This is a genomic window from Pseudomonas sp. S49 (assembly GCF_009866785.1).
GTDB lineage: Bacteria > Pseudomonadota > Gammaproteobacteria > Pseudomonadales > Pseudomonadaceae > Aquipseudomonas.
Map to the genome: position 1 here is coordinate 1,164,933 of NZ_CP019432.1, position 57,671 is coordinate 1,222,603.

The following is a 57,671-nucleotide window of genomic DNA, read 5'->3' on the forward strand; positions in this document are numbered from 1 at the left end:
TTTGATGTTTTTTAAACCCGCGCTTCGACGCTCACCCAGTAACGGGTAAAGCGCTTCACCTTCACCGGCAAACTGATTTCCAGCAGGTCGAGAATCCGCTCGCTGTCGTCCAGTGGGTAAGTCCCGGAAATCAGCAGGTCGGCGACGTTCCTGTCGCAATTGAGCTGGCCACGACGGTAGCGGCCGAGTTCATCGAGGAAGTCGCCCAGACGCATATGCGCGGCCACCAGCATGCCGTCGGCCCAGGCGCCGCTGTTGGCATCCAGCGGTTTGGCTTCGCTGATGGATTTCGAGGTGAAACTCAGTTGCCGTGCAAGCGGCAGCAGAATCGGCGCGCGTCCATTGCTGCTCAGTTCGACGCGGCCGTCAAACAGCGCAACCTGCGTGCGATCGGCAAACTGACGCACATTGAGACGTGCACCGTGAGTTTCAAGAATGCCCTGAGCGGTGCGCACTTCGAAAGATTGCGCGGCAGTCAGGAGGATTTCGCCTTCGAGCAAGCGGATCAGTCGCGCCGAGACATCCACATCGGCGGCACTGGCTGTGTTGAGTTGCAACTGATCGCCGGCACCAAGCGCCACCTTGCGCCGTTGCCCGATCGGGCTGCGGTAATCGGCAAGCAGCGACGGCAGCGGATTGTGCTCGCGCATGCCCCAAGTGACCGCCGAACCAGCGCCGAGAATCAGCAACAGCTTGAGCGCCTGACGACGACTGCCGGACCTCGTCCCGTTCAACGCCGCGTGTGCCAGCGGCGAAGACACACCGCGCAAGCGCTGGTTGACCCGTTGAATGTGTTCCCACGCCCGCCGGTGTTCGCTGTGCGCGTCCAGCCATTGTTGCCAGGCCTGTTGCTGACGCGGATTGAGCGTGCCTTGTTGCATTTCCAGCAACCAATGCACGGCCTGTTCCGCCACTTGAGAGGAAAAATCCGGGGCGCGGTTCATAGGGCGAAGTAGCAGCGCATCGCTGCTTTGTTCAAATGCCGTTTAACCGTGGCCACGGAAATGCCCAGTTCGGCGGCAATCTGTGGATAAGTCAGGCCATCGACCTGCGCCAGCAAAAAGGCGCGTTTGACCTGACGCGGCAAACCGTCGAGCAACTCGTCCAGCTCCATCAGGGTTTGCAGGATGATCGCTTTGTCTTCTTCTGACGGCGCGACCATTTCCGGTATCTGCGCGAGGGTGTCGAGATAGGCGCGCTCCAGATCCTGACGGCGGTAGTGATTGAACAGAACGCGCTTGGCGAGGGTGGTGAGGAAGGCACGCGGCTCGATGATTACCGGTGGTTCGCGGGCGGTGAGCACTTTGATGAACGTGTCCTGCGCCAGATCCGCCGCGTTGTCCGGGCAGCCGAGCTTGCGCCGCAGCCAGCCGGTCAGCCAGCTGTGGTGGGCCTGATAGAGCGATTCGACGGGATGGGCGGACGACAACGGTGGACTCCGGGCGCTTTCTTGACGCGGTAGAGAGTACGTTAGAGAACAAGAACTGTTCGCATTGTAGTGGTCGAGATACGCCACCGGCAATCAGATGCTTTTGCGTATGAGAATATTTATCATTAATATTGCTCGCCTGTAGGTTCGGCTGATCGGCCGGACGTTTTTCGTTTCAGGGTCGAAACATGAAAGGCAAACTCGCCACACTTCCCATGTCCTATCGTCTGGCCGTCACTTCTCGGGTGCTGGCGGCGGTGTTTGGCGGCTATCTCGTCGCGGCGCTGGCCAGTGTCACCCTGACGCTGTGGCTGCCGTTGAGCCGCGCCGAAGCGGTGGTGACCGGCATGACCATTTCCTTTCTGGTCTATCTGGTGGCGGTGCTCTGGTGTTTTGCCTGCCGCACGGCGTGGTCGGCCTGGGTTGGCTTGCTGGTGCCGAGCGTGATTCTGGCAACCATCTCTGGCGCGGCACGTGGATTGGGCCTGGCATGAAAGAGGGCTTTCGTCAGGCGATGGCCTGGCTGCACACCTGGACCGGACTGCTGTTCGGCTGGTTGCTGTTCGCGATTTTCCTGACCGGGACGCTGGCCTATTTCAAAGATGAGATCAGCCACTGGATGCAGCCGGAAATCCCTGCTCGATCGGTGAGTGCCGAGACCAGCCTGACGCTGGCCCAGGATTATCTGCAACAACACGCGGCGGGTGCTTCGCGCTGGCTGATCGATCTGCCCGATGCCCGTGATCCCGGCATGACCGTGCGCTGGCAGCAAGCGCCGGCGAAGCCTGGCGAGCGCGGGCGTTTCGAAGCGAAAACCCTCGACGCGCAAACCGGTGCTGAAGTGCAGGGTCGCGAAAGCATGGGCGGTGAATTCTTCTACCGTTTCCACTTCCAGCTGCAAATGCCTTATCCGTGGGGCCGTTGGCTGGCGACCATTGCGGCCATGGTGATGTTCGTTGCGCTGATCACCGGGATCATCACCCACAAGAAAATCTTCAAGGACTTCTTCACTTTCCGCCCGCGCAAGGGCCAGCGTTCCTGGCTCGACGGGCATAACGCAGTGGGCGTACTGGTGCTGCCGTTTCACTTGATGATCACCTACAGCAGCCTGGTGATTTTCATGTCGATGGTCATGCCGGCGAGCATCGTCGCTTCATACGGCAGTGACGTGCGCAAGTTCTATGACGAAGTTTTCCCGGCGTCGAAGACTCCGGAACGCGCCGACATCGCGGCACCGTTGGCGGCGATGGCGCCGCTGTTGAGCAAGGCCAGCGAGCAATGGTCGGGCGGCCACACGGCGCGCCTGTCGGTGAGCAATCCGGGGGATGCCAACGCCACGGTGGTGCTGGCCCGTGCCGGCGACGGTGTCGTGCATGATTTCGGTAGGGCCGTGACCTTCAATGGTGTGACCGGGCAGATGCTCGGCAGCACACCGGAGCAGCCGGTAGCAATGGCGGTAGGTGGCGCGTTCTACGGGTTGCACATGGGCCACTTCGCTGGGCCGGTGTTGCGCTGGCTGTACTTCATCTGCGGGCTGGCGGGTACGGCGATGATCGGCACCGGGCTGGTGATCTGGCTCGGCAAGCGTCAGCTCAAACACGCCAGGAGCGGCGTGATGCCGTTTGAATTGCGGCTGGTTGAAGTGCTGAATATCGCCAGCATGGCCGGGCTGGTGTCGGCGGTGGCGGTGTTCTTCCTGGCCAATCGTCTGTTGCCGGTGAGCCTTGCCGAACGTGCCGATTGGGAGGTGAACGCATTCTTTATTGCCTGGGGCTTGAGCGTGGCACACGCGATGTTGCGGCCGGGACGCAAAGCCTGGATTGAGCAGCTTGCCCTGGGTGCTGGCCTGTTTGTCGCAGTGCCGCTGATCAATGCGCTGACCACTTCCTGGAATCTGGGCGTCACGCTCAAGCACGGTGATTGGGCATTGGCCGGGTTTGATCTGACGTGCCTGGCAACCGGTCTGTTTCTGGCTTGGGCCGCGTGGAAAATGCAGCGCGCCGGCAGCACGGTCAGCGTGAAAAAAGCACCACGCGAAAAGGCTCCGCCGATCACCCTTGAACAAGGGACGAACTGATGCTGTTGCCCTTGTTGCTTACCTACACCGGATTCACCGCGTTGTGCTTGTCGATGCCTCGGCACCACGATGAATTGCTCCGCGAAAAACTTTCAACCTCGCGTCGACAGGGACTGAAAATCGGTGGCTGGCTCCTGTTGTGCCTGTCGCTGTGGGCTGCCGTTTCGGCGAACGGCTGGAGTTTCGGCCTGGTCGACTGGTTCGCCGTGCTGATGCTCAGTGCTCTGGCTTTGGTATTGCTGCTGCCGTATCGCCCGCGTTTCGCATTGGCGCTGGCCGGGGTCAGCCTGCTGGCCAGCCCGGTCGCCGCATGGGCGCAGTGCTGAAGTGCTGATCGGTCTACCGCCGGAATCCCGCGACGACGAGCCGCGCGGGGCGCGTGCGCATTTTCTCCAGGTTTTTCTGTCTCAGCGTTCGCAAATGGAAGCGCTGGTGAGCCGGCGCGTGGGTTGCCGGGCAACGGCGGCGGATCTGGTTCAGGACCTGTTTTTGCGTTTCTGGCGGCGGCCGCTGGTGCAGGTCGAAGAGCTCAGCACCTATCTTCTGCGCTGCGCCGGCAACATCGCCATCGATCATCTGCGCAGCGAAGGCACACGCACGCGCGTCAACGAAGGCTGGCAACCGGACGCGCCGGACAGCCACGGCAGCGAACCGCAAGCGGCGCTGGAAGCGGGCAATGATCTGCGCCATGTCGAAGCGGCGTTGCGTGCGTTGCCCGAACGCACCCGGCAGATCTTTTTGCTCAATCGCATCCACGGCCGCAAGTACGCGGACATCGCCAAAGCCATGGGCCTGTCCCAAAGTGCCGTGGAAAAACATATGATGCGCGCCCTCGAGGCCTGCAAGGCCAGCCTGCGCGAACCCGCGCCACGCCTGCCAGGGAAAGCACCGTGAAGCCATCCGATTGCACCACCCCGACGCCCGCGCAAGAGCAGGCTGCGTTTGCCTGGCTGAGCCTGTTGCATGACCGGCCGAGCGCCGGCGATCAACTGACCTTCAGTCAATGGCTGCGCGCCGATCCGGCGCATGCCGAAGCGTATGCGCAGGCGCAAGTGCTCTGGGAGTTGAGCGAAAGCCCGGCGCGCACGCTGGCCGATGAAGAGGCTTTGGCGTTGCAGGGTTATCTCGATGCGATGGATCGCCCGCGCCGTCCGCAGCTTTTGCGTTGGTCGGGGGCGCTGGCGATGGCGGCGTGTCTGTTGCTGATGGTCAGCCTCGGCAGCGGTTGGCAACCGCAACGCTGGATCGATGATCTGGGCGCCGATTATGTTTCGGCGCCCGGAGAGATCCGCACGGTAACGCTGGCCGATCAATCGCAGGTGACGCTGGATGCCGACAGTGCGATTGCCGTGGATTTCAGCCATGGCGAGCGGCATGTTCAGCTGCGTCGTGGTGCCGGATTTTTCACGGTTACGCACACCGGCGAGCCGTTTGTGGTCGAGGCCGAGAAAGGTCAGGCGCGAGTGCTCGGCACGCAGTTCGAAGTGCGACTGCAGCCTCACGGTGCGCAGGTCACGGTGTTGTCCGGGCGCGTTGGCGTGACGGCGGATCGCGACGGCGAACAGCAGATTCTCACCGCTGGTCAGCAGGTTGCTTACGGCGAAGGCACGGCGCAAAAGCTTCACGCGGTGGACAGCGAAGCGCAACTGGCCTGGCGTCAGGGTTGGCTGACTTATTACAAGTCGACGCTGGCCGATGTGGTCGAGGATCTGCGCCGTTATTACCCCGGGCGAATAGTGTTGCTCAACGATGAGCTGGCGGCGCGTAAGGTCAGTGGCAGTTTTCCGAGCAAGGATCCGCAGGCGGTGCTCAGTTCACTGCAAGGGGTGATGGGGTTTGAGCAGCATCAGGTGTTGGGGCATCTGATAATTTTGCGTTGAGGCGGCTAAAGCCATCGCGAGCAGGCTCACTCCTACAGGGGAACGCATTCCAAATGTAGGAGTGAGCCTGCTCGCGATGGCGCCCGATCGAACACCACAAAAAATAATTTTCAAATGTTGGTGAGGTAAACATCTGCCCCATCCGTGTAGTGACTGAAACTGCGAGTCATTCGCATCCGTTGCGGTTCTACACAGGTCATTGAGCAATGAAGTCCAGGGCAAAATCGGGTTCGGTCAAACAATGGTTAGGCGTGTCGGCACTGAGCTTTTCGGCATTGGCATTGTTGCCGATGAGCGTGGCGCTCGCCGCTGAAACCGTCAGCAGCCAGGCGCAAAAGCAGTTCAACTTTTCCCTGGCCGCCAAACCGTTGCCGCAAGCCTTGAGCGATTTCAGCCGCGTCACCGGGCAGAGCGTGGTCTACACCGACGAAGCGCCTTACGGCCTCACCGCGCCGGCAGTCAATGGCCAGATGAGTGCCGAACAAGCGCTGCAACGTCTGCTCAGTGGCTCCGGCCTGAGTTTCCGCCGCACCGATAGCCACACGCTGGCGCTGGAGCCCAAACCCACCGAAGGCGCGTTGAACCTTGGTGCCACGACCATCACCTCGATGCGCGACGAGTCGATGAGTTATCAGCCGCCGGAAACCAGTTCGGTGATGCGTTCTTCGGCGTCGTTGCAGGAAATCCCGCAGACCGTCAACGTCATCCCGGCGCAAGTGATCCGCGATCAGGCACCACGCAATCTCGATGATGCACTGGCCAATGTCAGCGGCATCACCCAGGGCAATACCTTGGGCAGCACTCAGGATTCGGTGATGACGCGCGGTTTCGGTGACAACCGCAACGGCTCGATCATGCGCGACGGCATGCCGATCGTGCAGGGCCGTGGCATGAACGCCACCGTCGATCGTGTTGAAGTACTCAAAGGCCCGGCCTCGTTGCTCTACGGCATCCAAGACCCGGGTGGCGTGGTCAACATGGTCAGCAAGAAGCCGGAATTGACGCAATACAATGCGCTGACCTTGCGCGGTTCGACCTACGGTGACGGCAAGAACGGCAGCGGCGGCAGCCTCGACAGTACCGGCCCGCTGGGTGATTCCGGGCTGGCCTACCGCATGGTGCTCGATCACGAAGACGAAGATTACTGGCGCAACTTCGGCACCCACCGTGAAACCCTGATCGCCCCGTCGCTGGCCTGGTTCGGCGAGAGCACCAAGCTGTTGTTCGCCTACGAGCACCGCGAATTTCTCACGCCTTTCGATCGCGGCACACTGATCGATCCACGTACCAATCATCCGCTGGACATCTCCCGCAAAGAGCGTCTCGACGAGCCGTTCAACAACATGGAAGGCCGCTCGGATCTGTATCACTTTGAAGCCGACCACGACCTCAACGACGACTGGAAAGCCCACTTCGGCTACAGCTGGAACCGCGAAACCTACGACGCCAGCCAAGTCCGCGTGATTGCAATCGACACGAAAAAAGGCACGTTGACCCGCAGCATGGATGGCACCCAGAACGCGATCAGCACCGACCGTTTCACCACCGCCAGTCTCGAAGGCAAGGTCAACGTGCTGGGCATGCAGCATGATCTGGTGTTCGGTGTTGATGACGAGTACCGCAAGATCTACCGCGCTGACCTGATCCGCCAGAAAAGCCTGACCACGTTCAGCTACCTCAATCCGGTGTATGGCCGCGAAGTCGCCGGCACGACCGTCAGCGCCCCCGACAGTGCGCAGACCGATGAACTGCGCAGCGATTCGGTGTTCATGCAGGACTCGATTCACCTCAATGACCAGTGGATTCTGGTCGCCGGCGGGCGCTTCCAGGAGTACGACCAGTACGCCGGCAAAGGCGTGCCGTTCAAGGCCAACACCGACAGCAACGGCCAGAAGTTCGTCCCGCGCGCAGGTCTGGTGTATCGCTACACCGACGCCTTGTCGTTTTACGGCAGCTACACCGAATCGTTCAAACCCAACTCGACCATCGCCCCGCTGAGCGGCAGCAGCACCGTGCTCGACGGCAGCATCGCGCCGGAAGAAGCCAAGTCATGGGAGCTCGGCGCGCGGCTGGATATGCCGGGGCGCGTCACTGGCAACATTGCGTTGTTCGACATCAAGAAGCGCAACGTGCTGGTGGCCAACTCTGAAGGCCCGACGACGATTTACAGCGCCGCCGGTGAGGTGCGCTCGCGCGGTCTGGAAATGGACCTGACCGGCCAACTGACTGACCGCTGGAGCATGATCGGCAGCTACGCTTACACCGATGCTGAAGTGACCGAAGACCCGGATTACAAAGGTAAGCGCCTGCAAAACGTGGCAAAGAATTCCGGCTCACTGTCGGCGGTGTATGACTTCGGCAGCGTGATCGGCGGCGACCAGTTGCGCGTCGGCGCTGGAGCGCGTTATGTCGGTGAACGTGCGGGTAACGCGGTGAACGATTTTGATCTGCCGAGCTATACCGTGGCCGATGCGTTTGCCACTTACGACACCAAAGTCGAAGGGCAGAAGGTCAAGTTTCAGCTCAATGTGAAGAACCTGTTTGACCGCACGTATTACACCTCGGCGGCGAGCCGGTTCTTTGTGTCGATGGGCGATTCGCGGCAGGTTTCGCTGTCCAGCACTTTGGAGTTTTAAGGCAAGATCAGAAGCCCCTCACCCTAACCCTCTCCCCGAGGGAGAGGGGCTCAACGCAAAAACGCCTGCCGATAATCGCCCGGCGTCCCGCCCAGAACCTGCTTGAACCGATTGGTGAAATGACTCGCGCTGGCAAACCCGCACGCCAGCGCAATCTCACCCAACGGCAACGCCGTTCCGCGCAACAACTCCCGTGCCCGGCTCAAGCGTCGCGCCAGCACGTATTGGTGCGGCGGCAGGCCGAAGCTCGTACGGAACATCCGCGCAAAGTGGTATTCCGATAACGCACACAACCCGGCCAGTTGACCGAGGCTGATCGGCTCGGCCAACTGAGTGTCGATGAACTCCACCAATTGCCGCCGCTGGTGTGGCGCCAATCCACCCTTCAAACGCAAACCCTGACGCGCACCCACCTGGCTGAGCAAGGTGTGGCTGATCAGTTCATGGGCGAGGCTGCTGGTCAGCAAGCGTTCGGCGGGTTCGTCCCAGTTCAGGCTCAGCAGTTGCCGAAAGCGCTGCGCCTGTTGCGGGTCTTCGAGAAAGGTTTGCTCGCGCAGCTGCATTTCCCGCGGTTCGCGATCCAGCAGCGTGACGCAACCGAGGGCGAATTGTTCGGCGCTGAAATACAAGTGTGCGAGACGGATATCGCCGTTGATCACCCAGCCCGACTCATGATCGGCGGGCAGGATGCATAGCTTGTCTGGCCCGCCTTTTTGTCCGGGTTGCCCGCGCCGAAAGGTGCCGGTGCCACCGGCGATGTAACAGGACAACGTGTGGTGGCTCGGCGCTGCGTATTCCTGCGCATCGTGGTGGTTGGTCCACAAAGCCGCAGACAAGCCGTCACCGAGCTCGGCGCTGTGCACAAGGCGTGCGTTCGGCGAGCTGTTCAACGCTTGAAAGACTTGCAAGGTATCGATGGCGGCCATGAGCGGTTCTCTTCAACGCCTTGCATCCTACTCCGTAGACGCCGAGCTGCCAGCCTGCCGCCCGACAAAAGCGCAAGAATCTGCAAGCGCGCAATGAACGCCCGGGCAGACACTCAAGGCCTATCGAGGAGTGTGTGCCATGAACCTGTCGTTGTATTTGCTGACCGTGCTGATCTGGGGCACGACGTGGATTGCCCTGAAATGGCAATTGGGCGTGGTGGCGATTCCCGTATCGATCGTCTATCGCTTCGGCCTCGCCGCGCTGGTGCTGTTTGCGCTGTTGCTGCTCAGCCGTCGCCTGCAACCGATGAACCGCCGTGGGCATCTCATCTGCGTGGCGCAGGGGGTGTGTCTGTTCTGCGTCAACTTCATGTGCTTCCTGACCGCCAGTCAGTGGATTCCCAGCGGACTGGTCGCGGTAGTATTTTCGACCGCAACGCTGTGGAACGCGCTGAATGCGCGGGTGTTCTTCGGCCAGCGCATCGCGCGCAATGTGCTGATGGGTGGTGCATTGGGCCTGTTTGGCCTGGGCATGCTGTTCTGGCCGGAACTGGCCGGGCATCAGGCCAGCCCGCAAACCTTGCTCGGTCTCGGCCTGGCGTTGTGCGGCACCTTGTGTTTCTCGGCGGGCAACATGCTCTCGAGTCTGCAGCAGAAAGCGGGTCTCAAGCCGCTGACCACCAACGCCTGGGGCATGGCCTACGGCGCGGCGATGCTGTCGGTGTGGTGTCTGGTCAAGGGCATTCCGTTCGACATGGATTGGAGCCCGCGTTACGTCGGTGCGCTGCTGTATCTGGTCATCCCGGGCTCAGTGATCGGTTTCACTGCGTATCTGACGCTGGTCGGACGCATGGGCCCGGAGCGCGCGGCTTACTGCACCGTGCTGTTCCCGGTTGTGGCGCTGAACGTCTCGGCATTTGCTGAGGGTTATCAGTGGACAGCGCCGGCGCTGGTCGGACTGGTGTTAGTGATGCTGGGCAACGTATTGGTGTTTCGTAAACCGAAAGCGGTGGTGGCGCCGGTACAGGGAAAGCTGGCTTGAAATAAACGAGCGCTGAACTTCAGCGCTCGACTTTCAATGTGATGTAAATCATTACCGGGAAGATGAAGTCAACGATATGTCGCGCCCAATCCTTGGCATTCCAAGATTGCGAAGTGTCCATGTCAAACCATTCCACACCCACGGTTTGCAGACACACGTAATAAATGAAAATGGCTGCCAATATGCCCATGATCGAGAACTTTTTTGCCTCTTGGAATATCTCTGCGGAAGCATCGATGTGGCGATATAACTGATAGGTGCCTATCAGGCACAGCACGGTATACGTGACTTCCAGCGTGATGATGAACCAGTAGATCCGGTGATGGATCATCGGTGATTCAATGGCCCGGTACTTGATGGTTTCACTGGCGGTGGTGGTGTCCATACTCAGGATATGAGCCACGTAGGTGTAGTTTGAATTGTAATCGGTAAAGTTGTGGATCATCACCAGCACGCCAAAGAAGCTGATGTAAGCCATCAATATGACTTTGCTGTAACGAATGAGTTTTTCGGTTGTCAGGGTGTTCAAGGTATTGGCTCTCCATAGCGTTTGTCGATTATTCGACAGGCAGGCAGAGCTTATAATGCTGTTGTTTAATTGGCTTTGCTGTTCAATTTCAAGTTGTGTAAGGCATAACTAACGGGCAAATGCGATAGCGCACTTGCCCGTGTTTTTTTATCCGCGCCAGACTTGCGGGTTGACCAGATCCTGCGGGCGTTCGCCGAGCAGGGCGCTGCGCAGGTTGGCCAGTGCACGATTGGCCATGGCTTCACGGGTTTCATTCGTCGCGGAGCCGATGTGCGGCAGAGTCACGGCATTGCTGAGCTGGAACAGCGGCGACTCGGCCAGCGGTTCTTTTTCGTACACATCAAGGCCGGCGCCACGAATGCGCTTGGTTTGCAGGGCTTCGATCAGGGCCGGTTCATCGACCACCGGGCCACGCGATATGTTCACCAAAATGGCGTCGGGTTTCATCAGCGCCAGTTCACGGTGGCTGATCAGATGGCGGGTCTTGTCGCTGAGCGGCACCACCAGGCAGACGAAATCGGCTTCGGCGAGCAGTTGATCGAGGCTGCGAAATTGCGCGCCGAGTTCCTGCTCCAGTTCGGTTTTGCGGCTGTTGCCACTGTAGATGATCGGCATGTTGAAGCCGAAGCGGCCACGGCGGGCGACGGCGGCGCCGATGTTGCCCATGCCGACAATGCCGAGGGTTTTGCCGTGGACGTCACAGCCGAACAAGGGCGCGCCGACGCTGGCTTGCCATTGGCCGGCCTTGGTCCAGGCATCGAGTTCGGCGACGCGGCGGGCGCTGCTCATGATCAGGGCGAAGGCGAGGTCGGCGGTGCTTTCGGTGAGCACATCCGGGGTGTTGGTGAGCATGATCCCGCGTTCGTTGAAGTAGGCGAGGTCGTAGTTGTCGTAGCCGACGGAGACACTTGAGACCACTTCGAGTTTTGTTGCGGTTTCGAGTTGGGCCTGGCCGAGTTTGCGGCCGACGCCGATGAGGCCGTGGGCGTGGGGCAGGGCTTCGTTGAATTGGGCGTTGATGTCACCGTTCTTTGGGTTGGGGACGATGACGTCGAACTCTTGCTGCAGGCGTTCGATCATGGGCGGGGTGATGCGGCTGAAGGCCAGGACAGTTTTTTTCATCGTTTTTGGCTCTTGTTCGGGCTTGATACCAAGCACGCTAACATTTCTGGCTTGGGGTTGTCTTGGCGGCCTCTGGGCCGACCAGGTTTTGGGTGGTGTTGGGTGTATATCCGTTTTTTGGGTGATGGCGGCTTAGGGTTTCGCCCTTACGGCGACTCACTTTTTTGACAAACGCCTCAAAAAAGTAAGCAAAAAAACGCTTGCTCCTACGTGCGGCCCGCTCGCTGGGGCTCGGGGTTCCTTCGCTGCGGGATCGATCCGGGCGCAGCGTCTCCGGTTTGCTTCGCTGCACCTCCTCTCGCTGTGTTTGGCTGCGCCAAACGGTCGCTGCGCTCCCACGCCCGGATCAATCCCTCCACTCAGCCTTCCGACGTCGCCCGTGGATCAAGATCAAGAGCAGGCGAGCTGGCATTCGGCCTATTGAGTGGTGAAGAGCGGGGCGTGGTCGGCTTTGGATTTGTGGTGGATTTGCCCCTCACCCCAGCCCTCTCCCGAGGGAGAGGGAGCCGATTTTTGGGCTTTTCAAAGTCTGAGTTCGACTCGGTATCGCACGTCGGCCTAGCTCTTCCAAACCCCTCGATCAGTCCTCTCTCCCTCCGGGAGAGGGCTAGGGTGAGGGGCTTTTGATCTGTTTCAGAATCTGAGTGTCGACTCGGTATTTCACGTCGGCGTAACTCTCCCAAACACCTCGGTCAGTCCCCTCTCCCTCCGGGAGAGGGCTAGGGTGAGGGGCTTTTGATCTGTTTCAGAATCTGAATTCGACTCGGTATCGCACGTCGGCGTAGCTCACCCAAACACCTCGATCAGTCCCCTCTCCCTTTGGGAGAGGGTTAGGGTGAGGGGCTTTTAGCTGTGGGCCGGGGATTGCGGGATTTCGTGGTTATCCAGCACGCGGTTCACCGCCAGTTCGGCAAGCATGATGATCTGCTGAATCGCCAGAATCGTCCGCCGTTGCGGCAGGTCGATGTAGGCGGCGATGTCGCTTGTCATGAGGCTAGCCTGTGCCAGTGATTCGCAGGCGTGGACCAGCAGGCTTTCGCTATCCTGTTCCGGGGCGACCTGAAACATGGTGCTCGGTTTGTGGAAGCGCAGGGTGAGGGCGTTGGGTTTGAGGTAGTGGTCGAGGGCGCGTTCGGCGGCTTCGTGGAATTCTTTGAGCCGGGGAATTCGTAGGGGGTGGTGTCGTCGGTTTCGGGTGGATTAGGCGTTGGTTTGAACATAGGAAACATACTCGTGGCAAGTTGAGTTGAAGCTGCCACTTTTCGTTTTCCAGGCGAAAGGGTGGCAGCTGTACGCAGACTGGAAAAACCGGTCAACTTGCCAAAACCGGCAGGCCCAAGGGCCTCCCGCGTACAGCCGCCATAACATTGCGAGCAGAAAAAGCGCCGCAGTATGCCATGAGCTTTGGTAGTTGAAATCGGGTTTTCCAGACCCGGTCGCTGATGCGTCAGCGACACCCAAATCCTAGCCAGCGCACTTCCGACGGACAACCGTCAAAACCTGTCGGAGACATCCGCTGATTCCTGGTTTTCGTAGGAGTTGTTGTAGGTGTGGATTGCTTGATTTTTAAACAGAAAGTCCCTCGGTCGCAGGCTGTGGCTGATCTGCGCGAATATGACGTTCTGTTTAAAGTCAGCCCGATGGCCGCAGCCGAACTTACGTCCTGTCCGCTGGATGGGAAGACACGCGCTTGGCTTTTGTTTTGCGGTGAATTTACCCCTCACCCCAGCCCTCTCCCGAGGGAGAGGGAGCCGATTTTTGGGCATTTCAAAATCTGAGTTCAACACGGTATCGCACGTCGGTGTAGCCCTGCCAAACACCTTGATCAGTCCCCTCTCCCTCCGGGAGAGGGTTAGGGTGAGGGGCTTTTAGCTTTGTGAAGGGGATTGGGAGATTTCGTGGTTATCCAGCACTCGATTCACCGCCAGTTCAGCCAGCATGATGATCTGCTGAATCGCCAGAATCGTCCGCCGTTGCGGCAGGTCGATGTAGGCGGCGATGTCGCTGGTCATGAGGCTGGCCTGGGCCAGTGATTCGCAGGCGTGGACCAGCAGGCTTTCGCTGTCCTGATCGGGGGCGACCTGGAACATGGTGCTGGATTTGTGGAAGCGCAGGGTGAGCGCGTTGGGTTTGAGGTAGTGGTCGAGGGCGCGTTCGGCGGCTTCGTGAAATTTCTTCGAGCCGGGGAATTCGTAGGGGGTGGTGTTCTCCGCTTCGGGCGGATTAGGCGTTGGTTTGATCATGGTGAAACTCCATTCGGGATGTGGAGTTCGTCACACACTGCGACCAAGCAGTAGGGTGGCGAACTGTACGCGGGTTGGTCGACCAGGGAATGGAAACCCGGCAGGGCCAAAGCCCTCCCACGCACAGTTCGCCATTAAGCAAGCTGAAAAAGTGCGCCATTCTAAACCCGGACGACCAAGTCCGGTCGCTGATTCGTCAGCGACACCCAAATCCTAGCCACCGCACTTCCGACGGACAACCTGCAAAACCTGTCGGAAACATCCGCGAAATCCCTGTTTTTGTAGGCTCTGCCGTAGGCCGCGATCTGTTGATTTTTAAACAGCAAGATCAAAAGATCGCAGCCTGCGGCAGCTCCTGGAGGTGAGGCGTTTTGTTTAGGAGACAGTTGGGGCGATGAAGAGAGCCGTGGGTCAAAAGTCTGCGCGGCGAAGAGGGTCAGCTTTTGCTCTTCTGCCACAGGCCGCGGCAGATTCAGAGCGAAATACTGTCCCGCCCTTTGATGGAGAACGTACCACCATTGACCTCCAGCTCCTTACCTTCAGCGCCAGCAGATTTGAACTGAAAGCTCCCCTTGTACAGTTCTTGATCATGATCAAAACTCAAGGTGATGGAGCCTGTATCAGCACTGTAGGTTTCAAAGCGGATATGGGTCTCCACTTGCCATATCTTCCAAAAAGTCGCACAGACCTTTTTATCTTCGAAGTTATAGGTGCCGCTCGAGATGTCGGGTGGGAACACTATTTCAATGCCGCGCTCGATTTCGTTTCTATTTGCATCGGTAGTGAGCTGTACCGTGTTTAAAGACAAGTGCAGTTTGTTGTCGGTGGTGTAGTGGTCATAGGCGAAGCCTGAGTTTTGCGAGGTGAAGTCCAGATCACCCGATATGCGGGCCGTCATACGACCGATGCTGGGAGAGGTTTTGATAATGGGAAACTGATGCCTGGTGAACATGATGAACTCCTTGGCGTTGATCGTTCCGTGAACCAGACAAGGTCTGGCGACGTTTTCAAGCTAGGAGTGGGGGGGAACACTGTCAACTGTCAGAGTTGACAGTTGACAGTAGAGGAGAATTGAACGTCAGAGGGACTGCCAACGCCAATTGCCCCGGTTCAGTAACGTCGGCAGAACGCTACATTCAGTTGGCGACACGCACGCCGGCGAGGCTGCCACTCAACTCATACGCCGCCAATTCCGCCTGATGCGCCGCGAGAATTTCCGGCAACGACCCACGCAAATACTCAACCCACGTCTTGATCTTCGCATCCAGATATTGCCGCGACGGGTAGATCGCATACAGGTTCAGTTCTTGCGAGCGGTAGTTCGGCATGACCCGCACCAGTGTGCCGTTGCGCAAGCCTTCGATCGCCGCATACACCGGCAACACGCCAACGCCCATGCCGCTGGTGATCGCGGTTTTCATCGCGTCGGCGGAGTTCACCAGAAACGGTGAGCTGTTGATGGTGACCATTTCCTGGCCTTCCGGGCCGTCGAAGGCCCACTTCTCCAACGGAATCACCGGGCTGACCAGACGCAGGCAGGCGTGGTTGAGCAGGTCGCTGGGTTTTTGCGCGGCGCCGTTGGCTTTCACGTAGGCGGGGGATGCGCAGACGATGCTGTAGGTGATGCCCAGCCGTTGCGAGACGAAACCCGAGTCCGGCAATTCGCTGGCGAGCACGATGGACACGTCGTAGCCCTCGTCGAGCAGGTCCGGCACGCGGTTGGCCAGGGTCAGGTCGAAGGTGACGTCGGGGTGAGTCTTGCGGTAGCGGGCGATGGCGTCGATGACGAAGTGCTGGCCGATGCCGGTCATGGTGTGCACTTTCAATTGCCCGGCCGGGCGGGCGTGGGCGTCGCTGGCTTCGGCTTCGGCCTCTTCGACGTAGGCCAGAATCTGTTCGCAGCGCAGCAGGTAGCGTTTGCCCGCTTCGGTCAGGGCAATGCGCCGCGTGGTGCGGTTGAGCAAGCGGGTTTGCAGGTGGGCTTCCAGGTTGGAGACCGCGCGCGAGACGTTGGCGGTGGTGGTGTCGAGTTGCACGGCGGCGGCGGTGAAGCTGCCGGCTTCGGCGACACAACTGAAGGCGCGCATGTTTTGCAAAGTGTCCATGGGGTGCTCTCAAGGGAGATGGCAAATTGTGACACGAAGTTTCGGGGGCGAGACCCCCGACCAAGGGATTATCTCGTTAACCGTAACAAAGATTCACAGAATTCCCAGCTTATCGCCATTGAGGGCGCCCCCTAGAATTGCGCCGATCCCGGTAGGAGCTGCCGAAGGCTGCGATCTTTTGATTTTGTTTTAAGGGAATCAAGATCAAAAGATCGCAGCCTGCGGCAGCTCCTGCACGGGTCCTCGATCTACCCCTCTCTCAGGAATTCGCAGCTGTGCCGCGTCGCATCAACAGAGCGCTTTTGCCGCTCAGTGTTCTGGCTTTTACCCTGGGTCTTGGCGGCTGCATCTCAACGGACGGAATTGCCCCGCAGGGCAACGCATTGGAGGCCAATTCACTGGCTACCGATGACGCCATCGCCCACGCCGCCCGTGACGCCAACTGGCCTACCGCGCAATGGTGGCAAGCCTACGGCGACCCGCAACTCAATCGCTGGATCGACCTCGCCGTGCAAGGCAGTCCGACCATGGCCATGGCTGCTGCGCGAGTGCGTCAAGCCAAAGCCATGGCCGGTGTCGCCGAAGCCGCCGAGTCGTTGCAGATCAACGGCGAGTCGACCCTCAAACGCCACAACTGGCCGACCGATCAGTTCTACGGCCCGGGCGAGCTGGCCAACACCACCACTTGGGACAACAACGCCGCACTGGGCTTCAGCTACGCCCTCGACCTCTGGGGCCGTGAAAGCAACGCCAGCGAACGTGCGGTGGACCTTGCGCACATGAGCGCGGCCGAGGCGCGATTGGCGCAGCTTGAATTGCAGAACAACATCGTTCGCGCCTACATCGAACTGTCGCTGCATTACGCCCAGCGCGACATCGTCGCGGCGACGCTCAAGCAGCAACAGCAGATTCTCGATCTGGCACAGAAGCGTTTGAATGGTGGCATCGGCACACACTTCGAAGTCAGTCAGGCCGAAACGCCGTTGCCGGAAACCCATCGGCAAATCGATGCGCTGGATGAAGAAATCGCCCTGAGTCGCAACCAGATCGCCGCACTCGCCGGCAAAGGGCCGGGGGCGGGCGCACAGTTGCAGCGCCCGACATTGTCCCTCGGTGCTGCGCTGAAGCTGCCGTCGGCATTGCCCGCCGAACTGCTCGGCCAGCGTCCGGATGTGGTTGCCAGTCGCTGGCAGGTCGCGGCGCAGGCGCGTGGTATCGATGTGGCGCACGCCGGTTTTTACCCCAACGTCGATCTGGTTGGCAGTCTCGGTTACATGGCCACCGGCGGTGGCGCGCTGGAGTTTTTGACCGGCAAGAAACTCAATTACAACGTCGGGCCGGCGATCTCGCTGCCGATCTTTGACGGCGGGCGTTTGCGCTCCGAATTGGGCGAGGCTTCCGCCGGTTATGACATCGCTGTGGCACACTACAACCAGACGCTGGTGAATGCGCTGAAGAATATCTCCGACCAGTTGATCCGCCGCGAGTCGATGGACAAGCAGCAAGGTTTTGCCGCCGAGTCGGTGGCCACGGCGCAGAAGACTTACGACATCGCGATGATCGCGTATCAGCGCGGCCTCACCGATTACCTCAACGTGCTCAATGCGCAGACGTTGCTGTTCAAGCAACAGCAAGTTCAGCAGCAGGTGCAGGCGGCGCGGTTGAGTGCGCATGCCGAGTTGGTGACTGCGCTGGGTGGTGGCCTCGGTGCCGGCAACGATGTGCCGGCGGCCGAGAAAACCCAGGCACCGAAAACCCCGGCACTCCTGCATTGAACACACAACCCATTGTAGGAGTGAGCCTGCTCGCGAAAGCGGTTTATCAGTCGACATCAACGTTGAATATGAAAACGCATTCGCGAGCAGGCTCGCTCCCACAGGTTCTGCGACCAGACCGAATCTCATTGAGCACATTTGAATGACTCCCTTGCCCGCACCTCTGCGCTGGCTCTACGCCCTGGAATGGCGCCGTAGTTTCTTCGACTGGGCGCGCAGCGATGGCGTGACCTGGGTCTACATCTTCAAGGTGTTGATCGCTGCATTCCTGACCCTGTGGCTGGCCATGCGCCTGGAATTGCCGCAACCACGCACGGCGATGATCACCGTGTTCATCGTCATGCAGCCGCAGAGCGGCCAAGTGTTCGCCAAGAGTTTCTATCGCTTCCTTGGCACATTGGCCGGGTCGGCGATGATGGTCACGCTGATCGCGTTATTCGCGCAAAACACTGAGCTGTTCCTCGGCTCGCTGGCGATCTGGGTCGGCATCTGCTCGGCCGGTGCCGCACGTTGTCGCAACTTCCGCGCCTACGGTTTCGTCCTCGCCGGTTACACCGCCGCGATGGTCGGGCTGCCGGCGCTGGCGCACCCGGACGGCGCATTTATGGCAGCGGTGTGGCGGGTGCTGGAAATCTCGCTGGGGATTCTCTGCTCGACCCTGATCAGCGCCGCGATCCTGCCGCAAACCGCCAGCGCCGCCATGCGCAATGCCTTGTATCAGCGCTTCGGTGTGTTCGCTTTATTCGTCACCGATGGCCTGCGCGGGCGCAGCAAAGCCGAGTCTTTCGAGGCGAGCAACGTGCGTTTTATCGCCGAAGCCGTGGGCCTCGAAGGCTTGCGCAGTGTCACCGTGTTTGAAGACCCGCACATGCGTCGGCGAAACGGTCGCCTGAGCCGTTTGAACAGCGAATTCATGGGCATCACCACGCGGTTCAACGCTTTGCATCAGTTGCTTGAACGCTTGCGTGGCAATGGCGAAGAACATGTGGTCGCGGCGATCAGACCGGGCCTGCAGGATCTCGCCGAAGTGCTCGACGGCTTCAGTGGTCGCGCCCTGACCAGCCCCGATGCCGCGCGCTTGGCGACAGCGCTGGCGAGCTACAAGGAAGGCCTGCCGGCACGCGTGCGCAGCCTGCGCGCCATCTTCCAGGAGAGCGAGCCGAGCGACGCCGAGCAACTGGATTTCCACACCGCGTACGAATTGCTCTATCGCTTCGTCGACGACTTGCACAGTTATGCACAGACCCACGCATCCTTGGCCGATCACCGCCACGAGCGCGAGCGCTGGGACGAGCAGTTCACCCCGCAAACCAACTGGTGGGCAGCTGCTGCATCGGGCATTCGCGCCTCGTTCATCCTCGTTGTATTGGGCAGTTACTGGGTCGCGACAGCGTGGCCAAGCGGCGCGACGATGACCCTGATCGCCGCCGCCACCGTAGGCCTCTCCGCCGCCACACCGAACCCGAAACGCATGGCCTTTCAGATGGCGTGCGGGACCTTCCTCGGTGCGCTGATCGGCTTCGTCGAGATGTTTTTCATCTTCCCGTGGATCGATGGTTTTCCGCTGCTGTGCGTGATGCTCGCGCCGGTGATCGTCCTCGGCTCGTTCCTCACGTCGCGCCCGCAATACGCCGGGGTCGGCCTCGGTCTGCTGATCTTCTTCAGCACCGGTTCGGTGCCGGACAACCTGACCATTTACAACCCTTACACCTTTATCAACGACTACATCGCCATGGTCATGGGCATGCTGGTCTGTGCCGCTGCCGGGGCGATTATTCTGCCGCCGAACAGTCGCTGGTTGTGGAAGCGCCTGGAGCAGGATCTGCGTGGTCAAGTGGTCTATGCGATCAGCGGCAAACTCAAAGGTCTGGCCTCGAGTTTCGAGAGCCGTACCCGCGATCTGCTGCATCAGGCCTACGGCCTCGCGGCCGGTCAGCCGAAGGTGCAAAAAAACCTGCTGCGCTGGATGTTCGTGGTACTGGAAGTCGGCCACGCGATCATCGAGCTGCGCAAGGAGCAGGCGATCCTGCCGGTGCACCCGGCCTATGCCGAATCGCAGCCGTGGCGCCAGGCAATCCGCGTGATGGGCCGCGCGCTGGTGCGACTGTTTCTGCAACCGAACTCCAGCAATCTCGAACGCGCACTGGTCGCGGTCGACCATGCGATCAGTCGCGTAGCGGCCACTGACGAACCGTTCGCCCCACACTTCGACACCTCGGCGTTGCGCCGGGTGAAGAGCTATCTGCACTTCATCCGTACCTCGCTGCTCGACCCGCAATCACCGCTTGCTGCCTACGCCATCGCCAAGCCGGAAGGACTTGCCCATGCCTCGTGAAATCGCCTTCCACGGCGTGTACATGCCGACCATGACTTTGATGTTTTTCATCGCTGCGGCGCTGGCCTGGGCGGTGGACCGGTTCCTGTCCGGGTTCGACCTGTACCGCTTTTTCTGGCACCCGGCGCTGCTGCGCCTGAGTCTGTTTACCTGTCTGTTCGGCGCCATGGCGCTGACTGTCTACCGTTGAGACTATCTTGATGAAAAAGTTTTTCAGCCTGCTCGCGACCCTGCTGGTGCTGGCCCTGGCGTTGTGGATCGGCCGCACGTTGTGGGAGCACTACATGAACACGCCGTGGACCCGTGATGGCCGCGTGCGCGCCGACATCATCAATGTCGCCGCCGACGTTACCGGTGAAGTCATCGATGTGCCGGTGCGCGACAACCAACTGGTGAAGAAGGGTGATTTGCTTATGCAGATCGACCCAGAGCACTACCGCATCGCGGTCAAGCAGGCGCAGTCGCTGGTCGCTTCGCGCAAGTCGACGTGGGAGATGCGCAAGGTCAACGCCCACCGCCGCGCCGACCTCGACAACCTGGTGATCTCCAAGGAAAACCGCGACGACGCCAGCAACATCGCCGACGCCGCGCTGGCCGATTACCAACACGCCCAAGCGCAACTGGAAGCCGCTGAACTCAACCTCAAACGCACCGAAGTGCGCGCGGCGGTCGACGGTTATGTGACCAACCTCAACGTGCATCGCGGTGACTACGCACGCATCGGCGAGGCGAAAATGGCCGTGGTCGACATGAACTCGTTCTGGGTTTACGGCTTCTTCGAAGAGACCAAATTGCCCCACGTTAAAGTCGGTGACCAAGCCGACATGCAGTTGATGAGCGGCGAAGTGCTCAAGGGCCATGTGGAAAGCATCTCGCGCGGCATTTATGACCGCGATAATCCGGAAAGCCGCGAGCTGATTGCAGATGTGAACCCGACCTTCAACTGGGTGCGCCTGGCGCAACGGGTGCCGGTGCGCATTCATATTGATGAAGTGCCGGAAGGTGTGCTGCTGGCGGCGGGGATTACCTGCACGGTGGTGGTGAATCAGAGCGCAGTGGACAACTGACAGACCGTGTCGCTCCTTTCGCGAGCAGGCTCGCTCCCACAGAGGTCATGCATTTCAAATGTGGGAGCGAGCCTGCTCGCGAATGGGGCGACTCGGTATTTCCAGACTGATAACGAGCAATCACTCAGCGCAAAACGTCTCCTGCAAATGCAGCCAGAACACTCGCCCGGATTCGAGTTTTTCAAACACCACCGTCGAGCGCCGATCCGTGTGTGCACCGCTCGCATCGCTCTGCTGTTCGCGGTAACTCACGGTCGCGCCGCGCTGATGCAGGGCAATCACGCGTAACTCACTGAGCTGGATTCTGAAACCTTTCTTCTGCCCGCCTGCGGCTCGGAACAGCAGGCGCAAGGCATCGATATCCAGCGCTCGGCCCAACGGCGTCACCATGGAGAAACGCGGTGAAAAACGCGCCAGCAATCGCTGCAGCGCGGCGTCATCTTCTTCGACGGCAAACCATCGTTCGATGGCTTCGTGCGCCTGGATCACTTCGTCCAGGTAGGGCGTGGCGTCATTCATGCGGTTTTTTCCTCAAGGGCAGGTGGGTTTAATAGTGCGAGCACGTGGGTCGAGTCGAAACGCAGGACGGCGACCATTGGCAACAGGGTCAGCAGCGCGGCGGCGATAAAGCAGGCACTGAAACCGTCACCACCCAACGCGCCCAGCAGTGAGCTGAGCAGCGCCGCCGCGAGGCAGAAACCGAGTTGGCGATTGATGTTCCACAGGGCACTGGAGTGGCCCATTTTTTCTGGCGTAATGCCGACGAACGCCAAGCTCTGCGCGGTGACGCTGCACAGGCTGCCGCCCAACCCCATCAGGGCGTAGGCGATGATCAGCGGTGTGCTCGCCGGTTGTTCGATGCGCATCAGCAGAACAATACCCAGGCATTGCAGGAGCATGCCGACGCTGAGCAATGGCTTGGGGCCGATGCGGTTGAAACTGCGTTTGCCAAGCATGATCGCCACGCCCGAACCGACGGCCCACGGCAGCATCAGCGCTCCGGTTTGTGCTGCGCCGACGCCGAGGTTGTGCAGGTACAGCACGGCAATCATGTGAGTGCCGGTAAAAACTCCCGGCACGCACAGGTAGATCAACATCGCCAGACGCAACGACGGGTGCTTGATCAGTTGCAGGTCGAGGATCGCGCCGGGTTTGCGCCAGCCATCGCGCAGGTAAAGGCCCAGGATCAGGAGGCTGAGTATCAGCACAATGATGCCGAGTGCTCGGGTGCTGGCGTCGCTTACCAGGCTGACGGCGATCAACAACAAACTCAGTGCCGACGCCGCCAGCAACAGGCCACGGGCGTCCAGCGTCGGGCGCTCATGCAAGGGCTGATCGGCTTTCAACCAGAACAGGCCGAGCCCGAATGCGAGCAGTGTCAGCGGCAGATTCAGGTAGAAAATCCAGCGCCACGACAGCGTCTGAACGATCAGTCCACCGGTCGCCGGCGACAGTGCCGGCACCAGCAGCGCCACCAGCAACACCACACCGGTGAAGTGCGCGCGTTGCGTCGCCGGAAACTGTCGATACGCCAGGGCTTGGCCCACCGGCAGCAGCAGTCCGCCACCGAGCCCCTGCAGGAGTCGCCAGGCAATCAGGCTTTCAATCGATCCCGCTTGCGCCACCAGTGCCGAACCGACGCCGAACAACAGCAGCGACGCGAGGATCAGCCGGCGCTCGCCAACCCGTGTCGCCAGCCATACGCTCAGCGGAATGATCAGTGTCAGGCCAAGCATGTAGGCGTTGCTGATCCACGCCAGTTGCGTCACCGAGGCGTGCAGTTGTTGAGCGATGTCGGGGTAAGCGATGCTGGCGACGAACATGTTCAGCAGGTCGAGCGCGAAGCCCAACAAATACACCAGCGCGACTTTCGAGCGATAAGCCATGGCAGCTTCCCTGTAGTAAGACGTGCAGGGTAGGGCGCTTCTGGTCATAGGAAAACGCTGGTTTGGCTGCTAGTTTGTCAAAATTATTTTGACAAGGAGTGCCGTGGATATGGTCAGCCTGGATCGTTTTGACACCTTCAAAGCCGTGGTCGAGGCCGGTTCGCTGACCGCTGCCGCCGATACGCTGGGGCAAACGCGCGCGGTGGTCAGCTTCAACCTCAAACGCCTGGAGGAAGAACTGGGCGTGACCTTGCTCACGCGCAACACCCGGCAACTGGCGCTGACCGATGCCGGTGAACGCTTTTATCGACGCTGCCTGCGCACGCTGGATGAGGCACGGCTGGCGATCGAAGAGGCGCGTTCCGAACACGCACAACTCAAAGGCACATTGCGCATCACCACGACTGTCGAGTTTGCCTTGGCTCAGGTGGTGCCGGCGCTGGAGGTGTTTCGCCAGCAGCAACCGCAACTGAACATTCATTTGTCGACGTCTTCGACCCATGCCGATCTGATTTCCGAGCGCTTTGACATGGCGATTCGGCTGGGGCGCATGCACGACTCCAATCTGCGTGCGGTGCAGTTGTCGACGTTCGAAATATTTGCCGTGGCGGCACCAGGGTTGGTCGAGCGCTTTGCACCGGTGGTCACGCTGGCCACGCTGGAGTCGATGCCGACGTTAGGGCATGGACGAGTGCCGGAAATGACCATAACCGACCCGCACGGCGTGGAGCATTTCTACCAGCCAAAACCGGGAACCACTGCCATCGTCGCGGATAACTCGGCGACGCTTCGGGCGTTTGCGTTGACCGGGCAAGGCGTGGCAATTTTGCCGCAATGGCTGATTCAGGACGATCTTGATGCGGGGCGGTTACAGCGTTTGCTGGTGGATTACCGGTTTGCGCCGCAAGGGGTGTATGCGCTGTACCCGGACACCCGGCATTTGCCGCTGAAAGTGCGGGCGTTCATTGATTTCATGAAGGGCTGGGGATGAGTGTTGGCTGATCTGGCCTCTTCGCGAGCAGGCTCGCTCCCACACAGAGAGCCAATGTGGGAGCGAGCCTGCTCGCGAAAGCGTCAACCCGGTCTCAGAGCTTTGCGCGCAATCCGAACCGCTTCATCAACGTCGATTCGAGCAAGCCCTTGGGCAACAACGCCGCCAACAACGGCAACGCCCGGCTGCCGTTACCAATGCGGATCAACCGCGGCGGTTTGCTCTGCTGCACAGCCTTGAGCAACACAGCCGCAAACTCACTGGCCGGCGTCGGTTTGTCCTGCGACGCCTTGGCCCGTGCCCGGATGCCTTCGCGCAGTGGAAACCACGGTGATTGTTCATTGATCAACTGCTCGGCTTCATGCCCGGCGTTCTTGGCAAAACTCGATTGAATCGCCCCCGGTTGAACCTCCATGACGCGTACACCAAACGGCGCGAGTTCCATGCGCAAGGCATCACTCAACGCGTGCACGGCTGCTTTCGAGGCGCAGTAAGCACCGGCAAACGGCGTGACCAGCACACCGGACACACTGCCGATATTCACCACCAGACCCTTGGCCCGGCGCAGCACCGGAAACAACGCACGAGTGACGCCGACAATCGAAAACACATTGGTCTCGAACTGGCGCTGCATCGCCGGTACACCGCCGTCGAGCAACGGCCCCATGGCGCCGTAACCGGCGTTGTTGATCAGCACGTCGAGGCCGCCGTGTTGCTGGTTGATCCGCTCACCCAGTTGCTCCAGCGCCGCGCTGTCATTGACATCGAGTTGCACGGCGGTGAACCCGGAAGACGCCAGCAACGCCACATCTTCAGCCTTGCGCGCACTGGCCCAGACTTCGAAACCGGCGGCTTTGAACGCATCGGCGAGGGCGCGGCCGATGCCGCTGGAACAACCGGTAATCAACGCAACGGGCATGGCGCATTCCTTGTGCAAAAAATGGGGGGAGGGGGGATCAGTCGGAGAAACTACCCTGCAAGCGCTCGGCGCGAAACTCCAGGGTTTGCGGGCGATAACCGGAGCGCAGCGGCGGCATGGGCAGGCAGTCTTCCCATTCACCGCCGGCCTGCAATTCGCCGGGGCCGCGATAGCGCGGGGCGGTGTATTGGTTGTCGGCCAGATTGACCGTGTCGCCCGGCGCATAGGCGGCGATGCGCCAGCGCAGTTCGGTCAGGGGAACGTCGTTGCCGTTTTTCATTTTCAGTTGCAACGGACGATCGGCCGGGCATTGCTCCGGTGCATAGCTGATACGCATCTCAAGGCGCGCCAGTTGTTTGATCTCGCGGTTGTCCAGCCACACCACCCACATGGCGACAAAACCCAGGCCAATCGCCGCCGCCACCGAGACCGGCAAGGCCTTGGCCGGGTAGCGCAACAGCAGGATCAACCAGGTGATGACCAGCAGAATGCCGATGAACATGCGCACAACCTCGAGGAGAGAGAGGGTCATCCTACCTAAGCGTAGGTGAGGTTGGCGATGGGCATCGGGACTTGCGGTGTCTGACCGGGCCTCTTCGCGAGCAGGCTCGCTCCCACTTTTGGAATGCGGACAACTGTGGGAGCGAGCCTGCTCGCGAAGAGGCCGGTTCAGACGACACAGACTTCGAACAAAAAAAGCCCCCACCCAACCCACTGCGGATAGGGGACGCAGCGGGCTGGACGGGGGCTTCTTGTTTTATCGATCAGTTATTGCGCGATGGTCTTCACCGACACGCCACGTTCGATCGGGGTGGAGCGACCGTAGATATCTTCGAAGCGTTCGATATCGTCTTCACCCAAATACGAACCCGACTGAACTTCGATGATTTCCAGCGGGATCTTGCCCGGGTTGCGCAGGCGGTGCACCGAGGCGATCGGGATGTAGGTCGACTGGTTTTCGCAGAGCAGGAACACGTTTTCATCGCAGGTCACTTCGGCCGTGCCGCTGACCACGATCCAGTGTTCGGCGCGGTGGTGGTGCATCTGCAGCGACAGGCACGCGCCCGGTTTCACCGAGATGTGCTTGACCTGGAAACGCCCGCCCATGTCCACCGAGTCGTACGAGCCCCAAGGACGATAGACTTCGCAGTGGTTCTGGGTTTCGCTGCGGCCCTGCTCATTGAGCGTGTTGACCATCTGCTTGACGCCCTGAACCTTGTCTTTGTGGGCGATCATCATGGCGTCTTTGGTTTCGACCACGACGATGTTTTCCAGACCGATCACCGACACCAGTTTGCCGTTGCCGTGGATCATGCAGTTCTTGCTGTCCTGAATCACCACATCGCCCTTGGTGACGTTGCCGTTGGCGTCTTTCTCGTTGACTTCCCACAGCGACGACCAGCAACCGACATCGCTCCAGCCGGCGGTCAGCGGCACGACGCAGGCGCGCTGGGTTTTTTCCATGACGGAGTAATCGATGGAATTGTCCGGGCAGCAGGCGAAAGTGGCTTCGTCGAAGGTGATGGTGTCGGCGTCTTGCTGGCTGCGTTCGAGGGTCAGCAGGCAGGTGTCGTAGATGTCCGGATCGTGCTTTTTCAGCTCTTCGAGGAAGCGGCTGGCGCGGAACAGGAACATGCCGCTGTTCCAGTAGTAGCCGCCGGATTCGACGTACTCGGTGGCACGTTTGACGTCAGGTTTTTCGACGAAGTGCGAAACGCGGCTGACGCCTTCGGGCAGCAGCGAATCACCGGTGGATTTGATGTAGCCGTAACCGGTTTCCGGTTTGGTCGCCGGTACGCCGAACAGGACCATTTCGCCGTTTTCGGCAGCGACGGTGGCCAGGGCCAGAGCGCGTTGCAGGGCTTTCTGGTCTTCCAGCACGTGGTCGGCCGGCAGCACCAGCATCAGCTCATCGCGACCTTCATTGACCAGCATCATCGCGGTCAGCGCCACGGCCGGCGCGGTGTTGCGGCCAAACGGTTCCATCAGGATGCGTTGGCATTCCAGTTTACGATTGGCCAACTGCTCGTTGACGATGAAGCGGTGATCCTTGTTGCAGACCACGATCGGGGTGTCCATGCCTTCGAACACCAGGCGCTCGAGGGTCTGCTGGAACAGTGTGTGTTCGCCGGTCAGGGCGAGGAATTGCTTAGGGAACTGCTTACGCGAAAGCGGCCAGAGACGCGAACCGCTACCACCTGACAAGATCACCGGAATCATATTGTTTACTCCATAAAATCGATTGGTTAGAGGCACGAACGCTGTGTCGTTTCACTCTTGTTTTTGTCTCGTATCCGAACTGACAACCCGGTCAAGGGTGGGAGCGAGCCTGCTCGCGAAAGCGGCGTATCAGTCGACATTGATGTTGGATGTCAGACCGTATTCGCGAGCAGGCTCGCTCCCACATGGGGGACTGCGTCAGTTAGGAAAATTTGTTAGCGAGTCGATACCGGGCGTTTTACCCAGACTGGCGACAGGCTGCTGCCGCTGCCGGTGACGTACAGCACCGCAGCTTCACCGCGCTCAAGGGCGACCGGTTTTACGTCGCCGACTTTCTTGTCACCTTCGTACAGCGCCAGGCTGACTTTCACCGGGTTGATTTCACGTTCGCCACGGCCCTTGGCGGCGACGTTCGGCACCACGTCGGTCTTGCCGTCGGCGGTCTTCAGGGTCAGCGGCTTGTCGCTGAGGTTCTGCACGCGCACCAGGGATTTCTGCTTGTTCTTGAACGGCGGCTCTTCGATCAGCTGCGGCGCGCCGGAAGCGTTGTTGACCAGGGTGTAGTAGTGGTCACCGGCGAGTTTCACCGGCAGCGTCTGGCTGCCGACCTTGGCACTGTAATCGCCGCCCGGCATGAAGCTGAAGTCGCTGCTGGCCAGTGGCGCAACGTCGCTCAGATTGGTGCTGCCGACAGTCGCGCTGACTTCTGCGTTGCTGGCGTTGTAGACACGCACGAAGGTCGAGCCTTTCGGTGCGGTCGGGCCGTACAGTGCGGCGTCGCCGCCGGCGAAGGCAGGCACGGAAAGCACGCTGAGGCCAGCAACCAGAGCGAAGCTTTTAGCGAGACGACGAGGAGTAGTAGTGAAAGTCATGGTGTACCTCTCTTTCAGTTTTGCGCCCGATCGGGCGTCTCGGATTTAGTGTTGATTGCTACGTTTTGTTGGCGCGCGCCGGCTTGTTTAAGCTCTGCGACCCACTGTGGGTCGGCGTCGCCGATTTCGTTGTTCACAGGCAGATAACGTTCAGGAAACTCCCAGATCAGCACCTGTGGCGGGCTGTTCTTGAAGTCATCGCTTTTCAGGTAGCTGAGCATCGGCAGGATCGGGCCGTGGCCGTCTTCGGCGTAGCTCACCACGTCGCTGTGCAGCGCTTGTTTCAGTGCACCGACGAAGTTCCAGTTGGGGTTGGCGCTGTAGCTGGTGCCGACCAGTGCCACTGGCACTTCATTGCTGGCGAACAGCGCGTCGTCACCGGCAGGCTGATCGTCGGCCGCGACGGTATTGCGTTTTTGCAGTGGCTCTTGCGCCGGCATCAGGTTTTCGAACAGCGGATCGAGCGGCAGGAACAGACGCAGATCGCCCTTGTGCGTGACCTTCTCGGCTGGCGTGGTAACGAAGCGCTGCGGCTCGCCGCTGAGCGGGAACTTGTCGGCGATGGTTTTCGCCAGGGTGTTCGCGGCAATCTCGGCGCCTTCCGGCGTCCAGTGCGTGTCGGTGCGCAGGAACACTTGCTGACCGTTCTGCTTGGCCTGTTGGAAAGGCTTGAGCAGGTCAGGGGCGAGGATCTTGTCGGCCGCCACGCGCTGGTGGAAATCCTGATAGAGATTTTCGTGAATGCTCGCCGGTTTAACTTCACCCAGATGCTCCGGGTACAAACGAACCTTGGCCGGCACGATCGCCATCACCAGTTTCACGCCTTTCTCTTTCAGGGTCTGGCGTACGCCTTCGACCAGCGCGTAGTTGCCTTGCAGGTTCAGCTCTTCGTTGACGATCGGGTTGAATTCCTCATCGCTGTACAACCACTGATCGCGACCGAGCACCACGCCCGGACGACCTTCGTTGAACAGTTTGAAATCCAGCGCGGCCCAGAGGTTGGTGCCCAGACGCTTGATCGGGAATTCTTCGTCGTAATGAGTTTCCACAGCCTTGGTCCAGCGGCCGTTGAGCACCGTCGCATCGGCGTTGGTGCTGAAGCCGAAGAAGCTGCGAACCGACCACAGACCGAGGACCAACAGGGTCACCAGGAACAGGGCGATGTAGAAGATGCGTAATGAGCGGGTCATGTCAGATCCCTCAGAACTGGAAGTAAAGGAACGGCGAGAAGCTTTGCGCCGAGAGTTTGAGAATCGAGGCGATGAACAGCAGCAGGATCAAGCCGCGCATCACGTAGCGCGACCAGTCCGCGCTCCAGTAGACCGGTTGCACCTGGGCTTCGACGCCGACGGTGTAGCCAGGCTCGTGGATGCTCGCCGGGTTTTCGCCAGGCGCGGCTTTGATCATCCCCGGAGTCGCGGTGGCAGGGCCGTTGGCCTCGACGTTGACTTCAGGTTTGCTCTTGGCCGGCGGCTGATTGGTGTACAGATCGCGCAGGCCGAAAAAGGCCAGCGTCACGTACGCCACCACGAGGGTCGCCACTTGCAGACCGGTGAGGCTGGCCTGATTGAGTTCCGACAGCGACCAGTCGCCAAAGCTGAACATCGCACCGTACATACGCCCGGCAACGTGCAGATTCTCGGCGCGGAAGATCACCCAGCCCATGACCACGAGCAGGAAGGTCAGCGCCCAGCGGATCGGGTTGAGGCTGCGTGGCGAGGTGTTCAGGCCCAGCGCTTTTTCAATCGCCAGCCACATGCCGTGCCAGGCGCCCCAGACGATGTACGTGATGTTCGCGCCGTGCCACAGACCACCGAGGAGCATGGTCAGGAACAGGTTGCGATAGGTCATCAGCGTGCCTTTACGGTTACCGCCGAGGGTGATGTACAGATAGTCACGCAGCCAGGTCGACAGGCTGATGTGCCAGCGGCGCCAGAACTCGGTGATCGACTGGCTGATGTACGGCTGTTTGAAGTTTTCCATGAAGCGGAAACCCATCATCAAGCCCAGACCGATGGCCATGTCGCTGTAACCGGAGAAGTCGAAATACAGCTGCGCGGTGTAGGCCAGCGCGCCGAGCCAGGCATCACCGGTAGTCGGGTTTTGCAGGGCGAAGCAATGGTCGGCGACCACCGCGAGGGTGTCGGCGATGAAGACCTTCTTGATGAAACCCTGCATGAACCGCGTGCAGCCCTCGGAGAACTTGTCGAGGGTGTGCGTGCGGTTGTTGAACTGATCGGCGAGGTCGCGGAAACGCAACACCGGGCCGGCAATCAGGTGCGGGAAGATCGCCACGAACGCCGCGAAGTCGATCAGGTTGCGCGTGGCCGGGGTGTCGCCGCGATACACGTCGATGATGTAGCTGATCGACTCGAAGATGTAGAACGAGATACCGATCGGCAGCAGCACGTGGGTGAGGATGAACGGCTCAAGACCGACCGACGTCATCATCGCGTTGATGCTGTCGACGCCGAAGTTGGCGTACTTGAAGTAGCCGAGGATGCACAGGTCGACTGCGACACCGAGCAGCAGCCAGCGCTGCGCCGGTTTGGTTCGCACGCCCGCGGCACCGACTTTGAGGCCGATCCAGTAGTTCCACAATGTGACGGCGGCGAACAGCGCGAGGAAGTCCACACGCCACCAGGCGTAGAACACGTAGCTGGCGATCAGCAGCAGCAAATTGCGATAGCGTTGCCCGCTCAAGTAGTACAAGCCGAGAAAGATCGGCAAGAACAGAAACAGGAACACGTTGGATGAAAATACCATCCCGATCTCTCCATGTTTGAACCAACAGTCAAGGGCCAGAGCCCCCCCAAACCCCCCGTGGTAGTGGAGGGGTGATGTGTGTTTGCTTGAGGTTTCGGGGAGGCCTTCAGACCGCGCCCCTCACCCCCCGCCCTCTCCCGGAGGGAGAGGGAGCCTGATCTCCATGGTTTTCAAAAATGGAGATCGACTCGGTATTTCTGTGCAGCCTGATCTCGGTTGTTTTTCAACACCTGAGATCGACTCGGTATTTCATTTCGGCGTAACTCGCGCAGCCACCTCGGTCAGTCCCCTCTCCCTTTGGGAGAGGGTTAGGGTGAGGGGCTTTTGCTTTATGAGCCTTTGTTGCCCTTCTCATGCGACGGGTCGTAGACCTTGGTCAGGTCGCCGCCAAGCCGGAAAGTCTTGAACGGCTGCATGCCGTGCTTCTTCTCGATCACATCCGGCGCACAGGTGTAGAGCGTGCAGAACGGTTCGAGCCAGGCGAATTTCATGTCCTCTTTCAGATCGGTCATGTCCTGCTCTTTGCCGTTCTTCTTCTCGAATTCATCCGGGTCTTTCACCCCCGCCAACACCCGATCACCGAGACGCTTCAGCGCGCCGTTGTTTTCCTGACGCAAATCAACACCGTTGACCTGGGCGAAACTGGCGATCATCGCCAGCGGCGGCAGGGCGTAGTTGTGATAGGCGAGAGCGCGTTGCTGACGCTTGAGTTCGTTCGGCAGGAAGCCGTCGGCATCGACTTGATTGACGCCGACCTTGTATTCCTTCACTGCCCAATCGAACAGGTCGCGGCGGTTGGTCGCGACCGATGTCGCCATCACCGACCATGCAGCCCAGTACGAGTGATTGTTGGTTTTTTCCAGCGGCAGGTTGTCCCAGTCGCTGACGACCTGATCGGCCATTTTGCTGAACCACGCCTCGATCAACTGCGCTTCCTGCTGATGCTGGGCCAGCGGATGCGAGTCGGAGAACTTCAGGCGAATGTACGAAGAGGCCATGCTGCCCAGCGCCCATTTGCGCATCGACTTGCCGGTGTGGTTGAAGTCTTTGGACATCAACGCATCGGCCTTGGCCCACGCGGTCAGCCAGTTCAGCGTGCAATCGAGCTGCTCCGGACGACCGTCGCGCATGAACTGCATCACCCGTTTGGCGGTGCCGCGTTCCAGCGTGGTGATGTCTTTGGTGGTGTCGCGAAAGGCTTTTTCCGACTGCACGTTCAGCGTCGCGCGGGCCTTGTCCGAACCTTCGTATTTGCTGCGAAATTGCAGCGGCCCGGTGTACGGCGTCGGCATCGCGTCGCAGCCTTCGCTTTTGTCACCGGTCTTGAATTTATCCACAGGCGCGAAATAGCCCTGAGGTGGACGCAGTGGCGCGGCGGCCTGCGCGGTGCCGGCGAAGATCGCCAGCCCGAGCAGCGTCGGCGCTAAAAGAGTTTTCAGTTTCGAGTTTCGCATAGCAGACCTCATTGCCCGACCTGAGCGGTTTGTTGCCCAGCGCCCGGGAATACGTTGCGTTTGCAGATTTTCGCTTCGACTTTCTGTGGCGCGGTGCCCGCTTCCGGGCCCTGGACTTCGACCGCCAGCAGGTTTTGCGAGGCCCAGTCTTCGTCCGTGCGCAACTCAAAGGCGAAACGACCGTCGGTGTCGGAGGTTTCCGGTTTCTCGATCTTGATGTCCTCGTGGCGACCGTTCATGTACCAGAGGGTGGCTTGCAGGGTTTTCACCGAAGGGTCGGCGAAGCGGATGTCGACCTGATGGCTGCTGTTCTGCAGGTTCAGGTTCTTGCTGTTGACCAGCAGTTCTTGTTTGCTGCCCGGCTTGAGCGTGGTGCTCGCGGACATTTGCGCGTCTTTGCCTTCGCAGCCGTTGTCGAGAAGAGACATCATCTGGCGATAGATGGTTTCCTGGTCGAGGCGGTACAGCGGCGAGAATTCCCAGATAAGAATCTTCGGCGGCGTCTTCTGGAATTCGTCGCTGCCCAGGTACTGCAACATCGAACCTTCCAGACCACCGCCGGGGAAGGCGACGTTGAGAATGTCGGCGCCGATGGCTTCTTCGAGGAAGCCGGCGAAGTTGTAGTTCTTGCCGCTGTGCGAAGTACCGACGAGGGTGATTTGCGGGTTGCCGGAATCACCGAACAGATCGCCGTCGCCTGCTTCGCCTTTCGGCTCGGTGGTGAATTGATCCATGTACTGGATCGCGTAACTGGTGCCGCACAGTTGCCCGGCCATGTTGTGCAGGGTACCGGTCTTGCCCATGCGCCCGGAGCGTTTGGTCTCGAACTCACGCTTGGGCACGTCGGCGAAGGCCGGGATCTGCTTGACCTTTTCGGCGACGATTTTCGCCGTGCGCTGCGCACCGTATGGCGTCCAGTGCTGGTCGCCGCGGAAGTAGAAATCGTGGGCGGGCAGGGTGTCCGGCAGCGATTCGTTGGTCAGCGGCGACAGGTCCGGCACCACGTAACCCATCTTGGCGAAACGGCCAAGCATGGTCTTGTAGTTGCCCAGCGCTTTCTCGTAATCGAACGCGGCTTTTTCCTGCGGGTTGAGCTTGTTGCGGTTCACCAGGCCACGGGTCGGCTGGTAAACGATCACCAGTTCGACGCCTTTGGCCTTGAACGCATCGTGCAGCTGTTGCAGGCGTTTGTAGCCGGCCGGGGTGGTGTTGAACTCGGTGCGCAGATCTTCCTGAGTCCGGAACAGCCAGTCGCCTTGCGCCTGCACCAGGGTGGTGAAGTTCTGCTGGTAACGCGTGGTGTAGTTCTTCGCGTCATGGGCGGCCGGGCACAGGTTGCAGCACGGTTCGGCGCTGAACTTTGGTGGCGTGGCAGCGGCGCCTTCGTCGGCGCGGGCGCCGTTGCTGGCCGCGAGAATGCCCACGGTCAGGGCCGACAGGCTGAGTAATCTGATCAAGTGTGGGTGCATAAAATTATCCTCAGTCCTGCATTTCGGTCTGGCGTTCGACAGGGTCGATCAGCACGGCTTTCTGCTGGCGCACCAGCAGGTCGAGAATTTCATCCTGGCGCTCGCCGAGGATGCCGTTGAAGCTGATGCCGCTGGATTTGGTCGGCGCCAGCATCGACACGCGATACAGCTCGACACTCAACGGTGAATCGATCGACAGCGGGCCGCTGCCGTTGGCCGCCAGCTCACCGCCAACGACGATCAGCGACACTTGCGCATCGAACGGGTCGAGCTTGATGTCACGGTCGGTGTCGGTGAGGTCTTTGATGTGGCCGTAGACGCCGGTCAAACCGTTGGCCATGGCGACGTTTTCGTAGAGGCGGATATTCACGCTGTTACGAATGCGGATGCCGTGGCGCTTGTTGCTGATGACCTTGTTGCCCCACAGCAGGTTGTCGGCGGACTCGTAGAGGGTGATGCCGTCGGTGTGGTTCTTGTAGATCTCGTTGTAGGCAATGATGTTGTTGACGCTGTTACGGTCGATCACCAGGCCCGAGAGATGGTTGTCGAAGCTTTTGTTGTTGAAGATGAAGCTGTCGTTGACCTCACGGGAAATAATGATCCCGTGCTTCTTCTTCGTGCCGTACACGGTGTTCTCGGCAATGATCAGGCCGTGGGAACGGTCGTGCGGGTCGATGCCGTAGACGATGTTGTCTTTGTAGGTGTTGCCCTTGACCACGAAGTCGCGGGTCTCGTAGCAGTAGAAGCCGTACCACATGTCGGAGAACTCGGAGCCGACGATCCAGCCAGTCGGTTCAGGGCGCTTGAGGACCTTGGCCATGTTCGGCGTGTACTGGGAAATACTCACGCCGTACGACTTACTGTTGGCGTAGCCGAAGCTGGCCATCTTGCTGTTGACGATGTAGGTCTCGGTGCCGCCCCAGGCGAGCAGAAACGGACGGAATTCCTTCGGCGAACGGAAGGTTGCCGGGCCGTTTTCCTTCTCGCGCCAGCCGGTGACTTTGGTGTCACGCACGAACAGTTGGCCGTCGTTGACCATGAACGCCCCGGCCTCTTGCGACAGGCGCAGTTCCTGGGTCTGGCCGTCGATTTCGAGGATGCCTTTACGGCCCACCACGATCGGCAGCTTCGACAGGTACACGCCCGGCGAGGTCTCGCTGAAGTACTGCTTGGGCAGTTTCTGCGCCAGGTCCTTGAGATTCATGTAGCCGTCGTCGACAAAGATCGCCTGCGGGATACCGTGCTGACGCACCACCCATTCGGCCATCTTGTTGTCGCCGCCGATGAAGTCCTTCAGCGCGTCTTCCTGCATCATCCGGCGCACGCTGATCTTGCCCGGTTTGCTACGGACGATTTTCGCCGCAGCGGCCTCGGCGGTGAAGCCGGAAAGGTCGGGCAGTTTCGGTGCGGCCAGATTCAGCGCCTCGGTGGGTGCGCTGCTGACGGTGTAGGTCTTGGCTTGTTGCAGCTCCTTGGCCGTGGTCGCAGGCTTGGCCGGCTCCACGTTGGCGAAGGCGCCAGCGCTGGCCAGCAGCATCGCGCCGGCCAGCAGGCTGAGTGAGCCTATCCTGGTGCTGATCATGTCGGGCACTCCCTTGGCGGTTTGCATCAGAAGCGCCAGATCACGTCGATGAACGCGCGGTGCATGTACGAATCAACCTGCTTGCCGTAGGCATCGCCCGGTTTGAACACACCGCCACGGAAGCGCACCAGGGCCGAAGGCTCGTCGATCGACTGGCTCAGCGCCGCCGGCAACAGGCCTTGCTTGAAGTACTTGGTGACGACCAGGTCCATCTCCTGACCGAGGTCCTTGTTGCCGTCTTCAAGCGGCAGCGAGGTGCTGGAAAGGATGGCGCCGGTGACGTCGTCGGTGTTGTTTTCCACGGCGTTGATGCCGTTGCTGCCCACCGGCTTGTTGCCGTCGACACGCCAGAACTTGTGGTAGATCAGGCTGGCGTCGTACTCGTCGTTGACCATCCACGAACCGAACAGGGTCGCGGTCTGCATGTTGTTCATTTCGCCACGGAACGCTTCGCCGAAACGGTGAACACGCGAGCGGGTACCGGTGTAGTTGGAGCGGTTGCTCTCCAGGCCGGTCTGCTCGTAATCGGCGCTGGCACGGGCATAGGCACCGCCGACTTGCCATTGCGGATCGAGGCGCAGGCGCACACCGATGTCAGTGGCCCAGCCGTTGACGTCGTCGCTACGCTTGGCTTGCGCCGGGCGCGAACCATCAGCGTTCAAGGCGTTGACCGTGTCGCGGTCGCCGCTCATGCCGGTGATGCTGCCCCAGTAGTTGACGGTGTTGGTGTTGCGCCAGTTGTAGGCGTCGCTGTCGGCGGTCAGGCCGATCCAGCTGATGTCGCCGTTTTCGGTTTTGTCCAGCGAGTCGCGCGGAACACCCGGTTCGGCATAATCGAGTTTGCCGTCATCATGGGTGTGATGACCGCGAATGCCGACCCAGTTGCCCGGCGTCCACTGATAAGCCGCATCGGCGTAGGCGTGCAGGCGATCCTTGTCTTTCGGCGCCAGCTCTTTCAGGTCGGTGCGGTATTCGCTGAAGCGTTCGGCAACACCGGCGTTGGCGCGCAACAGGGTGGTGTCGAAGGTCCAGTTCAGCGCTTCGATGTTGGTGTCGCGCCATTGGCCGTCGTCATTACGCAGACGCTGGCGACCGAACTTGAGCATCTCGCCCGGGTAAGGCGTGAGGCCGCTGTAGCCGACCCAGAACTCGCGCATCGCCAGGTAGTTTTTCTTGGTTTTGCGATCACCGTTGTCGGTGGCTTGTTCACCGTCGGATTGTTGCAGGGTGTCGGTCTCGATGATGTCGGTCGAGGTCACGGCCTGGCCCATGGCGTAGGCACTCCACGCGCCGCTTTCGCCGTAGACCCAAGGACGCAGGTCGAGGCCGACGCCGTTGACGTCGCCGCCGCTGGCGGTGCCGAGGTCGCGGTCATCTTCGGACTGGCCGGTGACTTTCACTTCCAGGCCGAAGTTTTTGCTTTCAGTCATCGCGGCCAGTGTCGGGCAAGACCAGATCAGCGCGAAAGTGAGGCCAATACCGGCCTTCACGAATGGATTCAGCTTCATAGTTTTTCCTCGCCGTCTTCTTCTTGCAGGGCGTGCAGTTGCAGCGTGTTCGGGTTCAGAGCGCCACGGCTGGCTTGCTCTTGTTGCAGCAGACGTTGCGCTTCGGCCAGACGCTCGGGCGGCAGTTGCGCGGCGAGGGTGGTCGCCAGCTCATCGGCTTGCGGAGTGTTTTGTGCCTTGGCCAATTGGCTGAACACGTAGGCGTTGAGCGGGTCGGGCTTGGTGCCCTTGCCTTGGGAGAACAGTTGGGCGATGGCGAAGTCGGCGCTGTTCTGGCCGTTGCGCGCAGCGGTCAGCAGATGGTCGAGAGCCTTCTGCGGATAGACCTTGCCGAGGTAGCCACGGCGATAGATCTGGCCGAGGTAGTAGTCGGCGGCGACTTCGCGGCCAACGGCTTTCTGGAAATGTTCTTCGGCGACTTTGGCGTCGGCCGGGACCATTTTGCCTTCGTAGTAGAGCTTGCCCAGCAACAACTCGGCGCGCGGTTGGTCGGCGGCGCGGCCGTTGTCGAGGTACTTCATCATCTGATCGACGTCACCCAGTTCCGGGTAGTCGTAGAGCAGTTGCGCGAGGGTCACCCACGACGCGGGGTAGCCCGGAGCGATCGGCTCGAGCAGCGACTGCGCGGTTTTTTCGTCGGGCTTGCCGAGGGTTGAATCAGCCAGTACACGGGCCACGGAATCGACGCGCTGCGCGGTGACGGTGCCACGGCTGTAACCGGCCTGCATCTGCTTGATCAGCTCGGCTTGTTGCTCAGGCTGCGCGCGTTTCTGGTACACGGTGGCCAGTTCGACGTAGCAGATGTCGGTGGTGTTGAGCGCGGCTTTGCAGATCTTTTCCACGTCATCCAGGTGCTGGTCGTAAGTGCCCTGAGTGCGATACAGCAGCACCTGCGCCAGACCCGCTTCCGGGTAGCCGGATTTGCGCCACTGATCGATCTGCTGCTGCGCGTTGATATTCGGGAAGCTGTGCGGGTATTGCAGGTAGAGCATCGCCAGCGGGATCAACGTATTGCCTTCGCCATTGGCGGCGGCTTTTTTCAGCAGGGTTTCGGCTTCGTGGTGTTCGGCTTCGGTAGAACCCGGTTTGGCCACCAGCAAGCGGCCCAGACGCGCCTGAGCACGCGGCGAAACACTGGCGGCGGCGCGGTAAGTCGCCTCGGCCTGTTTCATTTGCGCAGGGTCGCGGCTGTCGACCTGGATATCGGCGAGGCCGACTTGTGCTTCGCTGTAACCCAGATCGGCCAGTTGCTGATAATTCTGCGCAGCGGTGGCGGTGTCGCCACGCTTGAGCGCTTCGTTGGCCAGACGTTGATCGGGCAGGCCGGCGCAACCGGCCAGACTCACCGCCAATGCCAGCGAGCACACCACTAGTCCCATGTGGGAGCGAGCCTGCTCGCGAAGCAGTCGACTCGGTACATCAGACAAACCGTGCTGACCCTTTCGCGAGCAGGCTCGCTCCCACAGGGTCGGCGGTGTGTTCAAGATAGGAGTAGTCACAGGCATGTCCTCGACTTAAAGACCGGCAGCCATGGCTTTGTCGATCAGCCAGTTCAGGTTCGGGCCACGGTCGCTGTTCACTTCCACCGGGCGGCCGGCGAGGCTGCTGTCGAGCGGCTCGTCAGGCTGGATCTGTACGCGGATATCGGAGGACAGGTCGGCGCTTTTCAGGCTGGTGCTGCTGACGATCTTGCCGGTGCGGGTCTTGTCTTCGCCGGCGATCTGGAAGCTCACCGGAGTACCCGGACGCACGTCGCCGAACTGGCGATAGGAGAAGCGCGCATCGACGGTGGCCTGGGTGTTGCGCGGCACCAGTTGGAAGATCACATCACCTTTGCTTGCGTACTGACCGTCCGCCACCAGTTGCTGGGCCACGGTGCAATCGCACGGCGAGGTCAGCGTGCCGGTCATTTGCTTGCCGAACAGTTCTTCAACCTTGGCCGGCGACAGCTGATCCTCTTCCAGATGGCCCTTGAGCACATCGAGCATGCTGGTGCTGAAGGTCGCCAGTGGCGCACCTTTGGCCGCGACGCCGTCGGACTTGACCAGACTCTGCACGGTGCCGTCGCGCGGCATGGTGATGTTCATGCCCGGCACGCTGACCAGACCGGCCTGCGCGTGGCTGACGAAGTACATGCCGTATACCGATTTGAAAATGAACCCCGCCGCGACCAGACCGACCGCGAAGATACCGGCGCTGAAGGTCACTGCTTTCAGGCGCCCGAACGGGGTCATGCCGGAGCCGCCGTCCTTGACCTTGCGTGCCTTGGTGAAGTTGTCGCGCTGCAGGGTCGCCAGCACTTCGCCGATGCTGACGATGTCGCCGGCCAGGTGCGAGGTGATCAAGTGGCGCAGGGTGGAAATATCCTGCGGCTCCAGATTCTGGAACTGGCAACCGGCGCGGCCGGTCTGGCGGTCGAAGGAACGTACTTGCAGTTCAACGTCCATGGCGATGCCGAGGTTGTCGATGACGAATTGCAGACGCGCCTTGTACACCTGGCCAATGGTCAGCTGAAGTTGCCCGGCGTTAAACGCCAGACCACCGGCAGACAGGTCGATGACCCGCGCTTCAACCGGCGTCCGGTCTGGACCGAAGAAGCGCAGCTTGGCCGGGATTTTCACGCGGGCGTGTTGGCGCTGGGCTTCGGATTCATGCACTACGTTGGCGTTGACGGCGGTATTCATAGGGGCGATTTCCTTGTTAATTCAATAGGGGCGGGTCAGACCATCATCAGCAGCACGGCGACGAAAATGCTGCCGGCGGAGAAGGTCATGGTCCGAGACGACCAGGTGTTGAACCAACGTTGAAAGCTGGCGAGATCACGGGTCAGGGATGTGGGTTGGCGAGTCCAGGATTGTTGGTCGAGGCGGAAGAACACGTAGATCTTCACCAGTGCACCGACGATCTGGTTGTAATACAGAATCGCTGGGTAAGCCGGGCCGATGCGGTGACCGGAACACGACAACAGCAACGTCAGGATCAGGCGGGTGATGCCGATCCACAGCAGGTAAACGAGGATGAACGCGGTGCCGTATTTGAAGCTGGCGATGAGCGCCACGGTCAGACCGAGCAAGGACGTCCACATCGATACACGCTGATCGAACAGCACCACCGAGGTGAAGGCGCCGAGGCGTTTCACACCCAGGCCCAGTGCTCGCGAGTTCTGGCGCAGGTTGTTGCCGTACCAGCGGAACATCAGTTTGCGGCTGGCCTTGATAAAGCTTTTTTCCGGCGGGTGTTCAACGGTGTTGATCGCCGCGTCAGGCACGTAAAAGGTGTCGTAACCGAGGCGCATCAGGCTGAACCAGCTCGACTTGTCGTCGCCGGTCAAAAACTTGAAACGGCCCAGACGCCAGTGTTGCAGCGAGTCGCTTTCAACGTCGGCGATGAATTCCGGGTTGGTCACCACGGTGGCGCGGAACACCGACATACGACCGGTCATGGTCAGCACGCGTTTGGACAGGGCCATCGAGCACATGTTGATGTGGCGCTGGGCGAAACGCAGCTTGTGCCATTCGCTCATGATGTAGCCGCCGCGCACTTCGCAGAATTCGTTGGTGGTCAGGCCGCCGACGTTGCCGAACAGCTGGAACCACGGCACGGTCTTGCGCACGGTGCCTTCGCCGAGCACGGTGTCGCCGTCGATCACGGCCACCACGGCGCGGTCGTCTGGCAGGTGACGGGAGATCGCGCGGAAACCATAGGCCAGGCCATCGCGTTTGCCGGTGCCGGGAATACGCACGAAATCGAGCTTGACGCGATCGGGCGGATTCATCCGCGCCCACAGCGCCTTGACCAGCAGCTCATCGGACATTTCGACGATCGAGCAGACCACGGTGGTCGGCAGTTCGCAGTCGATGGCTTCGCGGATCACCGAGCTGTAGACCTGCGCGGTGGTGAGCGCGTCGATCCGGAAACTGGTGACCATCAGGAACACATGCGACGGGTCCGCCGCCTTACCCAGCTTGCGCACTTTGCGGCGCAGGTGCGGGTAAACGATGTAGAGAAAAATCATGCCGCGCACAAAGTGCGTTGCACCCATCGAGTAGCGCCAGATACCCACGGCGCCAATCAGGAAAATGAAGTCCTTCGACTCGGAGTCGAACGTGGACGTGGGCAGCATCAAGGCCAGGCCCATCAGCAGACTGAGATAAAAAAGCCAGCCGGCTGATTGCAGAAAAAAATGTTTGAGCTTGCTCATCAGCGTCTTCCGAAGGTAAGGGAGGCTTCAAGCTGCAAGCTTCGAGCTGCAAGTACTGCAGCTCGAAGCCTGTCGCTTAGGTCTGCATTACCAGCAGATACCCTCGGTGCGCGTACCGGCGTCGGTGGCTTTGGCCATGAAGCCGACCAGGTCGATGACCTGCTTGCCGTGCGGCGCTTGCTGGGCCAACGGGCGGAACTTCTCGTCGCGGTTGCCGAGGATGATCACGTCGGAGTTGTCGATCACCGAATCGAAGTCCGCGTTGAGCAGGGACGATACGTGCGGGATTTTCGACTCGATGTAGTCTTTGTTCGCGCCGTGAACACGGGCGTACTCGACGTTGCTGTCGTAGATGCTCAGGTCGTAACCCTTGCCGATCAGCATCTCGGCCAGTTCTACCAGCGGGCTTTCACGCAGGTCGTCGGTGCCGGCCTTGAAGCTCAGGCCGAGCAGGGCGACTTTGCGTTTGTCGTGGCTTTCCACGATGTCGAAGGCGTTCTGCACTTGCGATTCGTTGCTGCGCATCAGCGAGTTGAGCAGCGGCGCTTCGACGTCCAGGGAGCCGGCGCGGTAGGTCAGCGCACGCACGTCTTTCGGCAGGCACGAACCGCCGAAGGCGAAGCCCGGGCGCATGTAGTACTGGGACAGGTTGAGGGTCTTGTCCTGGCAGACCACTTCCATCACTTCACGGCCATCGACGCCGACCGCTTTGGCGATGTTGCCGATCTCGTTGGCGAAGGTCACTTTGGTCGCGTGCCAGACGTTGCAGGTGTACTTGATCATCTCGGCAACGGCGATGTCCTTGCGGATGATCGGTGCGTCGAGTTCTTCGTACAGCGATTGCAGAACGTCGCCCGAGGCCTTGTCGAACTCGCCGATAACGGTCATCGGTGGCAGGTCGTAGTCGGCGATCGCGGTGGATTCACGCAGGAACTCAGGGTTGACCGCAACGCCGAAGTCGACACCGGCCTTCTTGCCCGAGCAGTCTTCGAGAATCGGGATCACCACGTTGGCAACAGTGCCCGGCAGTACGGTGCTGCGTACGACGATGGTATGGCGGGTGGTCTTTTCACGCAGGACAAAACCGATCTCGCGGCATACCGCTTCGATGTAGTTCAGTTCGAGGTCGCCGTTCTTCTTGCTCGGCGTGCCGACGCAAATCATCGACAGGTCGGTGTCGCGAATCGCCTCGGCGAAGTTGGTCGTGCCACGCAGGCGACCGGTCTGAATACCCTGTTGCAGAAGTTCGCCCAGGCCTGGTTCTACAATCGGCGATTTGCCGGCGTTGATCATGTCGATCTTGTCTTTGGCAACATCGACGCCAACTACGTCATGGCCCCGTGCAGACAGGCAACCGGCACATACTGCGCCAACGTAACCCAAACCAAATATGCTGATGCGCATCGCAATTACCTCTGTATATATCAGGCCTTAGAAGGCCGGAGTTAATGGTGTTCAGCGTTCATTAGTGCACTCGAAAGTGCGGCATACAGGCGCCACAATGCCGTGTGCAGGCATACTAAGTTTCGAGTGTCTAAATAAGTGCACTCAAGATGTGCGCAACCAGGCTTTGTTGTTATGACTTGCCCTGTTATGCAGCCGATCTTCTTTGGAGAAGACTCTTGTGCAATCGTCCTGCGCGCTCGATGTCAGGATGAAAGTCCCGTGAATCAAGCGGTTGGGTGCTCAGGCGAGCACGTTTATAAGGGCGCGGTCATGGCCTTTGTAGGGGATATTAATGGTGCGTATCTCCTGTCCATCGTCTGTTTTGAGACTAGTTAGTCATCTAGGCAAGTTGCTGTGACAACTTGGTTACATGGCTATCTGCTCCGCGTAAGTTATCTCGTACAAACTCGGCGAGAATCGTTACCGGTGGTATGAGCTATGCATTCGGACGAAGTTCCTGTCCGCTCATCGCGAAATCTGAAATTTCTTGAAATATTGTCAGAGATGGCACTGGTCTCAATTTGATAGCACTTTCGTTTTCGACCTTTAATAACAGGCGAAAAATCACGTTAGATAGTTTTGTGCCACTACGGTGAAAAAATTTAGGTGCCACTACTGAAAAAAATGATCAGTGTCGAGTGAAACTAATCTTAGAAAAGACAGGGAGGTTTTTTTGGCGCCAGTAAAATGGCGAAATAAGGCGGGGGATTTTTGACAGCGTGCAGGCTGCACGACTCTTTATAGAAAGAGTCGTGCAATAGGCATGCTTTATTCGGGGGCGTGGTCGCGCAAAAATACCAGATTGTCGGGTTTCGACTGCTCGGCGCTGTAGCGATACCCCTGCACATCGAATTGTTTGAGCAGGGCCGGATCGTTGATTTTTTCCTGGATCACGAAACGGCTCATCAGGCCCCGGGCCTTCTTGGCGTAGAAGCTGATGATCTTGTACTGGCCGTTCTTCTGATCCTTGAACTCGGTATTGATGATCCGCGCGTTCAGGGCCGTGCGTTTGACCGCCGAGAAGTATTCGTTGGACGCGAGGTTGAGCAACACGTCGTCGCCTTGATCGGCCAACGCTTCGTTCAGCCATTCGCTGATGCGCGTGCCCCAGAAGGCATAAAGGTCTTTGCCGCGAGCGTTGGCCAGTTTGGTGCCCATTTCCAGGCGATACGGTTGCATCAGGTCGAGCGGGCGCAGCAAGCCATACAGGCCGGAGAGCATGCGCAGGTGTTTTTGCGCGTAGTCGAAATCGGTTTCGCTGAAGGACTGTGCGTCGAGACCGGTGTAGACGTCACCCTTGAACGCGAGCAGCGCCTGCTTGGCGTTGTCCGGGGTGAAGGCGGGTGTCCAGCTGCCGAAACGTGCGGCGTTGAGCCCGCCGATCTTGTCGGACACGTGCATCAGTTCGCTGATCTGCGCCGGCGTCAGGTCGCGCAGTTGCTGGATCAGCGCCTGGGAATGGTCGAGGTATTGCGGCTGGGTGAAGCGCTGGGTCGCCGGCGGTGTTTCGTAATCGAGGGTCTTGGCGGGGGAAATCACCATCAGCATGAAGTCGTCTCCTTTAATCGTGGGGGCGATTCTAGGGGGTTGTCGGTGTTGACTCCAGCTATGGGGGTTATAGGCAGGTGTAAGTACCGGCATTTGCGACGGCTGGTGGATCGCTCCCTCACCCCAGCCCTCTCCCAGAGGGAGAGGGAGCTGACCGCGTGAACTGTCGATATCCGCCGACCTGAGCTATCGAGTTGAATGCTGATTTTGAAATCCACACAGATCGGCTCCCTCTCCCTCTGGGAGAGGGCTGGGGTGAGGGCAGCGTCCGTGAATCTTGCACATCAGCTATAGTGCCGCGCGGGTTTTGTTATGGAGACATCCCTTTTGCGCATTGTTCTTTTATTCACCGCGTGGCTGTTGAGCTTCGGTGCCGTGGCGGCGCCGGGCGATGTGGCGACGCTGGATCGCAGCACCTGGCCAGAGCAGCTCAGCAACCCGACGCTGTTTGATGTGGCGTCCCGGGCGGAAATCCTCATGTTCGCCCGTGGCCTGCTGGGCACCGAATCGATGGACGAAGCCGCGTTGGCTCAGCGGCTGGGCTTGCGCACGATCAACATCGACGCGGTCAACAGCCTGCGCCAGCGCCTCTGGCAGCGCCTGTTGGCCAACTACAACTACGCCCAGCAAAGCTGCGATCAGGACGCCTCATTCTGTTTCCTCGTCGAAGACCTGCCGACCTTGCGTGAGCAAGCGGCCAAGTTCGTGGTCAGCGACGACAGCTATTACACCAAGTGGGCCGAGCCGAGCCGGATCTTCCATTTGCAGTATCTGGACGAACTGATGCGCAAGGCGGCGCTGTCACCGCAGACCAGCAGCGAAATCGATCGTTTCGGCGACTACGAGCGTAACGGCGACGAGATGCATGACCGGCTGTTTTTGCTGACCTTCGACAGCGCCGCCAACCTGCAACCGGACAACACTGACTGGCTCACCGAATACCTGCGCAAGTCCAACCTGAGCGGTACCTTCTTCGTGTTGGGCAAGGATATTCAGGCGCGGTTGGCTGATCGTTCGGTGAGCAGCCTGCAAGCCGGTTTCTCGAGACAGTGCGTCGGCGTGCAGGGTTGGGAGTTCCGTTCCCACAGCCACTGGCAGGACTGGCAGGATTCGGTGCGACGCAGTGCTGATCTGGTGAAAAACAAATTGCCGGAAAACTACGTGCCGCTGTTCCGTCCGCCGGAAGGGCAGCGTCGCAGCGATGCGCAGGGTTTCTTCAACACCCAGGGCCTGCAAGTGGCGTTGTGGGACATCGATGCCCAGGACAGCGCCGGCAAACTCAAGGGCGCAGCGAGCGCGCAGCGGGTACTGACCCTGATGCTGTTGTGGCGGCACGGGGTGATCAATTTCAACATGAAACAAGAGGCGGTGAAGACCTCGTTGCCGTGGTTGATCACGCAAACCGCGCAGAGCGGCATCGGTTGGGAAGACTGTCAGGACGCGTTTCGCTGAGAAACGAAAAAAGCCCGGAAACATTGGGCTTGGGGCGATTTTTTTGCAGGATTCGATGCAGGCGGACTTCCGACTTTAGCGGGGTCTGGGCAGTCCGCCAAGGGCTTTTCGTCACTCTGCAAAATAAACTTAAAAAAACCGTCAAAGTACTTTTTTATGTCATGGGTTTTGGAGTATTACGAAGACAGACCGCCGAAACCTGCAACACAGGTGGCGTCTTCCAAGACCCGTTTGTTTGCAGTCACTTGAATCTCCGCAGGTGAGATTTCGGCAGTCACTTCGAGGCGCAGCACCGTCAAGGTATTGCGTCTACTGGCTCTGACAAAGGTGACCGAGTATGGATGATCACGGACGTAGCCCTTCCTCCAACCAGCCAATCCTGTATGTACTCGATACCAACGTATTGATTCACGATCCAAACGCCCTGCTGAATTTCGAAGAACACCACGTCGCGATCCCGATGACCGTGCTTGAAGAGCTGGACAAGCTCAAGAGCGGGCATCACAGCGTGGCCGCTGAGTGCCGTCAGGCCATCCGGCTGATCGACAAGACCCTGGGCGATGCGTCCCCGGAAGATGTCGAACTGGGTGTGCCGATCCAGCGCGGCAAGGGCGGGCCGAAGGGCTTGCTGTCAATTCTGATGAGCAAGCAGGCCGAATCTAACCTGATTCTGCCCGAGCATCTGAACGACAACAAAATCATCAACCAACTGATCGACCTGCACACCCGCGACCCGAAAAAACCGGTGGTGCTGGTCACCAAAGACATCAACATGCGCCTCAAGGCGCGCGCCTGCGGCATTGATGCCGAGGATTACAGCACCGACCAACTGGTCGATGACGTGTCCCTGCTGCCCAACGGCTACCACAACATGACCGGCTCTTTCTGGGACCGCGTGAGCAAGGTCGACACCCGTCAGGACCACGGCCGCACCTGGCATCAAGTGCAACTGATCGACAACCTGCCGGCGGTGCACATCAACGAGTTCATCATTGACGAACAGGGCTTTGTCGGCTGGATCAAGGAGATTGACGAGGCCAAGCTGCTGATCCTCGACCTGCACCAGGAACCGCTGCTGCATCAAGAGGCTTGGGGGCTCAAGCCGCGCGACATCTACCAGAGCCTGGCGCTGTACGCGCTGCTCGATCCGGACATTCATCTGGTCAATCTGTCGGGTGCTGCCGGTTCCGGTAAAACCATTCTGGCACTGGCCGCTGCGATCGAGCAGACCATGGTCAGCAAGCGTTATCGCCGCATCATCGCCACCCGTAGCGTGCAGGGTCTGGATCAGGAGATCGGTTTCCTGCCCGGCACCGAAGCGGAAAAAATGGAGCCTTGGCTGGGCGCCATCACCGACAACCTCGAAGCCTTGCACATGGATGACGAAAACACCCATGGCAGCGTCGATTACATCCTCAGCAAAGTGCCGTTGCAGTTCAAATCGCTCAACTACATTCGCGGGCGCAGCTTCCAGCAGAGCCTGATCCTGATCGACGAATGCCAGAACCTCACGCCGCACCAGATGAAAACCATCATCACCCGTGCCGGCGCCGGTTCCAAAGTGGTGTGCCTGGGCAACCTCGCACAGATCGACACCCCTTACCTGTCCGCGACCAGCTCCGGGCTGACGTATCTGACCGAACGCTTCAAGGATTTCCCCAACGGTGTGCACATCACCCTGCAAGGGGTGCCTCGCTCGATTCTGGCTGAATACGCCGAAACCCATTTGTAACCTTTCACCCAGAACCGGGCGGCCCAACAGCCGCCCGGTTTTTTATGCCCAACACAAATCAAATGTAGGAGTGAGCCTGCTCGCGATAGCGGTGTGTCGGCCAACATTGGTGTTGAATGTCACACCGCTATCGCGAGCAGGCTCACTCCTACAGGGGATTTGCGGGGTGACGGTAATCTCACTCGCAGAAATTTGACCCGCAGGTTTACAATCCACGCTCCTGATCAGGAGTAATCCCGTGCTGACTCATCTCGATTCCCAAGGTCGCGCCAACATGGTCGACGTCACCGAAAAAGCCGTGACGTTCCGTGAAGCGACGGCCCAAGCGCTGGTGCGCATGCTCCCCGAAACGCTGCAGATGATCGTCAGCGGCGGCCATCCCAAGGGCGATGTGTTCGCCGTGGCGCGCATTGCCGGCATTCAGGCGGCGAAGAAAACCAGTGATCTGATTCCCCTGTGCCATCCGCTGATGCTTACCGGCGTCAAAGTCGAGCTGAGTGCGGATGGCGAAGACACCGTGCGCATCGTCGCCCGTTGCAAACTGTCCGGGCAGACCGGCGTCGAGATGGAAGCGCTGACCGCTGCCAGCGTCGCCGCGCTGACCATTTACGACATGTGCAAAGCTGTCGATCGCGGCATGACCATTGAAAGCGTGCGCCTGCTGGAGAAGGTCGGCGGCAAGAGCGGGCACTTTCAGGCGGAGCAGCCATGAACCTGACCGTGAAGTTTTTTGCCCGTTACCGTGAAGCGCTGGGCGTGGATTCGGTGAAGGTTGAAGGTGATTTCGCTACTGTTGACGACGTGCGAGCGTTGCTGGTGCAGCGTGATGGCGCTGATGTGCTGAGCGAGCAGAATCTGATGTGCGCACGCAACGAAGACCTCTGCCAGCTCGACGAGCCAGTGGTCGATGGCGACGAAGTGGCGTTTTTTCCCACCGTGACCGGAGGCTGAGCCATGGCGATTCGCGTGCAGGCCACGCCGTTCGACCCGGGCGCTGAAGTCAACGCGATGCACGCGGCCAATGTCGGCGTCGGCGCGGTGGTGAGTTTTGTCGGCTATGTGCGCGACTTCAATGATGGCCTGGATGTGGCGGGGATGTTCCTCGAGCACTATCCGGGCATGACTGAAAAAGCCCTCGGCAAGATCGCTGTCGAAGCCGAGCAGCGCTGGCCGCTGCTGAAACTGGAAGTGCTGCACCGCATCGGCGCGCTGGAACCGGGCGAACCGATCGTCTTCGTCGGCGCCGCCAGCGCCCATCGCCAGGCCGCGTTCGATGCCTGCGCCTTCGTCATGGACTACCTGAAAACCCGTGCACCGTTCTGGAAGAAAGAGAACACCAGCGACGGGCCGCGTTGGGTTGAGGGGCGGGACAGTGATCACGCGGCTGCGGATCGCTGGAAGAAATAAACCCTGAGTCGCCCTCTAGTCCGCCATCGCGAGCAGGCTCACTCCTACAATTGGAATGCGTTCCCCCTGTAGGAGTGAGCCTGCTCGCGATGACGTCATCTGCAACACCAAAAACCTCTGTCTTTGCCTGATTGACTGCCTATACATATAAGTCCAATATGGATTTATAAGTACAAAAAAAGTATCTCCCTCCGTTTCAGCTCTTTCTTGCCAAACCAACAACAACCCGCGAGAGAACGAACATGAAGAAACTCCCCCTCATCACCGGTCTTGCCCTAAGCCTGTTGGCCTCCGCCAGTGTGTTGGCCGCCGAACAAACCCTGCGCATCGGCATTGAAGCCGCTTATCCGCCGTTCGCCTCGAAAACCGACAAGGGCGAAATCGTCGGTTTCGACTACGACATCGGTAATGCCCTGTGCGCGCAAATGAAGGTCAAGTGCGTGTGGGTCGAAGGTGAGTTCGACGGTCTGATTCCTTCGCTGAAAGTGAAGAAAATCGACATGGCGCTGTCCTCGATGACCATCAACGAAGACCGCAAGAAGTCGGTGGATTTCAGCCACAAGTACTACTTCACTTCGTCGCGGCTGGTGATGAAAGAAGGCGCCAGCGTTGACGATCAATACGCCAGCCTGAAGGGCAAGAACGTCGGCGTGCAGCGCGCGACCACCACTGATCGTTACGCCACCGAGGTGTTCGAGCCGAAGGGCATCAACGTCAAGCGCTACAGCAACAACGAAGAGATCTACATGGATTTGGCGGCAGGGCGGCTGGATGCGATTTTTGCCGACACCATTCCGTTGAATGACTTTTTATCGATGCCGCGTGGCAAGGGTTATGCGTTCGTCGGGCCTGAGTTGAAGGATCCGAAGTACGTGGGCGAGGGGGCGGGGATTGCAGTGCGCAAGGGTAATGCCGAATTGGTCAGCCAGTTGAATGGTGCCATTGATGGCATTCGCGCGAGTGGCGAATATCAGAAGATTTCCGAGAAGTATTTCAAGTCCGACATTTACGGCGACTGATAGTCCGCTATCGCGAGCAGGCTCACTCCTACATTTGGAATGCGCTCCCCTGTAGGAGTGAGCCTGCTCGCGATGGCGTCAGAGAAATCACCGCAAACCTTTAGCCCTTCATTTCCTTCAAATGCTTGTACACCGTCGCCCGCCCCATGTTCAGCACATTGGCCACATAGTTCGAGGCGCTCTTGCCCTTGAACGCGCCTTCGGCGTGCAGTGCCAGCACCAGTTCACGCTTGTGATCGCGGGTCAGCAGATTCAGGCTCAGCTGCCGTTCGCGCAGCCAGGCGTGGAGGAAGGTGTTGATGCGCTCCTGCCAGTCATCGCGAAACAGTGAGTCCGGTTGCGGGATCAGTTTGCTCGGTGAGAGGAACAGGTCCAGCGCCGCCTTGGCATTTTCGAACAGCGAAATATTCAAGTTGATGCACAGCACCGCCAGCGGCAGGCCTTCGTTGTCGCGCAGGACGCTGCTCAGGCTACGGATCTTCTGGCCGTCCCAATTGAGCTTTTCGTACGGACCGATATTACGGTCGCTGACATCCTCGCTGAGCATGTCTTCCAGCGATGAGTCGTCACCGATCTCGCGTTTGGACAGGTTGTTGGCGATGTAATCGACCTTCTGCGTGCGCAGGTCGTGCAGCACCACTTCGGCGTGCGGAAAGAACAGTGTGGCGATGGCATCGGCGATGGCGCGGAAGTTATCCAGCGCCGGGTCGAACTCAGGGGCGGTCATGACAGTGGAGCTCCAGGCAGCGTCAACGCCCCCGTGATCAGGAGGCGCTGCGAGTGTGCCGCAATCCGTTGGGCGCGTCATCCGGATGGACGATCAGGCGAGGCGGGCAGGGGAGAGCATGGCGCTGCTCAGGCCGAAGTCACGCAAGTGCTCGGGCAAAGGCTCGCCGCGCACCAATGCCGCACTGGCCTGGCCCATGGCTGGCGAAGTCTGGATGCCATAACCACCTTGCGCCGCGACCCAGAACAGCCCCGGCACCTGCGGATCGAAACCGCTGAGCAGATCACCGTCGCCGACGAAACTGCGCAGCCCGGCCCACGTGCGGGTCGGGCGGCGGATGGTCAGCGTCGTGGCTTCTTCGATCTGGTAGATGCCCATGGCGATGTCCAGCTCTTCCGGCTGCACGTCGTGGGGCTCGACCGGGTCGGCGTTGGCGGGCGAGCCGAGGAACATGCCGGCGTCAGGCTTCATATAGAAGGATTCGTCGAGGCTGACCAGCATCGGCCAATGATGAATGTCGACGCCTTCGGGGCCGGCGAAAATGAACGCGGCGCGGCGTTTCGGTTGCAAGCCCAGCGGCTTGGCACCGGCCAGTGCGCCGACCTTGTCGGCCCAGGCGCCAGCGGCGTTGATGATCATCGGTGCGCTGAAAGTCTGGCCGTTGGTTTGCACGTGCCAGAGGCCGTCGGCGTCGCGGCTCAGGCCGAGCACTTCGCAATCGGTATGCACTTCACCGTTATTGCGACGGATGCCGCGCAGGTAGCCCTGATGCAAGGCGTCGGTGTCGATGTCGCTGGCACTTGGATCGTAGATCGCACCGTGGACTTTTTCCCGACGCAGGATCGGCAGTCGCGCACAGGCTTCGTCGGCGCTGAGCAATTGCATTTCCGGCACGGTGGCTTTGGCGCTGAGGTATTGGTTGTTCAGTTCGGCGGCGTCACCGGTGAAATCGACGGTCATTTCGCCGCGCGGGGTCAGCAGTGGGTGTTCGCAGAAACCGCTGGGCGGGTTGTCGAAAAACGCCCGGCTGGCCTGGGTCAGCGCGCGTACTTGTGGTGTGCCATAGGCTGCGGTGAACAGCGCGGCGGAGCGTCCGGTGGAGTGATAGGCCGGGTGCGATTCACGTTCCAGCACGAGGACTTTGCCGTGCGGCGACAGCCAGAAACCGGTGGAAGCGCCGGCAATTCCGCCGCCGATGATGATGAAATCTGCCTGGCTCATGAGGTTCTCCAGTGGGTACGCAATATCCAATAGTTCGCTATCCCCTGTAGGAGTGAGCCTGCTCGCGATAGCGGTGTATCAGGCAACAATAATGCTGAATGTAAGACCGCTATCGCGAGCAGGCTCACTCCTACAGGGATATGTGGTGTTAGTGGGTTAAGTGATAAATCGCATTGGCGAGGGCGATGTCTTCCAGGCCCAAGCCGATTGAACGGAAGAACACGTGACGATCGTAATCGGGGCGCTGGACTTTCTCGCTGAGCAAGTCGGCGAGGTCGCCGACAATCGAATCCTTGCTCCAGCCATGCTGCTCAGCCGCAATCAGCATCTCACCGGCCGACCCCGGCGTGGTCAGACGATAGTCGCAGAACACCTGCATGCCGTTGAGGCTCTGCGGCGGCACTTCGTGGGCGCGTGGGGCATTGGTGCTGATCGAGGTGATCAGCGCCGGTTTGCTCAATGCGGCAGGATCGATCACCGGTCCGGCGGACGAAGTGCAGAGCATGATCACATCGGCCTCGGCGATGGCCGCATCACGGCTTTCAGCGATCGTCAGCTCAGGCGTGATGGCTTTCAACAGTGCCTGGGTTTGCGCGTCGGCGGACAGGCTTGGCGAATACAGGCTGATGCTCTGCCAGTCGCGCAGCGACTTCACGTAGTGCAGATGCGCCTGGGCAACCTTGCCGCTGCCAATGATCGCCAGTCGCGAGGCATTCAGCGGCGCTAGGGCGTCGACAGCCACGGCGGTGGTCGCGGCGGTGCGCGCGGTGGTCAGTTCACCGGCATCGCAGAGCAGCAGCGGGTGGCCGGTTTTCATCGACATCAGCAGTGTCCACGCCGTCACCAACGGGCCTTGCTCGCGAACGATATACGGAGAAGTCTTCACACCGTACACGCCGTCCTCTGCCAGCACCCCCAGATAGTTGATGAAGTCGCCGGCACCCTGCGGGAATTCCACCAGTTGCTGCGCCGGCTGCACGGCGTTCCCGGCAGCCAGGTCTCGGAACAGCTTGCGCAGGATCTGCGGCACATCAATGCGCGCCAGTAACTCGCGGGCCTGGGCTTGGTCGATCACGTGGGGCGTACTGGACATGTCAGGCTCCGAAAATGGAAATCTAAACTCATTTGTCCATTATGGACTTTTGGTTTTGTCGGGCAAGCACCTGATGAAAATCCGCACGAAAAAAAAGCGCAGTCCGTTGCCGGCTGCGCTTTTCTTTTAAACGTCGTTTACTGCGGACGCTTGCGCTCAACCGCACGCAACAGATGCGTCGGCGGCGTTTCACAGCTGATCTTGCGACCGAGCTTTTCTTCGATGGACGGCAACTGGTAGGAGTCGTCCTCACCGGCGAAGCTGATCGATACGCCATCGGCGCCAGCACGACCGGTCCGGCCGATGCGGTGCACGTAGTCGTCCGGGACTTCCGGCAGGGTGAAGTTGATCACGTGGCTGATGCCGTCGATGTGGATGCCGCGACCGGCCACATCAGTGGCGACCAGTACGCGAATCTTGCCTTCGCGGAAACCTTCCAAGGTCTTGATGCGCTTGTGCTGCGGCACGTCGCCGGACAACTGCGCCGCATTCACACCGTCGCGCACCAGACGCTCTTCGATACGGCGGACCTCGTCCTTGCGGTTGGCGAAGACCATCACCCGCTCCCAGCCATTATCGTTGACCAGGTTGTAGAGCAATTTGTACTTGTCGGCACCGGCCACGGCGTAGATGTGTTGCTCGACGTTTTCGCTGGCGACGTTGGTGACTTCGATTTCGACGATGGACGGATCGGTCGTCCATTGCTTTGCGAGGTTCATCACGTCTTCGGTGAAGGTCGCGGAGAACAGCAGGGTCTGGCGCTCGGACTTCGGCGGGGTCTGGCGAATGATCTGCCGTACTTGCGGGATGAAGCCCATGTCGAGCATGCGGTCGGCTTCGTCCAGCACCATCACTTCGACCATGTCCAGGTGCACGTCGCCGCGTTGGTTGAAGTCGAGCAGACGGCCCGGGGTGGCAACGAGGATGTCGCAATGGCGCGCTTCGAGGTGCTTGAGTTGCTTGTCGAAGTCCATGCCGCCAACAAACGTCATGACGTTGAGGCCGGTGTACTTGGTCAGGTCGGCGGCGTCCTTGGCGATCTGCACAACCAGCTCACGGGTCGGCGCGATGATCAGCGCACGGGGTTCACCCATGTAGCGTTCTTTCGGCGGCGGAGTTTGCAGCAACTGGGTGATGATCGAAATCAGAAACGCGGCGGTTTTACCGGTGCCGGTCTGCGCGCGGCCAATGGCGTCTTTGCCGGCGAGGGTGAAGCCCAGCACCTGCGCCTGGATCGGCGTGCAATACGGGAAGCCCAGATCCTGGATGGCGTGCATCAGTTCTGGAGACAGCTTGAAATCGTGGAAGCGGGTTTTGCCTTCCTGTGGCTCGACGACAAAGTCTTCGAGTTTCCACGCAATGACCGGCGCCTTGGGCTTCGGTTCGCGGCGTGGCTTGACCGGTTTCGGCGCTTCGCTGCGGGCAGGTTCGGCGGCGACGGGTGCGGCCGGTGCAGGTTTGGGTGGCTGCTTCGGTGCCGCTACGGGAGCGGGGCGGTCGGCCTGTGGGGCATCGGTGCGATGACCGGGGGCGTGCGACGGCGCACTGGGAACTGGCGCGAGCTGCTCAGCCTCGCTTTTACCGAACATCTTCTTGAGTGCTTTGAGCACGGTCATCTCATCAATTGGTTAAGGAATGTACGCCGGCCAGTGTAATGCAAGAAACGGGCGCGGCGTAGGGGGAGGGATCAAAGGGCGATTTTAATCTCGCCGCTTAGCGCAGGCGCTCGCTCAACCAGACACCGATGTCGCGAATTTCCTCGGGTAACACTTCGTGCTCCATTGGGTATTCCTGCCATGTCACGGTGACACCATGCTTCACCAAATGCTCGTAGGCACTGCGGCCCATCGAGTTTTGCACCACGCCATCGAACTGGCCGTGCAGGCACAGCGCAGGAATCCGCTGTTGACTGGCTAAAAGCTCCATCTCGTCACTGAAGGTCGGCGCATACGTCGACAACGCCAGCACGCCACCCAACGGCCCCTGCCATTTCACAAATGCGGTGTGCAATACGACCGCGCCACCCTGGGAAAACCCGGCGAGGAAAATCCGCGAAGCGTCTATTCCGCTGGCGCGCTGGTTTTCGATCAATTCGATGATGCGATCCGCCGACGCTTCCAGCTGGTCACGGTCAATCGCCCGCGCCGGACTCATGGCTTTAATGTCGTACCAGCTCGGCATGGCATATCCGCCATTTATCGTCACTGGAAGTGTGGGCGCCTGCGGCAGCACGAAGCGCGTGCTCAGCAGGCTTTCCTGCAGCGCCTCGGCCACCGGCAGAAAGTCGTAGCGATCGGCGCCGAGGCCGTGCAGCCAGATCACGCAGGCATCTGCGGGCTTAACAGGCTGAAGAATCAAGGGCTCGGTCATGTCTGCTCCAAAAATGTGCGGGCGCTCTCATTAAGTGCGTGGTTCGAGTGCGCGTCCGGTTGATCCGTTAAGAAGATGTCGCAAGGTTACAAGTTTTGCTATTGACCTGTCGCCGAATCGATTCCGCGACAGGTGTGGTACGGGCTTTGCTATGGAAGGTTCTGTACGAAGCATCCTACGCGTGGCGGTAACACTATCAGTGTACGACCCGCGACGGGATGGCAAAGAATCCGGTGATGGATGTTCGCCAATGGCCGCTACGGGCGCAGCGAACGTGAAAGGGCTACAGCCCGTTCGGCCGATTGGTGAGAAGTGAGTTGTCCATGATGTGGATTTTCTCCTACTAGACTCATAGCGAAGGTCTTACGTCGGTTGACCCCAAAAAAAGCCAACACGGGTCAACAACGCCTCAAAAGGGTGCGACTGGACTCAAGCTCCGACACAACAAGAGCAAAACTGGAGGTTTGAATGAAGATGTTGAAATCCACTCTGGCGATCGTGACTGCAGCAACAGTTCTCGGCGTCAGCGGGTTCGCTCAGGCGGGTGCAACCCTGGATGGCGTGAAGAAGAAAGGTTTCGTGCAGTGTGGCGTGAGCGACGGTCTGCCGGGCTTCTCGGTACCGGACGCGACCGGCAAGATCCTCGGGATCGACGCTGACGTCTGCCGCGCTGTGGCCGCTGCCGTCTTCGGCGATGCGACCAAAGTCAAATTCAGTCAGTTGAACGCCAAAGAGCGCTTCACCGCGCTGCAATCGGGCGAGATCGACATCCTGTCGCGCAACACCACCATGACCAGTTCCCGTGACGCGGGCATGGGCCTGAAATTCCCGGGCTTCATTACCTACTACGACGGCATCGGCTTCCTGGTAAACAACAAGCTGGGCGTGAAAAGTGCCAAAGAGCTGGACGGTGCAACCATCTGCATCCAGGCCGGTACCACCACCGAGCTGAACGTTTCCGACTACTTCCGTGGCAACGGTCTGAAATACACCCCGATCACTTTCGACACCTCCGATGAAAGCGCCAAGTCGCTGGAATCCGGTCGTTGCGACGTGCTGACCTCCGACAAGTCCCAGCTGTTCGCCCAGCGCAGCAAGCTGGCTTCGCCGAAGGACTACGTGGTTCTGCCGGAAACCATTTCCAAAGAACCGCTGGGCCCGGTCGTACGTAATGGCGACGACGAGTGGCTGGCCATCGTCCGTTGGGTAGGCTACGCGCTGCTCAACACCGAAGAAGCCGGTATCACTTCGAAGAACGTCGAAGCGGAAGCCAAGTCGACCAAGAACCCGGACGTCGCCCGTATGCTCGGCGCTGACGGCGAGTACGGCAAAGACCTGAAGCTGCCGAAAGACTGGGTGGTGCAGATCGTCAAACAAGTCGGCAACTACGGCGAAATCTTCGAGAAAAACCTCGGCAAGAGCACTCCGCTGGAAATCGACCGCGGCTTGAACGCCCTGTGGAACAACGGCGGCATTCAGTACGCACCACCAGTGCGCTAATGGTTCTATCGCCCGGCGGGCCAACCGCCGGGTGATGTTCTTGTTCCATTTTTTCCGGGGCACTTCATGCAAAATTCAATCGGCGCACCAAAGCAGAGGCTCAGCCTCAGCGATCCACGAGTGCGTGCGTGGCTATTCCAGATCATCACCGTTGTGGCGGTGGTCTCGCTGGGCTGGTACTTGTTCGACAACACGCAAACCAACCTTCAGCACCGGGGCATTACCTCCGGTTTCGGCTTTCTGGAGCGCAGTGCCGGGTTCGGCATCGCTCAACACCTGATCGACTACACGGAAGCGGACAGCTATGCCCGTGTGTTTGTCATCGGTCTGCTCAACACCCTGTTGGTGACTGTGATTGGCGTAGTTCTGGCGACGATCCTCGGTTTCATCATCGGTGTAGCGCGGCTGTCGCAGAACTGGATCATCAGCAAACTGGCGACCGTGTATGTGGAAGTGTTCCGCAACATTCCGCCGCTGCTGCAAATCCTGTTCTGGTACTTCGCGGTATTCCTGACCATGCCGGGGCCGCGCAACAGCCACAACTTCGGCGACACCTTTTTCGTCAGCAGCCGTGGCCTGAACATGCCGGCCGCATTGGCTGCGGACGGGTTCTGGGCGTTCGTGATCAGCATCGTGGTCGCCATCGTCGGTATCGTGCTGATGACGCGCTGGGCCAACAAGCGCTTTGAAGAAACCGGCGTGCCGTTTCACAAGTTCTGGGTCGGCCTGGCGATTCTGCTGGTGATCCCGGCCTTGTGCGCATTGATCTTCGGCGCACCGCTGCACTGGGAAATGCCCGAGCTCAAAGGCTTCAACTTTGTTGGCGGCTGGGTGCTGATCCCGGAACTGCTTGCCTTGACCCTGGCCCTGACCGTGTACACCGCGGCGTTCATCGCCGAGATCGTGCGTTCGGGGATCAAGTCGGTCAGCCATGGCCAGACTGAGGCGGCGCGTTCCCTCGGCCTGCGCAACGGCCCGACCCTGCGCAAGGTGATCATTCCGCAGGCCCTGCGCGTGATCATTCCGCCGCTGACCAGCCAATACCTCAACCTGGCGAAGAACTCCTCGCTGGCAGCCGGTATCGGTTACCCGGAAATGGTTTCGCTGTTCGCCGGCACCGTG

50 protein-coding genes and 1 pseudogene (1 of these 51 only partly in view) are annotated in these 57,671 nt (G+C 59.8%); 20 read left to right on the plus strand and 31 right to left on the minus strand.

Features of this window, described 5'->3' with window-relative positions; translation table 11 throughout:
- Window positions 1-11: 11 nt before the first annotated feature.
- Both PspS49_RS04980 and PspS49_RS04985 read right to left on the minus strand, forming a co-directional pair.
- Window positions 12-944, minus strand: a complete 933-nt coding sequence (locus PspS49_RS04980) for a DUF4880 domain-containing protein (RefSeq protein ID WP_160038356.1) — start codon at window positions 942-944, stop codon at window positions 12-14.
- Window positions 941-1,429 carry a sigma-70 family RNA polymerase sigma factor gene (locus tag PspS49_RS04985; RefSeq protein ID WP_150749525.1) on the minus strand — a complete coding sequence of 163 codons (489 nt, stop codon included), beginning with the start codon at window positions 1,427-1,429 and terminating at the stop codon, window positions 941-943. The genes PspS49_RS04980 and PspS49_RS04985 overlap by 4 nt, the downstream gene beginning before the upstream one ends.
- A 188-nt stretch (window positions 1,430-1,617) precedes the next feature.
- Between PspS49_RS04985 and PspS49_RS04990 the strand changes: the two genes are divergently transcribed.
- From PspS49_RS04990 to PspS49_RS05015, 6 genes are all read left to right on the plus strand, one after another.
- On the plus strand, window positions 1,618-1,923 hold the full coding sequence (locus PspS49_RS04990) for a DUF3649 domain-containing protein (RefSeq protein WP_016986986.1): 306 nt from the start codon (window positions 1,618-1,620) through the stop codon (window positions 1,921-1,923).
- Window positions 1,920-3,506: a PepSY-associated TM helix domain-containing protein gene (locus PspS49_RS04995; RefSeq protein WP_160038358.1), complete on the plus strand. Its 1,587-nt coding sequence runs from the start codon at window positions 1,920-1,922 to the stop codon at window positions 3,504-3,506. The genes PspS49_RS04990 and PspS49_RS04995 overlap by 4 nt, the downstream gene beginning before the upstream one ends.
- The gene (locus tag PspS49_RS05000; protein WP_160038360.1) at window positions 3,506-3,832 is read left to right on the plus strand and encodes a DUF3325 domain-containing protein; all 327 of its coding nucleotides are present in this window, start codon (window positions 3,506-3,508) and stop codon (window positions 3,830-3,832) included. Before PspS49_RS04995 ends, PspS49_RS05000 begins: the two co-directional genes overlap by 1 nt.
- A 1-nt stretch (window position 3,833) precedes the next feature.
- Window positions 3,834-4,400: an RNA polymerase sigma factor gene (locus PspS49_RS05005; protein ID WP_127925890.1), complete on the plus strand. Its 567-nt coding sequence runs from the start codon at window positions 3,834-3,836 to the stop codon at window positions 4,398-4,400.
- Window positions 4,397-5,386: a FecR family protein gene (locus tag PspS49_RS05010; RefSeq protein ID WP_160038362.1), complete on the plus strand. Its 990-nt coding sequence runs from the start codon at window positions 4,397-4,399 to the stop codon at window positions 5,384-5,386. Before PspS49_RS05005 ends, PspS49_RS05010 begins: the two co-directional genes overlap by 4 nt.
- A 206-nt stretch (window positions 5,387-5,592) precedes the next feature.
- Window positions 5,593-8,022: a TonB-dependent receptor gene (locus PspS49_RS05015; RefSeq protein ID WP_160038364.1), complete on the plus strand. Its 2,430-nt coding sequence runs from the start codon at window positions 5,593-5,595 to the stop codon at window positions 8,020-8,022.
- A gap of 50 nt (window positions 8,023-8,072) precedes the next feature.
- Here the strand turns inward: PspS49_RS05015 and PspS49_RS05020 are convergent, their stop codons facing one another.
- Complete coding sequence (locus tag PspS49_RS05020) at window positions 8,073-8,948, minus strand: AraC family transcriptional regulator (RefSeq protein WP_160038366.1); 876 nt, start codon at window positions 8,946-8,948, stop codon at window positions 8,073-8,075.
- 139 nt (window positions 8,949-9,087) lie between these two features.
- Here PspS49_RS05020 and PspS49_RS05025 point away from each other — a divergent pair, with 139 nt between their 5' ends.
- The gene (locus PspS49_RS05025; RefSeq protein WP_160038368.1) at window positions 9,088-9,990 is read left to right on the plus strand and encodes a DMT family transporter; all 903 of its coding nucleotides are present in this window, start codon (window positions 9,088-9,090) and stop codon (window positions 9,988-9,990) included.
- A gap of 19 nt (window positions 9,991-10,009) precedes the next feature.
- On the opposite strand, the gene PspS49_RS05030 is transcribed toward PspS49_RS05025, so the two are convergent.
- The 6 genes and pseudogenes from PspS49_RS05030 to PspS49_RS05055 all read right to left on the minus strand — a co-directional run bounded on the left by PspS49_RS05030 (window position 10,010) and on the right by PspS49_RS05055 (window position 15,989).
- The gene (locus PspS49_RS05030) at window positions 10,010-10,519 is read right to left on the minus strand and encodes a DUF2165 domain-containing protein (RefSeq protein WP_160038370.1); all 510 of its coding nucleotides are present in this window, start codon (window positions 10,517-10,519) and stop codon (window positions 10,010-10,012) included.
- A gap of 147 nt (window positions 10,520-10,666) precedes the next feature.
- Window positions 10,667-11,641, minus strand: coding sequence for a D-glycerate dehydrogenase (locus PspS49_RS05035; protein WP_127925896.1), 975 nt, complete (start codon window positions 11,639-11,641; stop codon window positions 10,667-10,669).
- Between the two features lie 846 nt (window positions 11,642-12,487).
- A pseudogene (locus PspS49_RS05040) lies at window positions 12,488-12,861 on the minus strand (hypothetical protein).
- Between the two features lie 648 nt (window positions 12,862-13,509).
- Window positions 13,510-13,884, minus strand: a complete 375-nt coding sequence (locus tag PspS49_RS05045) for a DUF6124 family protein (protein WP_127925898.1) — start codon at window positions 13,882-13,884, stop codon at window positions 13,510-13,512.
- Between the two features lie 472 nt (window positions 13,885-14,356).
- Window positions 14,357-14,836 carry a hypothetical protein gene (locus PspS49_RS05050; RefSeq protein WP_127925899.1) on the minus strand — a complete coding sequence of 160 codons (480 nt, stop codon included), beginning with the start codon at window positions 14,834-14,836 and terminating at the stop codon, window positions 14,357-14,359.
- Window positions 14,837-15,020: 184 nt separating this feature from the next.
- Window positions 15,021-15,989, minus strand: coding sequence for a LysR family transcriptional regulator (locus PspS49_RS05055; RefSeq protein ID WP_102900633.1), 969 nt, complete (start codon window positions 15,987-15,989; stop codon window positions 15,021-15,023).
- Between the two features lie 275 nt (window positions 15,990-16,264).
- Between PspS49_RS05055 and PspS49_RS05060 the strand changes: the two genes are divergently transcribed.
- The 4 genes from PspS49_RS05060 to PspS49_RS05075 all read left to right on the plus strand — a co-directional run bounded on the left by PspS49_RS05060 (window position 16,265) and on the right by PspS49_RS05075 (window position 21,166).
- Window positions 16,265-17,764: an efflux transporter outer membrane subunit gene (locus PspS49_RS05060; protein ID WP_160038372.1), complete on the plus strand. Its 1,500-nt coding sequence runs from the start codon at window positions 16,265-16,267 to the stop codon at window positions 17,762-17,764.
- 142 nt (window positions 17,765-17,906) lie between these two features.
- Window positions 17,907-20,099 carry an FUSC family protein gene (locus PspS49_RS05065; RefSeq protein ID WP_160038374.1) on the plus strand — a complete coding sequence of 731 codons (2,193 nt, stop codon included), beginning with the start codon at window positions 17,907-17,909 and terminating at the stop codon, window positions 20,097-20,099.
- A complete protein-coding gene (locus PspS49_RS05070) occupies window positions 20,089-20,289 on the plus strand; it encodes a DUF1656 domain-containing protein (protein ID WP_007914106.1) in 201 nt (66 codons plus the stop codon). Before PspS49_RS05065 ends, PspS49_RS05070 begins: the two co-directional genes overlap by 11 nt.
- Window positions 20,290-20,299: 10 nt before the next feature.
- Complete coding sequence (locus PspS49_RS05075) at window positions 20,300-21,166, plus strand: HlyD family secretion protein (RefSeq protein WP_160038376.1); 867 nt, start codon at window positions 20,300-20,302, stop codon at window positions 21,164-21,166.
- A gap of 120 nt (window positions 21,167-21,286) precedes the next feature.
- On the opposite strand, the gene PspS49_RS05080 is transcribed toward PspS49_RS05075, so the two are convergent.
- On the minus strand, window positions 21,287-21,685 hold the full coding sequence (locus tag PspS49_RS05080) for a DUF4440 domain-containing protein (RefSeq protein ID WP_160038378.1): 399 nt from the start codon (window positions 21,683-21,685) through the stop codon (window positions 21,287-21,289).
- Window positions 21,682-23,052 carry an MFS transporter gene (locus tag PspS49_RS05085; protein ID WP_160038380.1) on the minus strand — a complete coding sequence of 457 codons (1,371 nt, stop codon included), beginning with the start codon at window positions 23,050-23,052 and terminating at the stop codon, window positions 21,682-21,684. The genes PspS49_RS05080 and PspS49_RS05085 overlap by 4 nt, the downstream gene beginning before the upstream one ends.
- A 109-nt stretch (window positions 23,053-23,161) precedes the next feature.
- On the opposite strand from PspS49_RS05085, the gene PspS49_RS05090 reads away from it, so the two are divergent.
- Window positions 23,162-24,043, plus strand: a complete 882-nt coding sequence (locus PspS49_RS05090; protein ID WP_160042466.1) for a LysR family transcriptional regulator — start codon at window positions 23,162-23,164, stop codon at window positions 24,041-24,043.
- Window positions 24,044-24,137: 94 nt separating this feature from the next.
- On the opposite strand, the gene PspS49_RS05095 is transcribed toward PspS49_RS05090, so the two are convergent.
- From PspS49_RS05095 to yaaA, 15 genes are all read right to left on the minus strand, one after another.
- Window positions 24,138-24,962: an SDR family oxidoreductase gene (locus PspS49_RS05095; RefSeq protein WP_160038382.1), complete on the minus strand. Its 825-nt coding sequence runs from the start codon at window positions 24,960-24,962 to the stop codon at window positions 24,138-24,140.
- Between the two features lie 37 nt (window positions 24,963-24,999).
- The gene (locus PspS49_RS05100; RefSeq protein WP_160038384.1) at window positions 25,000-25,464 is read right to left on the minus strand and encodes a multidrug transporter; all 465 of its coding nucleotides are present in this window, start codon (window positions 25,462-25,464) and stop codon (window positions 25,000-25,002) included.
- A gap of 266 nt (window positions 25,465-25,730) precedes the next feature.
- Entirely contained in the window at window positions 25,731-27,182 is a 1,452-nt protein-coding gene (locus tag PspS49_RS05105) for a mannose-1-phosphate guanylyltransferase/mannose-6-phosphate isomerase (protein ID WP_007914094.1), read from the minus strand.
- 215 nt (window positions 27,183-27,397) lie between these two features.
- On the minus strand, window positions 27,398-28,054 hold the full coding sequence (locus PspS49_RS05110; protein ID WP_007914291.1) for an alginate O-acetyltransferase AlgF: 657 nt from the start codon (window positions 28,052-28,054) through the stop codon (window positions 27,398-27,400).
- Between the two features lie 14 nt (window positions 28,055-28,068).
- Window positions 28,069-29,244: an alginate O-acetyltransferase gene (locus PspS49_RS05115; protein ID WP_160038386.1), complete on the minus strand. Its 1,176-nt coding sequence runs from the start codon at window positions 29,242-29,244 to the stop codon at window positions 28,069-28,071.
- Window positions 29,245-29,254: 10 nt separating this feature from the next.
- Window positions 29,255-30,820: an MBOAT family protein gene (locus tag PspS49_RS05120; protein ID WP_160038388.1), complete on the minus strand. Its 1,566-nt coding sequence runs from the start codon at window positions 30,818-30,820 to the stop codon at window positions 29,255-29,257.
- A gap of 329 nt (window positions 30,821-31,149) precedes the next feature.
- Window positions 31,150-32,274 carry a mannuronate-specific alginate lyase gene (locus tag PspS49_RS05125; RefSeq protein WP_064393309.1) on the minus strand — a complete coding sequence of 375 codons (1,125 nt, stop codon included), beginning with the start codon at window positions 32,272-32,274 and terminating at the stop codon, window positions 31,150-31,152.
- Between the two features lie 8 nt (window positions 32,275-32,282).
- The gene (locus tag PspS49_RS05130; RefSeq protein WP_077571213.1) at window positions 32,283-33,743 is read right to left on the minus strand and encodes an alginate O-acetyltransferase; all 1,461 of its coding nucleotides are present in this window, start codon (window positions 33,741-33,743) and stop codon (window positions 32,283-32,285) included.
- A 10-nt stretch (window positions 33,744-33,753) separates the two neighbouring features.
- Window positions 33,754-35,325 carry a mannuronan 5-epimerase AlgG gene (gene algG / locus PspS49_RS05135; protein WP_127925909.1) on the minus strand — a complete coding sequence of 524 codons (1,572 nt, stop codon included), beginning with the start codon at window positions 35,323-35,325 and terminating at the stop codon, window positions 33,754-33,756.
- A 26-nt stretch (window positions 35,326-35,351) separates the two neighbouring features.
- Window positions 35,352-36,833, minus strand: coding sequence for an alginate export family protein (locus tag PspS49_RS05140; RefSeq protein WP_160038390.1), 1,482 nt, complete (start codon window positions 36,831-36,833; stop codon window positions 35,352-35,354).
- On the minus strand, window positions 36,830-38,338 hold the full coding sequence (gene algK / locus PspS49_RS05145) for an alginate biosynthesis TPR repeat lipoprotein AlgK (RefSeq protein ID WP_275113737.1): 1,509 nt from the start codon (window positions 38,336-38,338) through the stop codon (window positions 36,830-36,832). The genes PspS49_RS05140 and algK overlap by 4 nt, the downstream gene beginning before the upstream one ends.
- A 9-nt stretch (window positions 38,339-38,347) precedes the next feature.
- Complete coding sequence (locus PspS49_RS05150; RefSeq protein WP_105705589.1) at window positions 38,348-39,517, minus strand: alginate biosynthesis protein Alg44; 1,170 nt, start codon at window positions 39,515-39,517, stop codon at window positions 38,348-38,350.
- Window positions 39,518-39,552: 35 nt separating this feature from the next.
- Window positions 39,553-41,034, minus strand: coding sequence for a mannuronan synthase (gene alg8 / locus PspS49_RS05155; RefSeq protein ID WP_007914304.1), 1,482 nt, complete (start codon window positions 41,032-41,034; stop codon window positions 39,553-39,555).
- Between the two features lie 87 nt (window positions 41,035-41,121).
- Window positions 41,122-42,438, minus strand: coding sequence for a UDP-glucose/GDP-mannose dehydrogenase family protein (locus PspS49_RS05160; RefSeq protein ID WP_007914305.1), 1,317 nt, complete (start codon window positions 42,436-42,438; stop codon window positions 41,122-41,124).
- Between the two features lie 810 nt (window positions 42,439-43,248).
- Window positions 43,249-44,028, minus strand: a complete 780-nt coding sequence (yaaA, locus tag PspS49_RS05165) for a peroxide stress protein YaaA (RefSeq protein ID WP_160038392.1) — start codon at window positions 44,026-44,028, stop codon at window positions 43,249-43,251.
- A 327-nt stretch (window positions 44,029-44,355) separates the two neighbouring features.
- On the opposite strand from yaaA, the gene PspS49_RS05170 reads away from it, so the two are divergent.
- The 6 genes from PspS49_RS05170 (at window position 44,356) to PspS49_RS05195 (ending at window position 49,638) form a co-directional block, all read left to right on the plus strand.
- Window positions 44,356-45,480, plus strand: a complete 1,125-nt coding sequence (locus PspS49_RS05170) for a polysaccharide deacetylase family protein (RefSeq protein ID WP_160038394.1) — start codon at window positions 44,356-44,358, stop codon at window positions 45,478-45,480.
- A 337-nt stretch (window positions 45,481-45,817) separates the two neighbouring features.
- Window positions 45,818-47,212 (plus strand): PhoH family protein, encoded by a 1,395-nt coding sequence (locus PspS49_RS05175; protein ID WP_016985016.1) that lies wholly within the window; start codon window positions 45,818-45,820, stop codon window positions 47,210-47,212.
- 238 nt (window positions 47,213-47,450) lie between these two features.
- Window positions 47,451-47,924 (plus strand): cyclic pyranopterin monophosphate synthase MoaC, encoded by a 474-nt coding sequence (gene moaC, locus PspS49_RS05180; protein WP_016985015.1) that lies wholly within the window; start codon window positions 47,451-47,453, stop codon window positions 47,922-47,924.
- Window positions 47,921-48,163, plus strand: coding sequence for a MoaD/ThiS family protein (locus PspS49_RS05185; RefSeq protein WP_127925915.1), 243 nt, complete (start codon window positions 47,921-47,923; stop codon window positions 48,161-48,163). Before moaC ends, PspS49_RS05185 begins: the two co-directional genes overlap by 4 nt.
- 3 nt (window positions 48,164-48,166) lie before the next feature.
- Window positions 48,167-48,619 (plus strand): molybdopterin synthase catalytic subunit MoaE, encoded by a 453-nt coding sequence (gene moaE / locus PspS49_RS05190; RefSeq protein WP_016771590.1) that lies wholly within the window; start codon window positions 48,167-48,169, stop codon window positions 48,617-48,619.
- 242 nt (window positions 48,620-48,861) lie between these two features.
- Window positions 48,862-49,638 carry an ABC transporter substrate-binding protein gene (locus PspS49_RS05195; protein WP_160038396.1) on the plus strand — a complete coding sequence of 259 codons (777 nt, stop codon included), beginning with the start codon at window positions 48,862-48,864 and terminating at the stop codon, window positions 49,636-49,638.
- Between the two features lie 100 nt (window positions 49,639-49,738).
- Here PspS49_RS05195 and PspS49_RS05200 read toward each other — a convergent pair whose 3' ends face one another.
- The 5 genes from PspS49_RS05200 to PspS49_RS05220 all read right to left on the minus strand — a co-directional run bounded on the left by PspS49_RS05200 (window position 49,739) and on the right by PspS49_RS05220 (window position 55,049).
- Window positions 49,739-50,365, minus strand: a complete 627-nt coding sequence (locus PspS49_RS05200; protein ID WP_127925916.1) for a PAS domain-containing protein — start codon at window positions 50,363-50,365, stop codon at window positions 49,739-49,741.
- Between the two features lie 93 nt (window positions 50,366-50,458).
- Complete coding sequence (locus tag PspS49_RS05205) at window positions 50,459-51,586, minus strand: FAD-binding oxidoreductase (RefSeq protein WP_160038398.1); 1,128 nt, start codon at window positions 51,584-51,586, stop codon at window positions 50,459-50,461.
- A 148-nt stretch (window positions 51,587-51,734) separates the two neighbouring features.
- Window positions 51,735-52,679 carry an ornithine cyclodeaminase family protein gene (locus PspS49_RS05210; protein WP_160038400.1) on the minus strand — a complete coding sequence of 315 codons (945 nt, stop codon included), beginning with the start codon at window positions 52,677-52,679 and terminating at the stop codon, window positions 51,735-51,737.
- A gap of 137 nt (window positions 52,680-52,816) precedes the next feature.
- Complete coding sequence (gene rhlB, locus PspS49_RS05215) at window positions 52,817-54,295, minus strand: ATP-dependent RNA helicase RhlB (RefSeq protein WP_160038402.1); 1,479 nt, start codon at window positions 54,293-54,295, stop codon at window positions 52,817-52,819.
- A gap of 97 nt (window positions 54,296-54,392) precedes the next feature.
- Entirely contained in the window at window positions 54,393-55,049 is a 657-nt protein-coding gene (locus PspS49_RS05220) for an alpha/beta fold hydrolase (RefSeq protein ID WP_127925920.1), read from the minus strand.
- Window positions 55,050-55,517: 468 nt separating this feature from the next.
- Between PspS49_RS05220 and PspS49_RS05225 the strand changes: the two genes are divergently transcribed.
- Both PspS49_RS05225 and PspS49_RS05230 read left to right on the plus strand, forming a co-directional pair.
- Window positions 55,518-56,549, plus strand: a complete 1,032-nt coding sequence (locus PspS49_RS05225; RefSeq protein WP_127925921.1) for an amino acid ABC transporter substrate-binding protein — start codon at window positions 55,518-55,520, stop codon at window positions 56,547-56,549.
- Between the two features lie 66 nt (window positions 56,550-56,615).
- Window positions 56,616-57,671: the 5' portion of an amino acid ABC transporter permease gene (locus tag PspS49_RS05230; protein WP_150749501.1), read on the plus strand. 126 nt of this gene lie beyond the right edge of the window; the window shows 1,056 of its 1,182 coding nt (coding positions 1-1,056); its start codon is at window positions 56,616-56,618; the stop codon falls past the right edge of the window.

Coding starts and splice junctions, on each gene's coding strand:
- PspS49_RS05220 (WP_127925920.1), bottom strand. CDS start 55,049: ATGACCGAGCCCTTGATTCTTCAGCCTGTTAAGCCCGCAGATGCCTGC.
- PspS49_RS05100 (WP_160038384.1), bottom strand. CDS start 25,464: ATGTTCATCGGCATTCTGCTGGTCATCACCTGGTTGATCCTGCTGTTG.
- PspS49_RS04995 (WP_160038358.1), top strand. CDS start 1,920: ATGAAAGAGGGCTTTCGTCAGGCGATGGCCTGGCTGCACACCTGGACC.
- PspS49_RS05110 (WP_007914291.1), bottom strand. CDS start 28,054: ATGACTTTCACTACTACTCCTCGTCGTCTCGCTAAAAGCTTCGCTCTG.
- PspS49_RS05020 (WP_160038366.1), bottom strand. CDS start 8,948: ATGGCCGCCATCGATACCTTGCAAGTCTTTCAAGCGTTGAACAGCTCG.
- PspS49_RS05120 (WP_160038388.1), bottom strand. CDS start 30,820: ATGGTATTTTCATCCAACGTGTTCCTGTTTCTGTTCTTGCCGATCTTT.
- PspS49_RS05125 (WP_064393309.1), bottom strand. CDS start 32,274: ATGCGAAACTCGAAACTGAAAACTCTTTTAGCGCCGACGCTGCTCGGG.
- PspS49_RS05160 (WP_007914305.1), bottom strand. CDS start 42,438: ATGCGCATCAGCATATTTGGTTTGGGTTACGTTGGCGCAGTATGTGCC.
- PspS49_RS05085 (WP_160038380.1), bottom strand. CDS start 23,052: ATGGCTTATCGCTCGAAAGTCGCGCTGGTGTATTTGTTGGGCTTCGCG.
- PspS49_RS05130 (WP_077571213.1), bottom strand. CDS start 33,743: ATGCACCCACACTTGATCAGATTACTCAGCCTGTCGGCCCTGACCGTG.
- PspS49_RS05205 (WP_160038398.1), bottom strand. CDS start 51,586: ATGAGCCAGGCAGATTTCATCATCATCGGCGGCGGAATTGCCGGCGCT.
- PspS49_RS05185 (WP_127925915.1), top strand. CDS start 47,921: ATGAACCTGACCGTGAAGTTTTTTGCCCGTTACCGTGAAGCGCTGGGC.
- PspS49_RS04990 (WP_016986986.1), top strand. CDS start 1,618: ATGAAAGGCAAACTCGCCACACTTCCCATGTCCTATCGTCTGGCCGTC.
- PspS49_RS05105 (WP_007914094.1), bottom strand. CDS start 27,182: ATGATTCCGGTGATCTTGTCAGGTGGTAGCGGTTCGCGTCTCTGGCCG.
- PspS49_RS05065 (WP_160038374.1), top strand. CDS start 17,907: ATGACTCCCTTGCCCGCACCTCTGCGCTGGCTCTACGCCCTGGAATGG.
- PspS49_RS05015 (WP_160038364.1), top strand. CDS start 5,593: ATGAAGTCCAGGGCAAAATCGGGTTCGGTCAAACAATGGTTAGGCGTG.
- PspS49_RS05055 (WP_102900633.1), bottom strand. CDS start 15,989: ATGGACACTTTGCAAAACATGCGCGCCTTCAGTTGTGTCGCCGAAGCC.
- PspS49_RS05175 (WP_016985016.1), top strand. CDS start 45,818: ATGGATGATCACGGACGTAGCCCTTCCTCCAACCAGCCAATCCTGTAT.
- PspS49_RS05025 (WP_160038368.1), top strand. CDS start 9,088: ATGAACCTGTCGTTGTATTTGCTGACCGTGCTGATCTGGGGCACGACG.
- rhlB (WP_160038402.1), bottom strand. CDS start 54,295: ATGACCGTGCTCAAAGCACTCAAGAAGATGTTCGGTAAAAGCGAGGCT.
- algG (WP_127925909.1), bottom strand. CDS start 35,325: ATGATCAGCACCAGGATAGGCTCACTCAGCCTGCTGGCCGGCGCGATG.
- moaE (WP_016771590.1), top strand. CDS start 48,167: ATGGCGATTCGCGTGCAGGCCACGCCGTTCGACCCGGGCGCTGAAGTC.
- PspS49_RS05095 (WP_160038382.1), bottom strand. CDS start 24,962: ATGCCCGTTGCGTTGATTACCGGTTGTTCCAGCGGCATCGGCCGCGCC.
- PspS49_RS05000 (WP_160038360.1), top strand. CDS start 3,506: ATGCTGTTGCCCTTGTTGCTTACCTACACCGGATTCACCGCGTTGTGC.
- PspS49_RS05195 (WP_160038396.1), top strand. CDS start 48,862: ATGAAGAAACTCCCCCTCATCACCGGTCTTGCCCTAAGCCTGTTGGCC.
- PspS49_RS05035 (WP_127925896.1), bottom strand. CDS start 11,641: ATGAAAAAAACTGTCCTGGCCTTCAGCCGCATCACCCCGCCCATGATC.
- PspS49_RS05210 (WP_160038400.1), bottom strand. CDS start 52,679: ATGTCCAGTACGCCCCACGTGATCGACCAAGCCCAGGCCCGCGAGTTA.
- PspS49_RS05225 (WP_127925921.1), top strand. CDS start 55,518: ATGAAGATGTTGAAATCCACTCTGGCGATCGTGACTGCAGCAACAGTT.
- PspS49_RS05050 (WP_127925899.1), bottom strand. CDS start 14,836: ATGTTCACCAGGCATCAGTTTCCCATTATCAAAACCTCTCCCAGCATC.
- PspS49_RS05200 (WP_127925916.1), bottom strand. CDS start 50,365: ATGACCGCCCCTGAGTTCGACCCGGCGCTGGATAACTTCCGCGCCATC.
- PspS49_RS05080 (WP_160038378.1), bottom strand. CDS start 21,685: ATGAATGACGCCACGCCCTACCTGGACGAAGTGATCCAGGCGCACGAA.
- algK (WP_275113737.1), bottom strand. CDS start 38,338: ATGCCTGTGACTACTCCTATCTTGAACACACCGCCGACCCTGTGGGAG.
- PspS49_RS05150 (WP_105705589.1), bottom strand. CDS start 39,517: ATGAATACCGCCGTCAACGCCAACGTAGTGCATGAATCCGAAGCCCAG.
- PspS49_RS05090 (WP_160042466.1), top strand. CDS start 23,162: ATGGTCAGCCTGGATCGTTTTGACACCTTCAAAGCCGTGGTCGAGGCC.
- PspS49_RS05115 (WP_160038386.1), bottom strand. CDS start 29,244: ATGACCCGCTCATTACGCATCTTCTACATCGCCCTGTTCCTGGTGACC.
- PspS49_RS05070 (WP_007914106.1), top strand. CDS start 20,089: ATGCCTCGTGAAATCGCCTTCCACGGCGTGTACATGCCGACCATGACT.
- PspS49_RS05140 (WP_160038390.1), bottom strand. CDS start 36,833: ATGAAGCTGAATCCATTCGTGAAGGCCGGTATTGGCCTCACTTTCGCG.
- yaaA (WP_160038392.1), bottom strand. CDS start 44,028: ATGCTGATGGTGATTTCCCCCGCCAAGACCCTCGATTACGAAACACCG.
- PspS49_RS04980 (WP_160038356.1), bottom strand. CDS start 944: ATGAACCGCGCCCCGGATTTTTCCTCTCAAGTGGCGGAACAGGCCGTG.
- PspS49_RS05045 (WP_127925898.1), bottom strand. CDS start 13,884: ATGATCAAACCAACGCCTAATCCGCCCGAAGCGGAGAACACCACCCCC.
- PspS49_RS05075 (WP_160038376.1), top strand. CDS start 20,300: ATGAAAAAGTTTTTCAGCCTGCTCGCGACCCTGCTGGTGCTGGCCCTG.
- alg8 (WP_007914304.1), bottom strand. CDS start 41,034: ATGAGCAAGCTCAAACATTTTTTTCTGCAATCAGCCGGCTGGCTTTTT.